The 57671-nt window shown below is 43.1% G+C and carries 35 protein-coding genes and 3 pseudogenes; 13 read left to right on the top strand and 25 right to left on the bottom strand.

Features of this window, described 5'->3' with window-relative positions; genetic code table 11:
* Window positions 1-130: 130 nt before the first annotated feature.
* Both tnpA (BM003_RS14475) and BM003_RS14480 read right to left on the bottom strand, forming a co-directional pair.
* Window positions 131-616 (bottom strand): IS200/IS605 family transposase, encoded by a 486-nt coding sequence (gene tnpA, locus BM003_RS14475; protein WP_093672372.1) that lies wholly within the window; start codon window positions 614-616, stop codon window positions 131-133.
* Window positions 617-826: 210 nt separating this feature from the next.
* Window positions 827-1336: a PTS sugar transporter subunit IIA gene (locus BM003_RS14480; RefSeq protein ID WP_093674312.1), complete on the bottom strand. Its 510-nt coding sequence runs from the start codon at window positions 1334-1336 to the stop codon at window positions 827-829.
* Between the two features lie 210 nt (window positions 1337-1546).
* Between BM003_RS14480 and BM003_RS14485 the strand changes: the two genes are divergently transcribed.
* On the top strand, window positions 1547-3733 hold the full coding sequence (locus BM003_RS14485; protein WP_093674314.1) for an alpha-galactosidase: 2187 nt from the start codon (window positions 1547-1549) through the stop codon (window positions 3731-3733).
* 130 nt (window positions 3734-3863) lie between these two features.
* Here the strand turns inward: BM003_RS14485 and BM003_RS14490 are convergent, their stop codons facing one another.
* The 4 genes from BM003_RS14490 to BM003_RS14505 form a co-directional block, all read right to left on the bottom strand.
* Window positions 3864-5174 (bottom strand): MFS transporter, encoded by a 1311-nt coding sequence (locus BM003_RS14490; RefSeq protein ID WP_093674316.1) that lies wholly within the window; start codon window positions 5172-5174, stop codon window positions 3864-3866.
* Between the two features lie 530 nt (window positions 5175-5704).
* Window positions 5705-7603, bottom strand: coding sequence for an ABC-F family ATP-binding cassette domain-containing protein (locus tag BM003_RS14495; protein ID WP_093674318.1), 1899 nt, complete (start codon window positions 7601-7603; stop codon window positions 5705-5707).
* An 89-nt stretch (window positions 7604-7692) separates the two neighbouring features.
* Window positions 7693-8328, bottom strand: coding sequence for a class A sortase (locus tag BM003_RS14500; RefSeq protein ID WP_093674320.1), 636 nt, complete (start codon window positions 8326-8328; stop codon window positions 7693-7695).
* A gap of 503 nt (window positions 8329-8831) precedes the next feature.
* A complete protein-coding gene (locus BM003_RS14505) occupies window positions 8832-15995 on the bottom strand; it encodes a SpaA isopeptide-forming pilin-related protein (protein ID WP_093674322.1) in 7164 nt (2387 codons plus the stop codon).
* Between the two features lie 583 nt (window positions 15996-16578).
* Between BM003_RS14505 and BM003_RS17730 the strand changes: the two genes are divergently transcribed.
* Window positions 16579-16719: a hypothetical protein gene (locus tag BM003_RS17730; protein WP_177184811.1), complete on the top strand. Its 141-nt coding sequence runs from the start codon at window positions 16579-16581 to the stop codon at window positions 16717-16719.
* Entirely contained in the window at window positions 16706-16948 is a 243-nt protein-coding gene (locus BM003_RS14510; RefSeq protein WP_093674324.1) for a DUF3885 domain-containing protein, read from the top strand. Before BM003_RS17730 ends, BM003_RS14510 begins: the two co-directional genes overlap by 14 nt.
* A gap of 53 nt (window positions 16949-17001) precedes the next feature.
* Here the strand turns inward: BM003_RS14510 and BM003_RS14515 are convergent, their stop codons facing one another.
* Window positions 17002-24345, bottom strand: a complete 7344-nt coding sequence (locus BM003_RS14515) for an SdrD B-like domain-containing protein (RefSeq protein ID WP_093674326.1) — start codon at window positions 24343-24345, stop codon at window positions 17002-17004.
* Window positions 24346-24703: 358 nt separating this feature from the next.
* Window positions 24704-25782, bottom strand: a pseudogene (locus BM003_RS14520) (response regulator).
* Window positions 25783-25975: 193 nt separating this feature from the next.
* Here BM003_RS14520 and BM003_RS14525 point away from each other — a divergent pair.
* Window positions 25976-29053: an ATP-binding protein gene (locus BM003_RS14525; protein ID WP_093674328.1), complete on the top strand. Its 3078-nt coding sequence runs from the start codon at window positions 25976-25978 to the stop codon at window positions 29051-29053.
* A 190-nt stretch (window positions 29054-29243) separates the two neighbouring features.
* Here the strand turns inward: BM003_RS14525 and BM003_RS14530 are convergent, their stop codons facing one another.
* Entirely contained in the window at window positions 29244-30140 is an 897-nt protein-coding gene (locus BM003_RS14530) for a DMT family transporter (RefSeq protein WP_093674330.1), read from the bottom strand.
* A gap of 193 nt (window positions 30141-30333) precedes the next feature.
* Complete coding sequence (gene helD / locus BM003_RS14535; protein ID WP_093674332.1) at window positions 30334-32655, bottom strand: RNA polymerase recycling motor HelD; 2322 nt, start codon at window positions 32653-32655, stop codon at window positions 30334-30336.
* Window positions 32656-33210: 555 nt separating this feature from the next.
* On the opposite strand from helD, the gene BM003_RS14540 reads away from it, so the two are divergent.
* Both BM003_RS14540 and BM003_RS14545 read left to right on the top strand, forming a co-directional pair.
* A complete protein-coding gene (locus BM003_RS14540) occupies window positions 33211-33603 on the top strand; it encodes a hypothetical protein (protein ID WP_093674334.1) in 393 nt (130 codons plus the stop codon).
* Window positions 33604-33674: 71 nt separating this feature from the next.
* On the top strand, window positions 33675-34157 hold the full coding sequence (locus BM003_RS14545; RefSeq protein WP_093674336.1) for a hypothetical protein: 483 nt from the start codon (window positions 33675-33677) through the stop codon (window positions 34155-34157).
* 8 nt (window positions 34158-34165) lie between these two features.
* Here the strand turns inward: BM003_RS14545 and ybaK are convergent, their stop codons facing one another.
* The 5 genes from ybaK to BM003_RS14570 all read right to left on the bottom strand — a co-directional run bounded on the left by ybaK (window position 34166) and on the right by BM003_RS14570 (window position 39377).
* Window positions 34166-34648, bottom strand: a complete 483-nt coding sequence (ybaK, locus tag BM003_RS14550; RefSeq protein ID WP_093674338.1) for a Cys-tRNA(Pro) deacylase — start codon at window positions 34646-34648, stop codon at window positions 34166-34168.
* A gap of 877 nt (window positions 34649-35525) precedes the next feature.
* The gene (locus tag BM003_RS14555) at window positions 35526-36572 is read right to left on the bottom strand and encodes a PTS sugar transporter subunit IIC (RefSeq protein WP_093674340.1); all 1047 of its coding nucleotides are present in this window, start codon (window positions 36570-36572) and stop codon (window positions 35526-35528) included.
* A gap of 491 nt (window positions 36573-37063) precedes the next feature.
* Window positions 37064-37675: a DNA-3-methyladenine glycosylase gene (locus tag BM003_RS14560; RefSeq protein ID WP_093674378.1), complete on the bottom strand. Its 612-nt coding sequence runs from the start codon at window positions 37673-37675 to the stop codon at window positions 37064-37066.
* 30 nt (window positions 37676-37705) lie between these two features.
* Window positions 37706-38359 carry a M15 family metallopeptidase gene (locus BM003_RS14565; protein WP_093674342.1) on the bottom strand — a complete coding sequence of 218 codons (654 nt, stop codon included), beginning with the start codon at window positions 38357-38359 and terminating at the stop codon, window positions 37706-37708.
* Between the two features lie 64 nt (window positions 38360-38423).
* On the bottom strand, window positions 38424-39377 hold the full coding sequence (locus BM003_RS14570; RefSeq protein WP_245734299.1) for a TerB family tellurite resistance protein: 954 nt from the start codon (window positions 39375-39377) through the stop codon (window positions 38424-38426).
* A 242-nt stretch (window positions 39378-39619) separates the two neighbouring features.
* Between BM003_RS14570 and BM003_RS14575 the strand changes: the two genes are divergently transcribed.
* Window positions 39620-41002 (top strand): hypothetical protein, encoded by a 1383-nt coding sequence (locus tag BM003_RS14575; RefSeq protein WP_093674346.1) that lies wholly within the window; start codon window positions 39620-39622, stop codon window positions 41000-41002.
* Window positions 41003-41061: 59 nt separating this feature from the next.
* Here BM003_RS14575 and BM003_RS14580 read toward each other — a convergent pair whose 3' ends face one another.
* The 3 genes from BM003_RS14580 to BM003_RS14590 are packed head-to-tail and all read right to left on the bottom strand — an operon-like array spanning window position 41062 to window position 43726.
* On the bottom strand, window positions 41062-42072 hold the full coding sequence (locus BM003_RS14580; RefSeq protein ID WP_093674348.1) for an ABC transporter substrate-binding protein: 1011 nt from the start codon (window positions 42070-42072) through the stop codon (window positions 41062-41064).
* A 16-nt stretch (window positions 42073-42088) separates the two neighbouring features.
* Window positions 42089-42910: an ABC transporter permease gene (locus BM003_RS14585; RefSeq protein WP_093674350.1), complete on the bottom strand. Its 822-nt coding sequence runs from the start codon at window positions 42908-42910 to the stop codon at window positions 42089-42091.
* A gap of 45 nt (window positions 42911-42955) precedes the next feature.
* The gene (locus tag BM003_RS14590) at window positions 42956-43726 is read right to left on the bottom strand and encodes an ABC transporter ATP-binding protein (protein ID WP_093674352.1); all 771 of its coding nucleotides are present in this window, start codon (window positions 43724-43726) and stop codon (window positions 42956-42958) included.
* 391 nt (window positions 43727-44117) lie between these two features.
* Between BM003_RS14590 and BM003_RS14595 the strand changes: the two genes are divergently transcribed.
* The 4 genes from BM003_RS14595 (at window position 44118) to BM003_RS14610 (ending at window position 47354) form a co-directional block, all read left to right on the top strand.
* Window positions 44118-44861, top strand: a complete 744-nt coding sequence (locus BM003_RS14595) for an ABC transporter ATP-binding protein (protein WP_245734297.1) — start codon at window positions 44118-44120, stop codon at window positions 44859-44861.
* Between the two features lie 3 nt (window positions 44862-44864).
* The gene (locus BM003_RS14600) at window positions 44865-46499 is read left to right on the top strand and encodes a hypothetical protein (RefSeq protein WP_093674356.1); all 1635 of its coding nucleotides are present in this window, start codon (window positions 44865-44867) and stop codon (window positions 46497-46499) included.
* Between the two features lie 33 nt (window positions 46500-46532).
* The gene (locus BM003_RS14605) at window positions 46533-46847 is read left to right on the top strand and encodes a hypothetical protein (RefSeq protein WP_093674358.1); all 315 of its coding nucleotides are present in this window, start codon (window positions 46533-46535) and stop codon (window positions 46845-46847) included.
* A gap of 102 nt (window positions 46848-46949) precedes the next feature.
* Window positions 46950-47354, top strand: a complete 405-nt coding sequence (locus BM003_RS14610) for a hypothetical protein (RefSeq protein WP_143128479.1) — start codon at window positions 46950-46952, stop codon at window positions 47352-47354.
* A gap of 55 nt (window positions 47355-47409) precedes the next feature.
* Here the strand turns inward: BM003_RS14610 and BM003_RS14615 are convergent, their stop codons facing one another.
* Window positions 47410-48021 carry a hypothetical protein gene (locus BM003_RS14615; RefSeq protein ID WP_093674362.1) on the bottom strand — a complete coding sequence of 204 codons (612 nt, stop codon included), beginning with the start codon at window positions 48019-48021 and terminating at the stop codon, window positions 47410-47412.
* A gap of 237 nt (window positions 48022-48258) precedes the next feature.
* Between BM003_RS14615 and BM003_RS14620 the strand changes: the two genes are divergently transcribed.
* Entirely contained in the window at window positions 48259-48771 is a 513-nt protein-coding gene (locus BM003_RS14620; RefSeq protein ID WP_093674364.1) for a YcxB family protein, read from the top strand.
* Between the two features lie 771 nt (window positions 48772-49542).
* Here the strand turns inward: BM003_RS14620 and tnpC are convergent.
* From tnpC to BM003_RS18275, 5 genes and pseudogenes are all read right to left on the bottom strand, one after another.
* Window positions 49543-51126: an IS66 family transposase gene (gene tnpC, locus BM003_RS14630; protein ID WP_093674368.1), complete on the bottom strand. Its 1584-nt coding sequence runs from the start codon at window positions 51124-51126 to the stop codon at window positions 49543-49545.
* Between the two features lie 50 nt (window positions 51127-51176).
* Window positions 51177-51536 carry an IS66 family insertion sequence element accessory protein TnpB gene (gene tnpB, locus BM003_RS14635; RefSeq protein WP_093674370.1) on the bottom strand — a complete coding sequence of 120 codons (360 nt, stop codon included), beginning with the start codon at window positions 51534-51536 and terminating at the stop codon, window positions 51177-51179.
* Window positions 51533-51832 carry an IS66 family insertion sequence element accessory protein TnpA gene (gene tnpA / locus BM003_RS14640; protein WP_093674372.1) on the bottom strand — a complete coding sequence of 100 codons (300 nt, stop codon included), beginning with the start codon at window positions 51830-51832 and terminating at the stop codon, window positions 51533-51535. The genes tnpB and tnpA (BM003_RS14640) overlap by 4 nt, the downstream gene beginning before the upstream one ends.
* Window positions 51833-52063: 231 nt before the next feature.
* On the bottom strand, window positions 52064-54343 hold the full coding sequence (locus BM003_RS14645) for a glycoside hydrolase domain-containing protein (protein ID WP_093674374.1): 2280 nt from the start codon (window positions 54341-54343) through the stop codon (window positions 52064-52066).
* Window positions 54344-54640: 297 nt separating this feature from the next.
* Window positions 54641-55111, bottom strand: a pseudogene (locus BM003_RS18275) (ATP-binding protein); the annotation flags it as partial.
* Between the two features lie 224 nt (window positions 55112-55335).
* Here BM003_RS18275 and BM003_RS14650 point away from each other — a divergent pair.
* On the top strand, window positions 55336-55923 hold the full coding sequence (locus tag BM003_RS14650) for a hypothetical protein (RefSeq protein WP_093674376.1): 588 nt from the start codon (window positions 55336-55338) through the stop codon (window positions 55921-55923).
* A gap of 365 nt (window positions 55924-56288) precedes the next feature.
* On the opposite strand, the pseudogene BM003_RS14655 reads toward BM003_RS14650, so the two are convergent.
* A pseudogene (locus BM003_RS14655) lies at window positions 56289-57608 on the bottom strand (IS3 family transposase).
* Between the last annotated feature and the right edge of the window lie 63 nt (window positions 57609-57671).

A 57671-nucleotide genomic window follows, 5' to 3' on the forward strand; every position in this document is an offset into this window, starting at 1 on the left:
AATCAAAACCACCCGTGTGAACGGGTGGTTTGCTCTGCGGCTGAAAGCCTTTGTTACTGGCCAGCCCTTAAAAGGGCACCGAGGCGTCCGCCAACCGCACTACTTCCCCGGCACCCCTAAAGGGTGACTTCTACTTTTTCTTTTTTGAGCGTTTGACCTCTTCTCCGGTAAACGGATCAATATGTTCAAACATGCTTAGTTGCTCTGCGACTACATCCTCTTGTATCTGATTACGAATGTATTCTGCAATCACTTTCTTATTTCTTCCTACTGTATCCACATAATATCCCTTGCACCAAAATTTTCGATTTCCATATCGATATTTTAAGTTCGCATGTCGATCAAAGATCATTAAACTGCTTTTTCCTTTGAGATAGCCGATAAAAGATGCAACGCTTATCTTAGGCGGTATACTGACCATCATGTGAATGTGATCTTTACATGCTTGGGCTTCGATAATTTCTACACCTTTTCGTTCACTTAACTGTCTTAAAATCATGCCTATATCTTGTTTTAACTTTCCATAGATAATTTGTCTCCGATACTTTGGTGCAAAAACAACATGATACTTACAATTCCATTTTGTATGTGCTAAACTGTTAACATCAGATGGCATAAAAGAGTCTCCCTTTGGCTGATAAATTTGGTTGGCGAACCAAAATTTATCTTAACACGAAGTGAGGCTTTTTTTGATACATCGCTTGAAGCTCTCCGGAACCCTAGGCATAGCCTAGGGTTTTCAAAACATGAATAAAACAAAGGACCGAGGCGATTGCCCGGTCCTTTAGTGTTTGGCGACGATCAAATGAAATTACCGATCACTTCATTAAGATACAATGGATACTTTGTTGTTCTCAATGACAACGTGTTCACCATTGCCTAAATTCGTAATAACAACAGATGTAATTGTTGAAGGTACCTTGCCCGCGATTCCGGGAAAATCTACCTGCAAGAGCTTGTCTCCCTTTTTAACATTGGAACCATCCTTAGTCAAGACAGTGAATCCCTCACCCTTAAGAGAAACCGTTTCCAGCCCAACGTGTATTAAAATTTCTCTACCTTCATTTGATTCCAGAGAGATTGCATGTTTTGTAGGAAATATATTCGTTATCTTGCCGTCAACCGGCGATCGGACAACATCATTTTCCGGGATAATCGCGAACCCGTCCCCCATCATTTTTTGAGAAAAAACCGGATCCGGAACCTCTGTAATCGGCACAATCTTACCTTTTAGCGGCATATAAAATTCACCCGCCGCGGCAATTTCTTCCTTACTTGGTTCCGACTGATTCGCATTCAAGTCGCTTTTCTGAAACAAATTTTTTAAAAAGCCCATCCCCTGCTCACCTCCAGAAAAAGTACAAATATACTCATTAAATTAACTATACTGTTCGTTTTCTACTAAATCAAATCTACTGCATTGGCAAACTGTTTCGCGGTTTATCAGAAAATGTATGGGCTTTCTTTACTTAGCCGGTTACTTCACTTACTATTGAGGAAAGATTTACAATTTAAGAGAAAAACAAATGGATCGTGGAGGGCTACCATGATTGATTATGATTCGAAAAATAAACTTTTTCATCTGCAAACGAAACGATTTAGTTATGTGATGCATCTCGACAACGGCTGCCTGCTCCATCTCTACTGGGGAAAGATAATCAGAAATTATCACGGCAGTCGACCGCTTGTTTATGCCTATCGATCTTTCGCCCCTTATACGGATCCTGACCGTCGCGGATTTAGCTTGAGCACACTGCCTCTGGAATATCCGGCGTACGGAACCGGAGATTACCGTCATCCCGCCTATCAGATTCAACTTGAGAACGGATCGACTGTCACCGATTTGCGTTATGCGGGGCATGTGATTTACTCAGGGAAAAAGAAGCTCAGTGGACTGCCCGCCACCTATGTAGAAGAGGCTCAAGAAGCACAGTCACTGGATATTCTGCTGCAGGATCCGGTCGCCGGTCTGTCCATTGTACTCACCTATAGCGTATTTCGCGATTTCGACGCGATCACCCGATCCGCTCGATTCGAAAATACGAGTGACGGTGTCCTCCGCATTCTGAATGCGGCAAGCAGCAGCATTGATTTTCGGGATGATCAATTCGACAGCCTGACATTCTATGGATCTCATAATAACGAGCGCACTATGTGCCGAAACCCCATATCTCCGGGCAGCCAAATCGTGGACAGCGCGCGCGGCGCCAGCAGCCCGCAGCATGATCCATTCTTCGCTCTTATGCGCAAAAATGCAGATGAGACTCAGGGTGACGTGTTCGGCTTCAGTCTCGTGTACAGCGGCAATTTTCGCGCGCAAATCGAGGTTGACCAATACAAAACCACGCGCGCATCAATCGGCTTAAATCCATTCGACTTCAATTGGAAGCTGGAACCCAATGAAACCTTCCAAACCCCTGAAGCCGTACTCGTTTATTCTGACCAAGGGCTGGGCGGTTTGTCGCAGATCTACCACCACCTCTATCGAACGCGGCTCGCTCGTGGAAAATTTCGTGACCAAGTACGTCCAATACTGATCAATAACTGGGAAGCAACTTATTTTAAGCTGAATGAGGAAAAACTGCTCGCAATCGCCAAAGAAGCGCAAAAAGTCGGTATCGAGCTTTTTGTGTTGGATGACGGCTGGTTCGGCCATCGTGACAACGCCAAAAGTTCGCTTGGCGACTGGATTGTCGATAAGCGCAAACTGCCGCACGGACTCACATGGTTGTCCGATCGCATTCATGAACTCGGGCTTCAATTCGGTCTGTGGTTTGAACCGGAAATGATCTCTCCTGACAGTGATTTGTACCGTGCGCACCCTGATTGGTGCTTGCATGTTCCAGATCGTCCGCGCAGCTTGAGCCGCTGCCAACTCGTGCTTGATTTATCACGTGCGGATGTTCGGGCTTACTTAGAACAGACCATTTCCGCCATACTCTCGAGCGCGGACATCAACTACGTCAAATGGGACATGAACCGGCATATGACAGAAATCGGATCTGCACTATTGCCACCCGACCGTCAGCGCGAGACCGCGCATCGTTACATGCTTGGCCTCTATGATTTAATGGATCGTCTCACGCAAGCATTCCCGACTATTCTGTTTGAGAGCTGTTCGAGCGGCGGCGGCCGTTTCGATCCCGGCATGCTCTATTACATGCCGCAGACATGGACCAGCGACAACACCGATGCGGTTTGCCGATTAAAAATTCAATACGGCACAAGCATTGTCTATCCGCCAATCGCGATGGGCGCACATGTCTCCGCCGTTCCCAATCACCAAGTGGGCCGGATTACGTCACTTGCCATGCGCGGCGCTGTCGCCATGTCCGGCAACTTCGGCTACGAACTCGACCTCACGAAACTGACCACTGATGAAAAAGCCACAGTTCAAAAACAAGTAGCCTTTTATAAGCAGATTCGTCCTTTGATTCAATTCGGCAACTTCTACCGGATCACAAATCCTTTTGACGACGGGGACGCGGCATGGTGCTTTGTGGCACCGGATCAGTCCGAGGCGATCGGCTTTTATTTTACAGTACTCGCCAGCCCGTCTCAGGTGCAAAAGTCATTTCGTTTTCAAGGACTTAACCCTGAATTCATGTATGAAAATTATGCCACCGGTGATGTATTTGGCGGCGACGAGCTGATGAACACCGGTCTTAATGTACCTGAGGAAAAAGGCGATTTTCGCAGCTATGTCTGGCGGTTTCGAAAAGTTAACCGGTGACCGATACGCTCAGATGTGCGGCAACTTAAAATGAGCCCGGCCAAGTACGCAGCTTGAGCCAAGCTCATTATTTGCATGCTTCGCATTAAGTGAAGCATGACTCGTTAGCAAAATCAAATTTTCCTATAGATCAGACTAATTTCTTTCCTTTGGTTTCGGGTGCAAGTGCGATCGAGACGATCGTGCCAAGCAGCACTACGCCCGAGAGAATGAGCATCGTTTGGGAGAGACCTAATCTTGAGATCATAACAGGTAAAAGGAATGTGCCCAATGCCGAACCAACCCGACTGCATGCTGTCGCGACGCCCACACCGGACGCCCTTAGTTCCGTTGGAAAACTCTCTGCCGGATAAATACCGACCAGATTATTAATGGCCGATATAAAGATCGTAAACACAACAAAAGCGATAATTAACAGAACGCCATAGCTTTGCGGGATGATTCCCATCAAAGCCAGCGAAACGAAGCAGATAACAAAAGAACTGATGAGAAAACCACGTCTGGATAGCTTGACGGTCAAATAGGTGCCCAGAATAGCGCCAAACATTAAGAACCCATCTAAAATAAGATCTGCCGTGTAGCCTTCCTGAACATTAAAATACCTTAATATGGTCGGCAGAAACGTAAATACAGAGAAATACGGCAAGACAATACACGCGTAAAAGGTCCCATTAAAAATGGTTCGTTTGATGTATTTCTTTCCAAACAAGTGGCGCATGCTTAACTGCTTTGTCGGCTGCTCATCACGAATCACAACCTGTTCACCCAAATGTTCCGTGACAATTTCCTGTGCCTTCTCCGGTTCCCCTTTGCTCATTAAGTATTGCGGGGACTCAGGTGTCCCGATACGCAGTAAGAGAACGGTAAGCGCCGGCAGTGTTGATGAAGCGAGCATCCAATTCCATGGAACATTCGCGCCTAACAAAAACATGCCGGCAACACTTGAGACGACATAGCCCAATGTGAAAAAAACATTAAACGAGCCAAGCAAAGATCCGCGATATTTTTTCGGCGAAAATTCAGCGAGCATCGCCTGCCCCACCGTATAATCGCCACCGAGACCAAACCCAATCAAAAAGCGCAACAAAAACAATGTCCATACACTAGGGGCGAAAAATTGCATGAATGAAGCGAGCGTAATTAAAACAAAGCTGAAGAGGAAAACCTTTTGCCGCCCAATATAATCAGAGACCCACCCAAGCAGGAAACTGCCGAAAAACAAGCCGATTAACACGGAGCTGCCCAAAAGTCCTAAATCGAAGACACTTAGGTTCCAAACTTTTTCTAATGCCAATAAAGCAAAACTAATAATGCCGATCACATAGCCATCGGTAAAATGAGCGCCAAACGTTAACGTCGCGATCTTAATATGAAATTTTTTTATCGGAGATTCATCCATCGGAATTTTTTTCTTTTTAAGTTTTTTCTTTTCTTTTTGCATCAAATCCACCTTTACAGAAATTTTTTCATACGTTGAGTGTGCTTCCTATTGACGCACCTCGATACCTATACATAGCGTTCACCATTATGTCCACCGTATACAGTACCCAAGACCATTTTTGAAAATTATTGATTGAAGAAATCAATAAAGAAAATTGAGTGAGTAACTAATACCATTTGGGGGTTAAAAAACGTGGAATGACGTGGAAATCACATCAAGGTTACGACACAAACCGCTTGCTATTTTTCACCAACATAGTCACTCATTTCTGATCGCCTGCACACCATTTTCGCAATTCTCTTAGGAAAATTGCCGATCATCCATTTGTATCCTTGGGTCAATGACTAACTATTATAAAGGAAAACACCTTCTATTTCAAATTGGGGCGCATCATACACACCGGCTTCCTCTTGCAAAAACCTCTTGAGTGTACAGAAAAAAAGCGATGCTGATCAACACACATCGCTTAGTTCTCTAATCTCACTGCGGGTTAATCGAAACCCAGATTCAATGGATTTTTGTTGTTTCTTTTACTGATTCTCTAGTTCTTCCACTTTGAGTGACAGCTCGGTCCAACGTTCCATCGCCTGATCAAGTTCGGCTTCGGTTTCCTGCTGCTTGCCAAAAAGTTCCTGCACTTTCCCGGCATCGCTGCCCGCTTCAACAATCTCCTGTTTCAATTGCTCCACGTGTTCTTCAAGTGAAGCAATCCGATCTTCAATCCCGTTCCACTCCTGCTGTTCCTTATAGGTCAGCTTCTTTTTCTGGGGCGTTTGTCTGCGCGCCGGTGCTTCCGGCTTCATTGCCTTAGCTTTACTCGCCGCTGCCCGCTCCATTTTCCGCTCATCCATATATTCACTGTAATTCCCCTCAAAGCGCCGGATGACGCCTTCACCCTCAAAAGCGATCAGGCGATTCGCAACCCGATCCAAAAAGTAGCGATCATGGGAAACTGCAAGAACGGTACCCGGGAATTGGAGCAGATAGTCTTCCAGAATCGTCAGCGTTTCCGTATCCAAGTCGTTCGTCGGTTCGTCAAGAAAAAGCACATTGGGTTCGGACATCAAGATACGCAGTAAGTACAGCCGTTTATGTTCGCCACCGGACAGTTTGCGGATAAACGTACGTTGGCGCGGTCGTGAAAAAAGAAAACGTTCCAGCATTTGTTCGGCGGTAACTTGCTGACCGTCGGCTGTGCGCATCACCTGTGCAGCTTCTTTGATATAGTCAATCACCGTCAAATCCTCATTCATTTCCGTATGTTCCTGAGTGTAATAGCCGATTTTTACCGTTTCGCCAATTTCCACGGTACCCGCGTCCGGATCAACACGTTTTGCAAGCATATTGAGCAGCGTTGTCTTGCCACTGCCATTGCTTCCAATAATACCAAGCCGTTCGCCAGGAGTCACAAGCAAATCAAAATTGTGAATGAGCGGCTGTCCGTTAAAGCTCTTGGACACCTGTTTTGCTTCAATGACCTTTTTGCCTAGGCGTGTTGATCCGATCGCGAGGTCCACCGACTGCTTTAATTCCGGCCCCTTATGTTCCTGCATCTCGTGCACGCGTTCAACCCTTGCTTTTTGTTTCGTCGACCGGGCCTTGGCCCCGCGTCGAAGCCAGGCAAGTTCCCGGCGCAGTTGATTCTGGTGCTTTGTTTCTCCGGCTGCTTCCTGTTCTTCGCGCTCCGCTTTCTTCTCGAGAAACAGCTCATAATTACCATCATAAATATAGAGATTGCCATGATCCAATTCAAAAATTTTGTGTGTCACACGATTCAAGAAATAGCGATCATGCGTCACCATTAATAAAGCACCCGGATATTGGTTCAGCGCATCTTCGAGCCAATCGATGATGTCGTTGTCCAAATGGTTCGTCGGCTCATCGAGAACCAACAGATCTGCCGGTTGAATCAATGCCCTAGCCAGCGCGATTCGTTTCTTTTGTCCGCCGGAGCCTTCACTGGCCGGTGTCTCAAAATCATGAATGCCTAGGCGCGTTAGGATGCTCTTCGCTGCCGCCTCCGCGTCCCAGGCATTCGCCGCGTCCATTTGCTGCTGACGTTCAATCAACTTTTCCTGAAGTTTCGGATTAGAAGGATCTTTTTCCAATCGACGAAGCGCCTGCTCATAGTTACGTACGGTGGTCATGATCGGCGAAGTACCGCCGTAGATATAATCCAATGCGGTGACCCCTGATTCAAAGACAGGCGTCTGTGGCAGATAAGCGAGTTCAAACGCATTCGCATGGCGCAGATTGCCGCTTTCTGCCGAATCCTTGCCAGCAATTACATTAAGCAAGGTTGATTTTCCCGTGCCGTTTACACCGATTAAGCCAATTCGCTCATCTTCTGAGATTGAAAATGAGAGGTGATCAAAAAGCGTTTGCGTTCCATACGTTTTATATAGATTTTCCACATCAAGAATACTCAAACTGTATCATCCTGTTCTAAAAAGCATTTACCAATCAAATTCTGATCTTTTCATTCGGGTCGTGATCAAGATTCTAAACGGGCACCCAGTCACTGATGCGTCTTCTCCCGCACCAGTTTCCCAGTGACAATCAGTCGATTCGGCGTTCGCGTCGGTTTGTCACAGGTCACGAGTGTAATCTGTTTCTCCTTCGTCTGTCCAATAACATCTCCCTCAGTCTCAGAAACCACTTTTTTATCAATGACCTGATACACATAGTCCTTTTTCAAATTAGTAATCATGATTTCATCACCGATTTTCGTATGCATCAATGGACCGAAGAGCAGGTTTTCCCGGCGCATGTGATGACCGGCAAGCGGATAATTGCCCGCTCCCATCTTCTGATCCGGACGCATGGTCGTCGCTCCAACCAGTAAATTTTCACTGGTTGTTCCCTTTAAAATGGGAAGATTGATCCCCAGGCGCCTCACTTGGATCTGACCAATCACCGCTTTTGCGTTAACACGCGTACCCGCTTTTACCGTTTCATAAAATGTGGGCGGCTGAATTTGGCTGAAATCATAGGATGCATCGCGCCGATTATTTTTTTCCAACTGCGTTGCCGTTAGTTTATCCGTATTATACTTCGCGCTCAGGAGTCCAATCAGACTTTCCTTTAAAAAAGGAGAGGCGATCAGAAGCAGCCCAGCCGCAATCAGTACGACGATGAGCACTTTTCGCCACATATACGATCCCGCCTTTATTCAATAAAAAGCACCTGATCAAATCTTACCATGATCAGGTGCTAAATGTTATCTTAATCAACCGATCATTGCGTTTTCTTCTTTCAGCAAAGTCAATGATTCCAGGGGCAGGCGACAGGAGTACGCTGCCCCAATAGGTTATTAGCGTGCTGCCTCTCCGATGACCGGCGAGCCGGTTATATCTCTTATTCAAGCATAGGCATCAAGGTTTTGTGCATAGGATCACTGTTTTCATGCATAGACGCGCAGTTCTGATGCATAGAGTCGTGTTCAGGTTCGCGTTCATGCATTGACCTCTAGGGTTCGTGCATGGTACTTGGATTTTCATGCATGGAATCATGATTTTCGTGCATAGGAGCCGGTCCTAGCCCGTGGTCGAGCATTAGCGTCACTTTTTTCATTCCAGTGGTTCGAGTCAAACGGTTTTTCCCGGGCGCCAAAAAACTCTCGACCAGTTAATCCTGATCGAGAGTTTTTCAAATCGATTAATCATGTTTCCTTCGAGACAATGCGGCGATTGAGCCTCCGCCAAGCAGAAGCATAATACCAATGAGCATCGTTAGCAGATCGTTGGTATCGCCGGTTGTCGGCAGATTTTTTTTATTCTTTGGCGTCGATGTTTCTTCGAGTCCTAACTGTCCTCGCTCGATTTTCGCACCGGTTTGCGGTTTAGCCGTCGGTTCAGACTTCGGCGTTCCGCCACTTTGCTGTTCGGCATCAACGCCGCGATCAATTGACGGGATCGCTTTGTTAAGTGCTGTGATTTCAACAGGTTTTTGCTGTCCTTTAGCAATTGTGAACGGAATCGGCGTCGCATCCAACTGATAACCTTTTGGTGCTTTCACCTCAACGAATTGGTAATCCCCAGGTGCCAATCCCTTCACGATAAATTCACCATGATCATCCGTCATCCAGATCTCCGGCAAGTCCTTGCCATTTGCATCTTTTGTAACTGGATTTCCTTTGCTGTCTTGGAGCTTAAATTCTGCTCCTTGCAGCACGGCATCCTTATCGTTCGCATCCACTTTTGTCAGTTTTACATCACCCGGCGTCAGTTTATTAGTCGCCGTGATTTCAATGGCTTTCTGATCCGCTCGCGTCACCTTGAATGGAATCGGCGTCGTATCCAGATCATAGTTTGCCGGTGCCTTGGTTTCGATGAACTGATAGTCACCCTCAGGCAAGTTGCTCACTGTGAACTGCCCGTTCTCATCCGTAGTCCAGATATCTTTCAACTTATTTCCGCTCGCGTCCTTTGTCACTACGTCTCCATTACTGTCAACGAGCTTAAATTCCGCGCCTTTCAAAACAGCGTCTTGATCATTTTTATCAACCTTTGTCAGGATGACGCTGTTCACATCGTTGACTTTTGTCAGCTTCACAACGGCCGGTTTGCCTTGATCTTCGCTCTGAATGGTAAACATCTTTGGCGTTGCATTGAGCAGGTAACCATTTGGTGCTTTCGTCTCAATCAATTGATAATCGCCAGGCGCAAGTCCATCCGCCTTGATCAAGCCGTCGGTATTAGAAGTTAAACCTTCACGGACTACTTTGCCGTCCTTATCGAGGAGGTTGAATACCGCTCCTTCAAGTCCGTTGCCGTCCTGATCCACTTTCTTCAGCTCGACGGAACCTTTGTAGTTAACCGCATCAGCAGCTTTGACAACGGTTGGTGTGCCTTTAGCATGATCCGCAATTGTAAATGCGATCTTATCGGAATTAATCAGATAACCTTCCGGTGCCTTTGTTTCGATAAAGCTGTAATCACCAGGCGCTAAGCCATCTGCCGTAACTTTACCATCTTTGTCTGATTTTAGTTGATCCTGAACAGTCTTGCCGTCAGCGTCAATAATTTTGAACTCTGCTCCTTCAAGTCCGTTGCCATCAGAATCAACCTTTGTCAATTCAGCGGAACCTTGATAATTGACCGCATCAGCAGCTTTGACAACAGTTGGTACGCCTTTTGCGTGATCTGAAATAGTAAAATCAATGTGATCGGTATTGATTAGGTAACCTTCCGGTGCTTTTGTTTCGACAAAACTGTATTTGCCAGGCTTTAAATTTTCTGCTGTGACTTTACCATTTTTATCTGATTTCAGATTTTCCTGCATGGCTTTGCCGTTGGCATCAATAATCTTGAACTCTGCTCCTTCAAGACCGTTGCCATTAGGATCAACCTTAGTCAATTCCACAGATCCCTGATAATTGATTGCATCCGGTGCTTGAACAGTCACCGGTTTGCCAAAAGCTGTTTGCGGGATCTCGAAGTCTATCTTTTTATCGTTTAAAAGGTAACCTTCCGGTGCAATAGTTTCTACAAACTGATACTTGCCCGGCTTCAGATTTTCTGCTGTGACGTTACCATTTTTATCTGATTTCAGATTTTCCTGAATCGTCTTCCCATCAGCATCAATGATTTTAAATTCGGCTCCTTCAAGAGCGTTGCCATCAGAATCAACCTTGGTTAATTCCACTGTCCCCTTGTAGTTTACTGCGTCTGGCGCCTTAACGATTACCGGTTTGCCGGCTGCCTCATCCTTGATCGTAAAATCGATCCTATCGGCGTTCAAAAGATAACCTTCAGGGGCCTTGGTTTCGACAAAACTATAGTTACCCGGTTTCAGATTTTCTGCTGTGACTTTACCATCTTTATCCGATTTTAATTGATCCTGAACGGTTTTACCTTCCGAATCAATAATCTTGAATTCCGCACCTTCAAGACCATTGCCACCCTGATCTACTTTTTTAAGTTCGACAGAGCCTTGATAATTGACCGCATCTGATGCTACTACTGTTTTTGGCTCACCAGCTGCTTGATTTGCAATCTCAAAATTAATCTTATCCGTATTTAAAACATAGCCGGTCGGTGCTTGTGTTTCTACAAAACTATAGTTACCCGGTTTCAGATTTTCTGCTATTACTTTACCGTCTTTACCTGATTTTAGTTGATCCTGAACAGTCTTGCCATTGGCATCAATAATCTTGAATTCCGCTCCTTCAAGTCCGTTCCCACTAGAATCAACCTTAATCAGTTCTACTGTTCCTTGATAATTAAAAGCTTTTCCTGCATCTACCGCAACAGGCTTCCCAGCCGCGTCTGTTGAGATCGTAAAATCAATTTTATCCGTATTTAAAACGTAACCGGTTGGTGCTTTCGTCTCAATGAATTGGTAGCTTCCCGGCGCAAGTCCATCCGCTTTGACAACACCATCTTCACTCGACTTCAGATTTTCCTGAATCGTCTTTCCATCAGCATCGATAATCTTGAATTCCGCGTCTTTAAGACCATTGCCGTCCTTATCGACTTTCTTCAGTTCAACGGATCCTTTATAGTTGATCGCATCGCCCGCCGTTACGACAGTCGGCTTCTCCAAGGCGCTGCCTGTAATCGTGAACTTGATTTTCTCAGTATTGATCAAGTATCCGTCCGGTGCTTTGGTTTCAACAAAGAAGTAGGTGCCCGGTGCCAAGGTCTCTTTGCTTTGAACCACGCCGTCCTTGTCAGAGGTCAGACCTTCCTGCACTGTTTTTCCATCTTTATCAACAATGCTGAAGATCGCATCCATGAGTCCATGGCCATCGCTATCGGTCTTGATCAGTTTCGCACTGCCCTGATAATCAGTCAACGTTCCTGCGTTAACATCAGGTAACTGATTGTTCGCGTTCTTCACTACCGTAAATTCGATTGATTTTGTGTTAACCAGATAACCACTTGGCGCTGTTGTTTCCGTTAAACGGTAATTCCCAGCCGGCAGACCTGTGAGTACCACCTTGCCGTCGGTTCCGCTCTTGATTTCCGAGCCGTAATTATAGGGAACATACACGCTGCCTATACGCTGATCCAGCTTGAAAACCGCACCCGGAAGCAATTTTCCGTCAGTATCTTTCTTGGTCAGTGTGACTTTATTCTGCTTATCAACAATTGTTGTATACACGCCGTCAACTGTTGAATCTGCATTTATTTTCACCGGTGTACCTGTGACAAGAGCATTACTGATCGTATAGCCTTCCGGCGCTTGAACTTCCTTCAGAAGATAGTCGCCAAAACGGATATTTCCAAAGGTCAAAGTTCCATCTTCCGCTGTTGTTCCCGTCCGCAGCAGCTGGGTATTATCCTTATCCCACAATTCAAACGTTGCACCTGGGAGAATTTGACCGATCTCCCCATTTTTCAAAACGCGCAACGTGCCTTTTTTCCCGGTTGCAGAGCCGCCGCCGGTTGAAAGCGCAACGGTGATCTTTTGCGTCGTATCCTGCGTAACGGTTTGCACATTGTCGCCGCTTATTTTTACTTGGTTTGTGACATCTTCACTTGTACCGGCAATGTTAATGACCGAACGGTATTGAACGGCATAGGCGCGATCGATGTGCTTGTAGGCTCCGATAAATTTCAGCACGAATTGCTGCTTTCCAGTCGTGTTATCCGTTGTAATCGTTAACGTGTAATCTTTGCCGCGCTGCAACTCTTTATCCTTATTCGGAGCAAGGTTACTACCCGTAGATATCGCTCCGTTTCCATCATATTGGGCTTCATAGACATGGAATGAACTCTCATCCAAAATCTGATTATCGGACGGATCGTCGGTAACCGTCACATCATCCAATGCGGACTGACTCGGATTCACATTGACAAACCAGTTGACGTAGTTCCCGTTTTGGACACCATTCTTAGTGACCAACGAGCCGCCATTCGTAATTGACACGGTGCCGGTGATTTGGCGATCCGGATACCCCTCATTGTGATAGGTTGCGACATTTTTGTAGCTACTTGCACCATTGACGATCTGACCATCCAAGGATGTCTTGAACTCAACCATATATTGGTTGGTATCGTCTTTATCCGTCTTGAATTTCACAGTCAGCGTTTGATTATTGTCTGCGGACGGTTCAATGACATCATATTTTGACGGATCAAGCGAAGCACCCTCTTTAATCGATCCGCCTGAATTGATCGTATAACTCTTCACAACTACCGATCCGGAAACGAACTTCTGATTGCCGGTAATCGGGTCGGTGATCGACGCATTGTTGGCCTTTTCGCCGTTGTAGTTGACACCGACTTTCCATGTGATCACTTTATCTACCGCATTGTAACTGCCATTTTTAAAACCGTTGAATTGAGTTTGACCATTAATATTGAAATCGGCACTTGCGTCATTCGTGCGATCCTTGCCGTATTGGTCGGTCCACGTTGCGGTGGCTGAGTTTTTCACATTCTTTTGATTCGAAAAATTGACGTTGAATTTGGTTGTATAAGAAATCGTGAATTTGCTGCTCGTTTTCGCGTAATCTCCGATGAACGCAAGGTTAAACCCTTTATTGTCGGGCTTCAGCGTGAGCGTATAGTCTTTATCTTTTACAAGCGAATAGTTGTTTTTATCGGTATCCACTATTTTGAGCGAGTCGGAAACATACGACAGTCCGCCGCTCGCAAACGTGTCATCCAGCTTCCAGTTGTTCATTTCATATTTATTTTTATTAATTGTGAGATTCCAACCCACAGTTTTCTTAGTGTAGTTGATGTTGGAATAACCTTTGGTAATATTCTGCTGCGTCGCTTGGCCGCCTGAACTACCGCTGCTTCCGGTTCCGGTGGCTGCGTCATTTTTAAAATTGGTCGGATTTTCAATAATCACACCATTTTTGACTTTGGTCTGGTAGGTGATTACGTATGCAGAGGTCACCTTGTCATTGAAATGTATGGTGAATCCGGTACTTGTTTTTTCAAGTGTATAGTCCGTACCTTCCTTAAGCGTATCACCCAGTTTAGGTGTCGTTCCGTCAAACGAATCGACCTTTTGCACGTTCAATCCATCCACTAACTTCAAATCTGCTGAATTAAAGTTATCGGTAATTGTCGCCTTATCTTTCGCAATTTCTTTCTCACCGAAATTGTAGTTGATTTTCCAGCTGAAGGTTTGCGAATCACCATCATAACCGATATTTGACTTTTCAATCGTTTTTCCATAATTCGCCGTGACAGAGGCTTCAGCAGGGATGGGGTCGAATTCATTCCCGCCAAATGTTGCATGGTTAATGAACTTTACTGCTCCGCCATCATCCGGCTTCGCTGAATTATCAATACTCGTGGTATAGACTAAGCGATAGGCAGAATGGATCATTTCTTTAAAAGTCACATTTCCATTTGAATCAACATTATATTTGGATGGATCCACCTTATCACCTGGTGTGACCTTGCCATCAATCGCCACATTCAGTTGATAGACTTCTACAGATTTAAAGGTTAGACCAGTCGGAAAATCTTCCGTTATTTTAGCATTCGTTACCTTTTCCAGTTCCTTGTTCACATCAACATTCCAAGTAACTTGGGTTGGATTCAAGCCTTTATCCAGTGCCCCACTTTTATCAATCGTACTTTTTACATCCGGTTTAAAATGTACCGTTACGATCGGTGACTCACTATTCACCGGAAAACTGATATTCTGATCAACCGAACCTGTGATTTCTTTTTCGTCGAATTCGGTATTTACAAACAGTGTCCCATGCACATCCGAATTATCCTTTACTTGATCATTAAAAGTCATGACCACATGGCCGTTCATGTCTACAGTAAAGGTACCGTAGTCATCAAGCGTTCCACTAATAGGATTATGCATTTTAAAAATACTTGGCAGATCAAATTCATAGGTGTCCCCAGCATTGATCGTATCGCCGAGAGCATCCGGGATCGCCCACGTAAAATTGATATTCGCAGGATCATCCGTATTTGCCGGATTATCTTCGTCGAAAGGCTTGCCATCCTTATCCGTCAAAGTCACACCGGTTAGAATGTTCTGCGTTATTTTTTTCGCCGCTTGTGTTGTGGCGAGGCTGCTGAAGCCGCGCTCAATCTTCTTTTCGCTATCCTTAGCCCCTTCGTCAGCCTTCGCTTCCGGCTTGCTTGGTTCCACTGAACTGCTATCATCCTGTTTTGTTTGTTCAGAGGAAGCATCAGGAGCCTTCGTTGCTTCCTTCGCCGGCTCAGACGACGATGCATCTGCTTGTTTCTGTCCGTCATCCGAGGATGCAGAGCTCCCATCCTGGTCAGTTGTTGCGGCTTTCACGGGTACTTCCAATTTCTGAACCTGGTTTTCACCAAGGTCAAATGGAAGTTCAAGCTTCGTCGTATCCTTATCGATTTGTGCGGCAAAGATTGCGTCAAATTTTATTTTTCCAGTCGCATTCGTCAGGTTCTTCGCCTGATCATTAAAATGAATCGTCAATTTATTGGCGTCGGTCGTATTGTCTGAAGAGGCAACCTTATACGTACCAATAACTTGGTCGCCGTTCGTGACATCGCCGCTGATCTCTTTATCAATTTTTAGTTCTTTCGGTACCTGAACAGTTATCTCTTTATCGGGGCTCAGCGTCACGCCCTCTTTTTGTGACCAACTGTATTCAAGATGCACGGCATCTCCGGTTACCAGCGGATTGCTGTCCGCCTTTGCCAGATCAACCTCCTGATTAGTGTGATCGGTAACCCGTACCGAATCAAAAAACGGATGGCCCGCTGCTTCGTCCGCCTGCGCTCTTCCAATAGAAAAATTGCTGAATTGTGCTGCAACGACAAGTGTTGACAGTAGTACAATGAATAGGTTCCTCAGCGGCCGGTTTTTCCTGCCGTAGCGCGCTTTCCGCGTTGCTCTCATCTACATTCATCCTTTCTATTTATCTACTGATTCACAAGACAAAAAAGAGATACAGAGACTAATAACGGTGACCCCTTGTCCTTCTCGCGCGCCTTACCTTGTGAAAACGTAAAGTTCATTCGCCCCAAGCAGAATCATTTTCAGAACGATTTTTAATAAATTCTCTGATTCGTAGAATATGCTGCTTTGGTCACCGTTTATCAGGAATTATTTGGTAACGGTTTCAAATTATTGGTAACTGTTACTGCTTTTCTTGGTTATGCACGCGATAATGACATTGAGACCGTTCAGGGACATTAGGTGATATAAAATGATCAGGTCAAGTGACTAGAATAGACAGTGGTTGTTATGGCGGGTTATTGGCCGGGACATACGATTCAGAGCCACATTTTCATGCATCATTCTAAAACCTCCCGATTCTTTCGTGCGAAAAAAAGGAATACACACAGTTTGTGTCGGTTTTCCAACAACTTCCACATTTTGCTTGTGATTCCTTCGCATTAGACTATAATTTCATTATACTTAGCTGAACTATACAGATTCTGAACTAATATATATTACCCTCTTAAAAGGAAAATAAATCATGCATGAACTCGATCACTTTTTACAGAAGAATTTTCCAAAACTTGTTCTTGCACCTTCATTAACTGATCAATGGGGCGCCAGTCTTCACTTTCCCTTGGCTCAGGGGATCTATCAATTCGAAAAAGATGGCAGCCTGTAATGAAGATTTTCCTCCATTGAACCCCCGGTTTGGCACAAAGCACAGCTTCACTTACCCTGATCTTTTCTTCATTAACATCACGAAACGGCTCATTTATTTCGTCTATGATGACCGCGGATGCGAACTCATCGCCACTGATAAAGCGACACTCCAACCAATCTATGAAAAATATAGCTGCTGGCTTGATGACTTCGAACGTGAGCATGCAGCATCTCTTTTTACAAGCTGAAAAAAGGCACCCGATCATAACTAAGATCGAGTGCCTTTGATTTTACTGTTTGTTTAGTTCTTTCTGCGTCGTCTTGAGAAAATGGTTAAGAATCCACCACCTATCAAGAGAATCGCTCCGACTGCCATCGTCATCATGTCGTTGGTGTCGCCGGTAATTGGAAGTCCCTTAGTTCCTTTAACTTTTGGTTTCTTTGTCGTTTGCGTTTCCGCTTCAACGCCTCGAACCAGAACTAAGTGATACTTGCCAGTTGCAAGACCTTTGAAGTTGACGTTGCCTTCCTCGTCGGCCATAACACCGCGAACAATGACGTGTCCGTTTTCGTCAACCACGTTGTAGATGGCGCCTGGTTCTCCACCTTTCAATACTAGCGGCACAGTTTCTTCTACAAAACCAAAATCGAGAGTAAGATCTTGATCGCCGTCATTAAGCAGGTTGCCAGATTCAGCCTTCCAAGTTGAAGAATCTTTTGATTTATCATTTGTTCCATTTTCCTTGGCAGGAATGAGACCTTTTAGAGCGCCTTTCGAAGCATCTCGATCAATGCTTACTGTATAGTGCTGTCCTTCTGGTAATGATGGCAGATTGCTGAATTCATAATGACCTTCGCTGTCTGTCTTGACCTGGTTCACTTCATTACCATTCAAATCAGTAACAGGTTTTCCGTCTGGTCCTGTAATAACTATGACAACACCTGGAATACCAGACTCACCTTTGTCCTGAACGCCGTTTTTATTTTTGTCGAGCCAGATATAATCGCCGACGGATACAGACTTTTCAATGAAACCAAAGTCTAGGGATAGATCTTTATCACCATCATTAAACAAGTTGCCCGACTCACTTCTCCAAGTTGAGGAATCTTTGCCTTTATCACTCGATCCATTTTCCTTGGTTGGTGCCAGATTTATCAGTGCTTGCTTCGAAGTATCTTTATCAATACTTACCTTATAGTGTTCTCCGGCTGGTAACGATGGCAAATTGGTAAATCCATAGTGACCATCCTTATCAGTCTTTGTTGATGTGATTTCCTTGCCGTCATTGTCTTTTACAGTCTGTCCGTTTGGACCCTTGATTGTAACTGTCACGCCTTCGATGCCTTTTTCGTTATCGTTCTGAATACCATCTTTATTCTTGTCTAACCATACATAGTCTCCGACGGATACAGACTTCTGAATGAATCCAAAGTCCAAGGTTGGATCTTTGTCGCCATTTTTAGTCAAGTCGCTTGATTCAGCTTTCCAGGTAGAAGAGTCCTTAGCTGAATCCTCACCTGCTTTTTCTTTTGTCGGAATCAGATTGTTCAGTGCATCCTTCGATGCATTCTGATCAATTGTAACCGTGTAGTGTTTGCCTTCTGGAAGAGCGGGTAGGTTCCCAAATTCATAATGACCTTTAGAGTCAGTCTTGGTTGCCTTAACTTCGTTACCGAAAACATCGATTACTGGTTTGCCATTTGGTCCAATGACGTTGACCACGACACTTTCAATTCCGGACTCATTATTATCCTGAATACCATTTTTATTCTTATCAAGCCAGATATAATCTCCAACAGATACCGAATTCTCAATATATCCGAAGTCTAGCGTTGGATCACTATCTCCATCATTGATCAAATCTGTTGACTCCGCATTTCCCGTGGAGGAATCCTCCGCTCTTGTTCCCTCACCTGTTTGAGTTGGGATCAAGTTCGTTAATGCTTCCTTCGTTGTATCGTCCGTAACAATACTTACCGTATAATGTTTTCCTGACGGTAATGCCGGAAGATTATCGAATTCATAGTGACCGGTTTTCCCGTCTTTGGTTTCGGTTCGCCGCTCACCTACCGGATCACCGTATACATCCGTTACGGATTGACCATCCGGACCAGTGATTCTAACTGTTACATTATTTATGCCGGTGTTACCATCATCCTGTTTGCCATTGCGATTCACGTCTTTCCAGACATAATCGCCGACCGACACAGATTTTTCTATATAACCAAAATCTAAAGTTGGGTCATCATTGTTATTATTTGGAAGAAACACAGAGTTCACAAAACCAGTTGATGAATCTTTTGCCAGATCACTTCCTTGACCAGCTAGAGTTGTGATTAAGTTGGCCAACGCTGACTTAGAGCTCTCTGCATCAGTATCAATGGTGACTCGATACAGTTGCCCTGGTAATAGCGCTGGCAAGTTCGTGAATTTGTAATAGCCCTTATTTCCGTTCTTATCATCGGTAGTTGTCTTTGGATTTACGTCATCTCCATAGACATCTTTTACTGGATGCTCCCCATATTGATCAACCATCGTTAAACGAACTTGGACCCCATTAATTCCTTGTTCATTGTCCTGTTGAATACCATCGCGATTGATATCTTTCCAGACATAGTCACCAACGGACACCGATTTTTCAACAAAGCCAAAATCAAGGCTCTGATCTTTGTCTCCATTTTCCGTTAAAGCTTTCGCTGTCTCTGTCCATGTGGACGAATCATTTTCGTTATTATCACCCTGACCGGCCAATGTTGGAATTAGATTAGTCAATGCCGAAGCTGATTGATCCTGATCGATCGTGACCTGATAACGCTGATCACTCGGCAGAGCCGGTAAATCCGGGAACAGGTAGTAGCCGTCTTTTCCAGTTGTCTCGTTTTTCTTCGTTGTTTGTATCAACACTTCATTGCCAAAAACATCGGTGACCGTCGATTTAATGACTTGACCGTCAGCATCCACAACCGATACGCTCAATTGAACGCCATTGATGCCTTTCTCACCGTCCTGTTGAATGCCGTCGCGGTTCATGTCTTTCCAAACATAGTTACCGACAGAAACCGATTTTTCAATATATCCGAAATCCAGTGTTGGATCATTATCTTTATCATTCGGAAGCAAAATGGAATCTGCAAAATTCGACGATGAATCTTGTGTTTTGTCGCCCCGACCGGCCAGTGTCGGAATCAAATTGTTCAGTGCATCGGCCGGCTGATCCAAATCAACTGTAACCCGATACAATTGCCCCGGAAGTAGTGCCGGCAGATTGTCAAATTGATAGTAGCCTTTATTTCCATCTTTGGTAACCGTTTTTTGATGTTGCACACTGTCCCCGAATACATCCGTTACCGGGTGCTCGCCGTCTGCATCGACCAGTGTCAGATGAACCTGAACATCATTAATGCCGGATTCGCCGTTCTGCTGGATGCCATCACGGTTCACGTCTTTCCAAACATAGTCACCAACGGACACCGATTTTTCAACAAAGCCAAAATCAAGGCTCTGATCTTCGTCTCCATTTTCCGTTAAAGCTTTCGCTGTCTCTGTCCATGTGGACGAATCATTTTCATTATTATCACCCTGACCAGCCAATGTTGGAATTAGATTAGTCAATGCCAAAGCTGATTGATCCTGATCGATCGTGACCTGATAACGCTGATCACTCGGCAGAGCCGGTAAATCCGGGAACAGGTAGTAGCCATCTTTTCCAGTTGTCTCGTTTTTCTTCGTTGTTTGTATCAACACTTCATTGCCAAAAACATCGGTGACCGTCGATTTAATGACCTGACCGTCAGCATCCACAACCGATACGTTCAATCGAACGCCATTGATGCCTTTCTCACCGTCCTGCTGAATACCATCGCGATTAATGTCTTTCCAGACATAATCGCCAACTGAAACTGACTTTTCAACAAATCCAAAGTCTAGCGTTGGATCACTCTCTCCATCCTCATTAAGCGTGACAGCATTTGCAGTCCAATCAGATGAATCTTTATCTGTCGCTGTCTTTTGGGGCTCTGTAGGTACTAAGTTATCAAGTGCCGTTAGTGTACCATCATCATTTTTGTCAATGCTTACTTGATAAAATTCTCCATCCGGAAGTAACGGCAAATCGGTAAAATTATAGTACCCTGCTTTGCCATCATGTGTACTTGTGATCTGAGATCCCACCGTCTCACCATTAATATTTTTCACAGATGAATCAACTGTTTTACCGTCTTTATCTACGACAATTAAATTTAATTTAACACCATTTATCCCAGAGTTATCCCCATCTTCAGAATTCTGAATACCATCTCTGTTCTTATCCAACCAGACATAGTCTCCTACCGACACGGATGGTACTTTAAAACCAAAGTCTAATGTTTGATCAGAATCACCATCATTTTTTAAATCCTTTGATTCAGCTGAATTAGTTGATGAATCCTTTGATGTGTCATTGCCCTGTTCTTTCAATGTTGGCACTTTACCGTTAAGAGCATTTTTTGTGCTTTGAGCATCATTATCAATACTTACAATATAATGCTGTCCATCTGGCAATGCCGGTAAGTTGGAAAATTCATAATGACCTGTACTATCTGTTGTTTGTTCTGTTGGCTGACTACCATCTGGCATAATAATATCTTTATTGTCGGATCTTTTGATCGATAGAACGATACCAGGAATTCCCTCTTCATTACTTTCTTGAATACCATCTCTATTTTTATCAAACCAGACGTAATTCCCAACGGAAACATAGCCTACATCTTCACCAGAACCTGTTGCACCTCCAGTGGCGATACGTACATTGACTGGTTCACTGAATGAAGTGGATGTGTACCCTGCCCCTGCGATTTGAGCATTGTTAATAATTTGTGTCAATCCTTTACTGCGAACAATATTCTGATTATAAGTCAGTATATACGCACCTGTTATCTCTTGGTTTGCCGGAAAGTCCAGTTCAAAATTTTCACCATTATTGGCGCTTTGGCTGAAACTTATGGAATAACCGGTTAAAGGTACTAAATCCCCTTTTGTTAGATTTCCTGTTGATGGGTCGACAACTGCTTTATACAACTTAAATGAATCATGATCATAGGTTTGATTGGCACTTAACGAATCTGTTAATTTCACGTTTTTACCTAGATCAGACTGTGCCTCGTTAATAGCCACGTTCCATTCAACTGTATCGTAAGGAGCACCCAGCATCTGACCGTTTTTCACCGTATAATCGGCTGCATGAGGAACCGTAACTGTTTTGTTGAATGAGTACGTAACCGAAGAATTATCCAAATCCTTTAAAGTGACGTCATTCTTATAGTTTCCACTTTTGTAAATAACGCCTGTCGGCTGTGACTGGTATTCAATTACATAAGGTTCTTTAATTTCATTATTAAATGTAAGTGTAAAGCCAGTAATTCCTGCCTCAGTTGTTGTCGGAGTGACCGTGTAATCACTCGGATTAACCACCTCGCCTTTTAACGGAGTCAAAAGTTTTTTCGCATGTGGATCTCCTGAGTCATAGTTAAATTTATAAACCGTTACAATGGGTTTACCTGTTTCCGGGTTAGTAACCATGATATTATGACTACCATTTTTATCTGGATCTTGATTCATTGTATCCGTAACTTCAGCCTTTTCCATTGTCAGGCTGTCAAAGTTAACCACTTCGTCCCAAGTGAACGTCTTAGTCGATGCATCGTAGGACCCAGTTTTATAACCATTAGTTGATTCCGCAGAACTTGCTCCTACTGAACCACTTCCTGTTTCCTTTTTATCTACCGTTCCATCGTTATAATCCAGTTTATAGTTATTTGAATAGCCACTCTGTGGATTGTAATTCGTCGAATAGGAAAGAAGATATTCAATAGTGCTATCTAACGGGTGGTGAAAATCAATGGTAAACCCACTGTTTCCATCATTCGAAGGAGTTACAGCATAGTCAGTACCCTCTGTTAATTTATTATTCGAATTATTTTTATCTATAATTGTCAGGCTTGATTGATCAAAACCATAAATGCCCGAACCAAAAGTATCTGTCAGGGTTGGCCCATTTTTATCCGAAGTTGCATTTAATGTCTGATGAAGCTGATTTAAATCTATTGTCCAATTAATCGTATTGCTCTTCGGATCAATCGTCCCAGATTTTGTAATGCCGACATTGTAAACTTTTACTGGATCGGTATTGACCGTTGCCCCGTTGCTCGTTGCTGCGTTACTGACCTCTCCTTGTTCGATGTGCTCTGAGTCAGACGCTTGCGTCTTATATGTGATCACGTAGGCATCCGAAGTCTGGCTACCGCCGTTAAGCGTTATATCAAAGGTCTTTCTGTCACTAGAGATACTGTTCACTGTACCGGTATCAGATATCGGATTTTTATAGGATGAAGATCCCGTCGGTGTAACTTTTTTTACCGTTAGCGATCCATCAACATAACCGCTGTCCCCTGTTACTATATCGTGAATGACGGGTGAATTAACTAAACTATTGTTGAAGTTATAATTAATCGTCCATGTAATTGTCTGGGTTGACGAATCATAAGAACCATTGCTTGATTTTGTCATAAACGGCGCATAGTGTGCAGTTACAGACGCTGAATTTTTCGCATCAGTTAAAGAGTTCCCATCTACCGTACCGTTTAATTGAATGTTATTTGTAAAACTTGGATTGACTGAACTGGATGGTGAGCCTGAATTTATCTTCTTATCTTGGTTTATTGTTGTATCATAAACGATTTTATATGCCTGAGTAATTGGATTTGTAAAGGAAATCGTAAATACATGCGTTGACGAATTAACTGGCGATACGGTATAGTCACTCGGGCTTGTCAACTCAGCACCCTTACTTGCTTCTGATCCATCCAAATTCATTGTAACCGGATAAATATGCATATTTGTTGGGTCGCCGACACCTGTCGGAAGTGTAGGTGTATCCGTGACAGTTGCATTATCAACTGTATCTGCATGCGTATTAATATAAGAGGTCCATGTAATCGTCGACGCATTGAAATCAGGAGTACTATTTGTGTGTGTATCCGTTACACCAGACTTGGTAACATCATTCTGGCTTGTTTTAAAAGCTAGCGTATAGTTTTTCCCGTTTCCAAAGTCTATTTGCTGAACGACCGTACCCGTCTTAACACTTTGCGCAAAGGACACATTTATTGTTGCTGTACCCTTTCTGTTAATATATGAGGGATTCTTTTGAAAATAGTCATTCAGCGTTATTGTTGCTTTGTTATCTGTACCCACTGTCAGTGTTCCAATTGGTGTTCCAATTGGCGTTCCATTAAGATTTACTTGCTCTGTGAACCCATTAGGTACATCAATCTGTGAAGGAATTGAAAAGGTAAAATAGTCTCCGCTATTTACCGCACCATCCGGTATACTCCAGTCATAGTCCAGTTCGACGCTACTATTTGGATCAACATTTGCATTAGTGCTTGAATTGGACATATCCTTGTCGTCTACTTTAAAATTTGTCAAAGTGACTGTTGCATCGTTTATTTGTGAGCCGCTTTCTAACGCCTCTGCCTTCCCCATAAACGGTGACAGTGACATCTGACTGAATACTACGAAGAACGACAGCGCAATGATCATCAACCGCTTCACTAATCTGTTGTGTTTTGTCTTTTTAAGTCCGAGTGGTAGTCTCTTGGCTCTCAACTTACTTCTCCCCTTTATTTTCTGTGTAGGAATTGAATTGGATAGTGATCTCTGTGACTCGTATAGGAATCCGGTTTTGATCCGAAGTGCATCAAAAAGTAGGAACACGATTTCTTCCGGAAGAATTGGAGTTGTCTGTTTTTGATGATTTTTGTGTCCAAACTATGTAAAAAAAGCGCAGTTTTCCCGGAATTTTGTTTATCCTTAGTTTAAATCCCAAATCTATACAGTTTCTGAACAATTGATGATAAATGTCACGTCGTGTTGAACCATGTCACCGCTCGGGAGTGCAAAAAAAGACCGCAAATCCTATTCATGGATTTGCGGTCCTCATATTCTTTTATTAATATTAGGATGATCAGTTCATCGCGTCTTTGCTTTCTTTGTAACGTTCGTACATGCGGATGGCGCCGTCAACATTGCCCATTTCATTGTAAAGCTTGATGATCAGCTTCATCGTCCGCTCGTCATCCGGCTCAATTTGATTGATCTGCTGACAGATGTCCAGCGCTTCCGCCTTTTTATTTTTCTTAATCAGGAATTTAACAAGTGCATACGCGTGTTCGAGCCAGAGCCCTGCCAATCTGATGCGCTCAGGTTCGACCCACAAGTAGCCATATTCATTAAAATAATGATTTCTGTAAGCCTTGAAGTGCTGAATATGAGCTTTATATGTAGACAAGTCAAGTGGCGGTAGCTGCGTTAACTGCTTTTCCCACTGCTCCACATCGATCGTTGTTCCGGATAAATTAAGGGAGTAGCCGATATCATTTTTAATAATATGATGATTGAATGGCAATTTCTCCATCAATTACGTATTTGGTAAACAGTCGTGTACAGTTGTGTTGTTCCTTTGACCGCGTCGACGCCAGGCCACAGCAAATCGATCAATGTTTCTTTACTGACAAAATGCTCATGTTCCTTCAGCAAGTAGGCATAGAGTTCACGTGCCCGAGACGTACGCCATTTGACAGGAATATAGGTTTTCACCCCGTTTTCCATTTTATAAAAATTGAGACTGTCAAAGCATTCAATGCCAAACTCAGTTTCTATCAGCGGCTCGCCCGTCTGTGCTGACTCTTGCTTCTTAAATAAGCGCTCCACAGCCTTCTCCAGTCTCGGTTTCAACATAGGCTTAAGCAGATAATCAATCGCGTTCAATTCAAACGCCTTGATCGCAAATTCGTCATAGGCGGTTGTAAAAACAATCTCGATACGCTCATCTGCTGCTTGAAGTGCTTCGGCAAGTTCAATGCCGTTAAGTTCAGGCATCTCTATATCCAAAAATGCGACATCCGGTCTTGCCCTCTTAGCTGCGTCAAGCGCTTGCTCAGGATCGGTGAACGATTGAATGGATTGAAACTTTCCTGTCTCCTGCAGCATTTTTCTAAGCTGATTGCATGCGAGTTCTTCATCATCGACTACAAATGCGTTCATTGTTTTCCTCCTTTGCACCGGGCTTGCAAACAGGCATTTTTCCGATCATTACAATTTCGTTACACCGATTATACCACTTGCCGCGAAAGCACAATCAAATTTTAATCCCATTTATCTCCATGCGGCTATTCAATTTACGAAACTGAACTGATAGAATTACATATATCCGAACGCTATTCAGGAGTGACTTGCTATGCATCGTGTGTTTGCCCTTTTTACAGTCCTTTTATGTTATATCGGTCTCTTTTTAATTTTGTTATCATGGGCACATTTTTACGATGTCCACGGGCCCATGGCGAAGAATGGCGTCATCAACCTCAATCATTGGAATTTTGAGAAGAACGGCAATGTCCAGTTGAACGGCACATGGCGATTTTATCCAAACCAGCTGCTTACACCTAAGGCTATTCATGCCGGTCATGGTAAGCATTCATTGATGGTGAGCGTTCCTGATAACATGAGAAATCCTATATCGAAAAACAGTTCTGAGGCGCAGGCAGGCACATATCGATTGTTGATTCATTCGGAGCGCGGCGGCCAGATGTTTGGTCTGCGCACTATTGTCATTTACAGCTCGAATCGCACTTATATGAATGGCCATTTGATTGGACAAAGCGGCAAACCAGCCTTGGGCAACGTACAACAGGCGTCACTCCGCCCCTACGTCACTTACTTTCCATTAAAAAAAGGGATAAACGAACTTGTGATCCAGACAGCCAGAATGGAAGGCAGCAGTGGTCGAGGGATTACCAAACCCATTGTTCTTGGTACACAAGAACGAATGGGGCGCAGTCACGACTTTGCCTTATTTAACGATATGCTGATGATCGTCGCTTTCTTTTTTATGAGCCTTTACTTTTTAGGCTATTATTCTCAGCGCAGGAAGGATATTCATCTGCTGTTTTTTTCAATACTTTGCTTATTTTTTGCGGTGATTATTTCCTGGATCGGCCAGAGCCGTATCATCTATCTTCTTATTCCAAATCTGTCTTTATCCGCACTTGCTGCAATAGAGAGCGTCAGCACGATCGGCATTGGTATTTCAACATTTCTTTACCTTTACTGCGCCTATCCGAAATTGGTTTCCAAAAAGATTTTGATCTTTGGAACCGCGTCAGCATTAGTCACATTGATCTTGGATTTTTTACCCTTTGATTTTCTGTCGTATGTGACTTATTTTCTTCACTCAATTTTGGCGGTATCCATGTTAGCTTATGCTTCCTATATTTTTGTTCTTGCGATCATCCAACGTATGGAGGGGAGCATTTACCTGACAATCGGCATATTTTCAATGAGCATATTTGTAATCAGCATTATCATTAATTCGTACAGCTCAAAGAACCCTTTTTCAGTTTACTCCATCTTTTCATTAATTTTCCTGCTTATGCTTTCGCTGATGATGTCCAAGCGTTTCTCAAATGCATTTGAACGAAGTGAGTCGTTAGCGAAGGAGTTGATCCGAAACGACAAGCTTAAGGATGAATTCATCGCTAAGACATCTCACGAGTTTCGGACACCGCTCAACGGAATCATTAATACCGCGCAAACGCTGCTTGCAGGAAAACGCGATCGGAAAATCAGTGAGGAAGCCGATAAGATTCAAATGATCACACGGATCGGGTATCGGCTGTCTGCTTTAGTCAACGATATTCTGGATATGGAAAAAATAAAACAAGGAAGCCTGACGCTTAGTCTTATTCCTTTGGACGTTTTTACGACCGTGAAAACGGAGCTGGTTTTTTATAAATTACTTGCCGAAAAAAAAGGGTTGGCGATTGTCAACGAAATCCCTTCAGATTTGCCGCTGATCTACGCTGATGAGAATCGATTCCGCCAAATTTTAAATAACCTGATGGATAATGCAGTCAACTACACCCAAAGCGGGCAAATCACATTAAGTGCTTGGCAAAAGGGCCAAGCGATTGAAATCGCGGTTTCGGATACCGGAATCGGCATCCCCGCCTCAGAATATACACGGGTATTTCAAGCATTCGAACGTAGCAATGAACTCAACCAAAGCGAAGGTGCCGGGCTCGGGCTCAGTATCGTCAAGCAACTCGCTGAATTGCAAAACGGGACGATTTGGTTCGACTCGAAGGTGGGAACGGGCACGACCTTCCACGTCACGATTCCTATTTTCGAACGAAACCAAGCACTTGAACCCGGCGCTGCCGTTCGTCTTCCTATTGCTCAAAGCAAAACTAATTCAGTAGATGACTCATCTGTGCCGCTCCTTGTCACTCCCTACCGTTCGCGCAAGGTCAATGCACCGACCATCTTAATTGTCGATGATAATCTGGAAAACTTGAGAATCGTGATTGATATGCTAGAAAATATTCCATATAATGTCGTTGCTGTAAAAAATGGGGTGGAGGCCTTGGCGAGTGTGTCACATGTCAAGCCGGATCTCGTTATTCTTGACCTGATGATGCCGGGTATGTCCGGATTTGATGTTTGCCGAAAGATCCGCCAGCAGTACAGTCTCATTGAATTGCCTGTTCTGATGCTGACGGCGGCAATCATTAATGACGACAAGCATTTTGCTTTCCGGGCAGGAGCCAATGACATTTTACAAAAACCCTATAATTTTTCTGAGTTTTCGGCGCGAATTCGCGGACTGATCTTAATGAAACAGGTGGCAAATCAAGCGACAAACATGGAGGTTGCGTTTCTTCAGTCACAGATTCGCCCACATTTTCTTTATAATGTCCTCAATTCGATTATCGCGCTCAGCTATGAGGATATAGAAAAGTCGCGTGAAATGACGGCACAGTTCGCGGCTTACCTGCGCGGGAGCTTTGACTTTCAGAACACGTCGGCAATGAGCACATTCAAGAAGGAATTATCTCTAGTCAATTCCTACCTCACAATCGAAAAAATGCGGTTTCAAGATCGAATTCGAATCAGCATGGATGTTGCGAAAAATATTGATTTCCCGTTGCCGCCGCTCATGATTCAACCACTTGTTGAAAATGCTGTTCAGCATGGCATTAATAAGCGAAAGACGGGCGGACGGATTACTTTATCTGTCAAGCAAATAGAAAACGCTTATGAAATTATGGTAACCGATAATGGTGTTGGTATGACCGAGGATCAGGTAAAAACAATACAATCAAAAAACCACGGTCAAAGTGTCGGCTTAAAAAATATTAATGAACGGTTAAAACACTATTTCGGAACACAGCTCACGATTCGAAGCGCTCTCGGAAAGGGGACAAGCGTTTCATACAAAATAACCGTCACTACATCACCCCGAGAATTGGACGACTGATTGTGGAATAGACAGCATGGCTTTATGGAAAAAAACATCAACAGCCGGTTGAAGCATTTATACGGCACAGCATTGCTGGTCCGGGGCGCTGTAGGAAAAGGAACAACCATAACCATGCGTGTTCCGGCGGAATAATCATTTATCGAATGCAAAAAAACCTTCCCGTATCTTGTCCTACGGGAAGGTTTTTTCAGCCGCTCACTTGCGTTTCAATCTTTGCAACAGTCCTTTGTTTCGTTAGATAAACGCCAGCGATGACGAGCGCGCCTCCAAGGATCTGAGGCAAAGTGATCGGATTGCCGAGCGCCAGGCTGATCAGCGCGGTAAACACGGCCAGTAAATTGAGATAAACGCCGGATTGACTCGCACCAACAGCGCGAACGGCGTAATTCCAGAAGACAAATGAGAATACTGATGGAAAAAGCGCAATGTAGAGTATACCCATGGTCGCCATCCCACTTAAACGGTAAGAAAATCCTGATGTGATAAAGAAGGGCAGCAGAACAAGCAGTCCAAGCGTTGCGGATACTGCCGTCGCGGCAATCGGCGGAATGTCTCCCAACTTCTTTCCAATCAATGTGTAAAAGGTCCACGCCGTGATCGCAAGCAGCATCAGCAAATCCCCATGGTTATAGTGAATGCTGAACACCTGCAGCAACGCGCCACGCGTCAGAACAAGCAGCACACCTACTAAGGAGATCGCAAGCCCCAAACTATTGGCAAGAGCTATTTTCTCTTTCAAAAACCAGACGGCAAATATCACGATCATTGCCGGATTCATCGAATTGACAAGTGCAGCATTCAACGATGTCGTAAAACGGAGCGCCTCGTATAGCAGCACATTGTACCCAACAATGCCGAGTAAAGACATAATCAACAGGATCTTCCACCGTTTCCATACTTGGGCCCATTTTGGTTTTTCAATCACATGAGCCAGCGGGAATAAGATCAGCACTGCAATCAGCCAGCGCACAAAGGTCATTTGGATCGGGGTCATTTCACTCACCACGTACTTGCCGAAAACATAGTTGCCTGCCCAGAATAAGTTGGCAAGAACAAGAAAACTCACCGCCTGATACTTCTTCACAAGAATAGTTCCTCCTCCAGTAGAACGCCTATCCCACGGCCGCGTTTTACTGTCTTTTTTCATTAAAAATAGCGGGAAAGAGCACACAAAAACACCCTCCCGCCAAACTCTAGAATTACTTGTCCAGCATCCAATCGCAAATAGCCCCTATTTTCAAGTGATAGTTGCCCCCTAGCCTGGTTCATCCATTGTTTCACGTTCGCAAATAATGCTCGGTCGGAATCCTGTTGAGGAATGGACTGGGTTCTCCGTTTGATAGCAGAACCAGCTCATGCATCGCGCGCGTGCATGCGGTGTAGAAAATAGTTTGCTCGCTTTCACGGCTATAGTTGGCAGATGACGCGTCATAAATAATTGCCGCGTCGAATTCAATCCCCTTCGCTAAGTACGTGGGAATAATGATAAATCCTTTATCGAATTGATAGGTGGCTTGCGTAATCAACTTAACATCCGTTTTATCCTTTATTAACCGGTAGGCTTCCCTGCACTCCTTCATGGTCTTTCCAATCAAGGCAAAGGTTTCAAATCCATTTTGCTTAAACGCAGCGATTTTCTCTAAAATGAGTGCGGATTTCTCCAATTCATCCGATGTGTCGATCCATTCGGGAAGTTTCCCGCTGCGATCAAACGGCTCAATTTGCCCACCGTCCGGAACAATTGCCCGCGCGAAATTCATGATTTCTTTGGTTGAGCGGTAACTGCGCAGCAATGTAAGCTTCTTCACCTCTTCAGGCTTATAAAGATGCTCTGATAGCATCGTATCTGAATTCAGACTTTGAGCGTAAATCGCCTGGTTCATATCACCAAGTATTGTCATTCGACATCTTGGGAATGCCGCTTGCAGATACGCCAATTGAGCTGGTGAATAATCCTGCGCCTCATCAATGATCAAGTGGCGAATTTCTTGATTTCCTTTTCTTCCCTGAATTTTTTCCTTCATATAAAGATAAGGAACAGCATCTTCCCATGGACAGTCGCCTTCTTCAAAGCGCATCCGTGTTGACTTGCAAATAGTGTCCCAATGACTCGGAACAACATCATCTGCATAGTGCTGATAAAATAGTTCACTATATACCTTTTGGCAATTAACGAAATCGAGCTGTTTCACTTTTCGTCTCATTTTTTTCATACGGCGATTCATAACAATTTTGCGCAGAAGCTGCTCCTCGCGGTCATAGTCATCGAATGTTTCCTGACTAAACTGTTTTTGCTGCTGCAGCTTCTCAAAAATGCTGGCATAATCCGATTTGTCCAGCAGTTCCGCTTCTTCAAGCACCCAATCTTCTTTTCTCTCCCGTTTCGAAAAGGCAGCCAGTCGTCGCAATAGCCAGTCGCGTACCTGTTCTAAGCGATTCAGTATTGTTTGGTCGTTAGGCAAAGCATAAAAATAGTTGCTGATTTCTTCTTTCGAAACAATAACTTGATCGCGAAACGTAATGTTCCGAAAAATCATGTTCTTCGATTTCAAAGTTTCCAACAGTTGGTCAATCAGATCTCGATAAGCAAGTGACGCTTTAAAGCGGATACCGGCAGTTCTTATTTTTAATTGCTCGTCATCTATCATCGTCAAGCATGATTCCGTTTGATCGAATGGGTTTTCAAGCTGAAGATCATTGCCGACCCGATCTTTAATGAAGTCCTTAAACGTTGTCTGCACCACGTTTTCCTCGCCTAGCTCAGGCAACACAGAAGAAATAAAGCTTGAAAAAAGTGGATTTGGAGAAAAAAGCATCATATTGTCGGATCTCAAGGTCTTGCGGTAACGGTACAAAAGAAATGCGACACGTTGCAGTGCTGCGGACGTTTTTCCACTGCCCGCCGCTCCCTGAACAATTAAATAGCGGTCGCTCTCATTGCGTATAATTTGATTCTGTTCCTTTTGTATTGTTGCAACGATACTTTTCATTTGCGAGGAGGCCTTTCCCCCAAGTACCGCTTGGAGGAGCGAATCGCCAATCGTCAGGCCAGTATCAAACATCCCCTTAATTTTGCCCTCACGAATAATGAACTGCCGCTTCAAAGTCATATTGCCCCGGACTTCTCCGTCCATCGATGTATATTTTGATGGCCCGGGCGCGTAATCATAGTACATGCTCGAAACTGGAGCACGCCAATCATAGATCAGGAAATCTTCATTTTGCGCGTCCATTAATGAACCAATACCGATATAAAGCGCTTCTGAACGTCTCTCGTCTTCTTCACGGAAATCAATACGACCAAAATAGGGCGTATCCTGAAGTCTGGACAACGTCTTAAGTTCTTTCGTCATTTGTCCATGTCTACGTTCACGTTCTGACAATAGCTCTGCCTGTTGCTTAATACTCGCCTGAGTCTCGTACACATCATCATTTTCATCAAGGTTAACTGTAACGTCATCCCAGAAATTTTTCCTTAAGTCAACGATTCCTTGCTTCACGTTGCTCTTTTTACCTGTTATCTTTTCAACTTTTTCTCCAATAACATCAATGACTTCATTGACACGTTCTTGTTCTTGCCTGCGTTCGCTCTGAGCCATAAAAGGAACACCTCTTGTTTGTTTGATCAGCACAAGGCATGGCGAATATATTTTTTCACTTGACATCAATTTAATTTTATGCTATGTTATAGTTTGACATTTTAACTCGATAAATGTCTCTTATTGAGTTATAACTATAACATGCACCGGAGTAAACTTCAATATCCGTGCGTCTTCCTAATGTACGTATGATCTAATTCGATTTCTTTAATTATATTCCAGTCACCGCTTGAATGTATCATGGCGTTTGGATTTCAATATCTTTTCTGCGAATCAATGGTTTTGAAAACATCGTATTTATTTGGAGATAATCATTTTACACTAAGCTGAAAAAAGGTTAATCTTAATATGTATCCTTTTGAAGGCCGCCGATTGATGCTGGTCACAGAGGTAAAGCTGCATCAATGTTTTGTAATAAAACTCAAAAAGCAAACGCTTTCTTAGATAAGAAAACCTTAATTAGGGACAGACATTGTTTCGATTTAATTGGCAAAGGCATATAATTAAAGGGGATTTTCTCGGTGAAGATCCAATTGACGGGGAGGGGTTCATTCCATGAAAACGATTAGCAGCATCCAAGATCTCAGAAAAGCACAAACAGCCATTGAGAACTTCAAGGAAAGCTACCCAAACACATTCTATCGGCTGATGCACCTTGTAAACTTCACACGACAGCTTCAGTTTAAATACGAATACCTTTGTGGTCTGATGCTCGGAAAAGATGCGTACGCGTTGCAATACGCCCCTCACTTTGTCCAGAGGTCGATCATCGATCTTTATAAAAATGAAATTGAGAAAATACACAAGCATCCTCAAGGGCTGCGCGCTTTGGAACAATTAATGAACGCGCATTTGGAAATCGGCTATGAAAATTTTTGTCTGCTCGTCCGCGGAAAATCACCGGAAGAGATCAAAGGCGTTTACTCTAATAATCGGATTATCAATTGATCTATTCGCTTTTTTGGACTAGATCGTTAACAGTTTCACCTCCCTAGTCATGCTGGAAGAAGGAAAAAGGAATGATATGCGCACCTGTATCTTTAAACAATGTGGTTTCTCCTATATTTATGTTTTATTTCCTTCCTCCACTTTTCGGTGTGGCAGCAGTGGTCAATTTAGTCATAGCGGTACTCGCTTTTTTCCTATCGACTAAATTTTTCAACATTAAGATTCCTTGGATTCATAAACTGCGCATGCTGATCAGCCTTTGGCTAATCAGTCTTATTGCGAATGCCTGTGGGTCGTTGTTCTTAAGCTCTATAGGCACTCTTGGTTTAAAAATTCATTTAAATCTCGTCGATTACTACACGATCTACGCTACACCGATGAGCGCACTGATCTTTGCCGTTGCTGTCCTTTTCTCCGGCTTGATCCTTTACGCATTTGCATACTTCTATTTGAACGCCCATTTAACAAAAAAACAAGCCGCACGGATCGCTGTTTTTTTCGCGATCATTGCGGCACCTTATCCGTTCTTAATCCCCACAAATTGGTTCTATTAAAATTTGCTTTATCTGATGATATCGGCAAGTTCAGCATGCGCTGCCTCAACTAAATCATCCACACCAAGAATAATCTGCATACCTTTTTTTCCACCACTGACAATAATATGATCAAGCGTACGCGCAGAACCATCGATCACTGTTTGATAGTGCTTCTTCATTCCAATCGGGGAACAGCCGCCGCGGACGTAACCTGTGTGTTTTTGGATATCCTTAACATGAATCATTTCAACCTTTTTTTCAGAGACTGTTGCAGCTGCCTTTTTCAAATTTAATTCCTCTGCGACGGGAACGACGAATACATAGAGCTCTCCGCTGTGTCCCTGCGTCACAAGCGTTTTATATACATTCTTCGGATCTTCTCCAACCTTCTTCGCAACGGAGATACCGTCAATCAGTCCATCGCTGATTTCATAGGTTTGCACGCTATAGGAAATGCGTTCGGAATCCAGAAGGCGCATGGCATTGGTCTTTGCTTTTGATTTCGCCATATGATCACACTTCCTTTCATTTTCTTGTACATTCTAACATAGCTATCGTTCAGGTGGATAGCTTTCCAAAGCTTATCATTTTAGAAAAACCGGATATGCCTGGTCCCTATTTTCATAGAACGTATGCTTACTTAGCGAAGGCTCCTTACATACGAACGTTCCTTTGCTCCAAATACCGTTTTAATCATCAACCTTGTCTTGAACAAACAGTTCTAGTTCACACTGGTAGGAAAGTATAAGAAAACATTTAAAGGAAACGAGTGTAAGCGGTCCGAAAAAACGCCGCGTCCTGCGGCTCACCGGACACTAGGCCGTCCATGGCCGTCGCAACTAAGTCTTCGCCTTCGCCAGAGGCTTGGTGAAGCCAAGTTTTCTAACACTGATAAAAAAGTATAAAAAAATTAAAGATTCAAGGAAACGAGTGTAAGTGGTCCGGAAAAACGCCGCGTCCTGCGGCTCACCGGACACTAGGCCATCCATGGCCGTCGCAACTAAGTCTTCGCTTTCGCCAGGGGCTTGGCGAAGCCAAGTTTTCTAATAAATCATTTGGATCCTTAATTAAGTAACGCGGCCAGAGTAAAATAAGCGGAGATTTTCCGGTTATATGCATCATGACGCTGGGTTCACAGGTAAATAAGGGTAATTTCTCCGCTTATGCACAGAAAAAACCTCCATTTTCACGTTTTTCGATTCGATAAGCGGAATTTCTCCGTCTATTTAAGCAATTTTTTCATTCATTTTCTAATTAAGCGGAATTTTTCCGTTTATTTCTCAAATCAGGCGCTAACCTGATCGCCTAACTGTAAAAAAAGACCGAAGCGGCATCCTTAGGACCGCTTCGGTCTCACTTTTTTCTCTAATAGGTTTATTCTCTCTCTTATTGAACTTCCATGTGAAGATCGCCTGCTTTAACCCAACCAAACATTTTGATCACACGGTAAAGCACGATGGTGACAACACCAGGAATTAAGACGCCCGCGACAATAAATGCCATCAGGCCTTTAATACCTTGGAGGGCCAGTATGTTCAAAGGAGCGATGAAAGAACTAAGACCGAGTCCGCCAAGTTCGTAAGGAACCTGGAAATGAAGGAGCATAGTTGCGATTGGTGCACTGATTACCGCCGCAACGAACGGAGGAATCACAAGTTTCGGATTTTTCACGAGATTAGGGAACTGAACCTTAGGTGTAACAAGGGCCTGTGCAAAGAAACCGCCAAAGTCATTCTCTTTAAATGACATAACTGTAAATCCAACAAATTGGACCGTACATCCGATCAATGCGGCAGCACTCGAAACCGGATCAAGTTGAAGTGCAATCGCCAGGGCCGCTGAAGAAGCAGGCGACATCAGGAAAATGCTCCAAACCAGTGCGATGACCATCGAAGCGATCAATGGGGAACCTTGCACAGAATGAGTAATCATCCCGCTGACTTTGGTCAGTGCGGGTGTGACAACAAGCGCTAATCCATACCCGCAAAGTCCTCCTACAAAAATGGATGCGAATGGGATCGCCATCATGTCGAATTTTGTTCTGCCGCTGATCTTCTTTCCAACAAAGACTGCGATTATCGCTGCAATAACACCGCTGACCGGCTGTCCGGGAGCTATTGTTAATACTTGAGGTGCCGCCGATTGAATTACAATCGCGTTGGCACCTACCGCTGCGCAAGCCATCGCGCTAAACATAGTCAAGGTGTTTGCCCTTAATTGATAAGCAATACCTGCGCCAATTGCCGGGGCAAGAAGTACTTTGGCTGCGCCGCCGATCACCATAAAAGGTTGGTAACCGGTGAATTTGCCCAATGTTTCAAAGAGAAGACCCATACCTAATGTTACTAAGATTGCGTTGGCAATTCCCGCCGAACACTTATACATTCGATCCATAAAATAATCCTTCATTTTCTGTTTCCTCTCTGCATTCATCCTTTTTTCGCTCCTTAATAATTTTTTCTCTTATAATTTAATAATCGAAATATTCCGCCACCAAAAGTACTTCTTATAAAGAACACGGCGTTTCACATTCAGTTTCATCAACAAGGTATCATGAAAGATTCGAATAAAAAAACCCATCCGTAATTTTCTCGGATAGGCGCTTCTTCGCGATTGCTTGAGCGCCTATTTTTGACGATGATAAGCTAGACTCAAACAATTCCATTGCAATTAAATGGTTGTTGTTTCAGTCTTTCATGTGCGCAATCGCAAAATAATTCGAATCAAGCCTTTCACTCGTATCTTATTGATGACCTGTGCCATTATTCTCACTTCCTTTTTTCTGACTTTTTGTGGTTGACACTGATACTATCAGAATTTTTCTAAGTTGTAAATACCTAATTGCATTTTAAATTAAAATTTTCTGTGAAAGCCCTTTGAATCTATTTTTTCGCTCACGAGCAGGGATTTTACATCTTTCTTTGTCAGATTATCTTACGTTTACGTTTTCTTGTTTTTGAGACATAGGGATTTCCGGAAATCCAATAGCGCCAAGGGTAAAAGCGCGCCTCTCCTGTGTTCTCAATACCGACACGCGGACCGGCTATAATTCGTTTCGGCTTAAATCCCGAAGCGATATAGAGCGGTGATTCCGTAAACATGCGCCCATAATCCTCATGGGTTATATCTAACGCTTCCGTAAGTTTTCCCGGCCCATTCGTCCGATCAATTTCTCGTTGCACGTTCCTTCTGGATTCAATAAGCTGCAGTCCATCCAATGGTTGGACAGCACGGATTAGGATCGCTTCCGGGACATTTTCTGGACCGCTCACAACGTTAACCAGTGTGTGCGTGTGCATCAAAAATGTGTAGACGTGGCCCGCGGATGAAAACATAATTTCCGTTCGTTTTGTACGCCTGTTTCCGTAACTATGCGCCGCGCGGTCTTCCGCACCCATGTATGCTTCCGTCTCAACGATATATCCTGATGTTGTTCCTTCTGGTGATTCTTTGACAAGTAAGCAGCCGAGAAGTGTTTTCGCTAACTCTTGTGTTGGCTGTTGGTAGAATTCTATAGGCAAAGGTCGATAGATCATGTTCAGTCCTCCGACAATTTTTTCACTCATTCAGTGAACACGTTCAGTTCCTCCATAGAGTGGTTCCGTTTGATGTTCCCGCGCCCACGTGCGGTCACCATATGAATAATGCCACCATTCCGTCGGGTTATGCGTAAATCCGGCATCTTCCATCAGCCTTTTCAAAAAACGTCGATTATCCCGGGCATGCAACTCGTTTACCGAGAGATTTTCGTTGCCTTCATAGAAATCCAGGTATGCCTCTTGATTAAAATCATCGAAATCCGTGCCCATTTCCAGCCAATCATTTCCATTGGCTAGTGTAAGATCAACGGCCGCGCCTGTATAGTGCGGTGCGGGCTTGAGGGGGTCTTTAGAAGGGAATGCGACAAAGTCACTAATTTCTTTCTTAATCTTTTCTTCTGAATACCCTGCCTCGCGAAACTGGCTAATCGTCCGATCATAGATAAATTTCTGCGTCTGAATTGAACGCCATCCGTCAATTAAAACGAACGAGATTCCTTCAGGAAGCTGCTCGGCAATAGACAAAATTTTTGCCGCGACACCTTGACGAAGGAACAGATCGTCACATGTTCCCGGCATTTTCTGTAAAAAATAGGATGGATAAATAGTAATCTTTGGTGAACAATCGGACAATGAAACCAAAGGTTCATCTTGCTTTGTAAATTTATTGATTGTATTCATTTAGCGCACCTCAATGATTAAAGCGCCTATAATGACGCCTTGCCTATGTATTTTCTATTATTAGTTACCGCGCTGCCATAATCTGTTCGTATGCCCGCTTAATCTGCGCCACTTTTTTATTTGCCTCTTTAATACTGTCTTCAGATGCACCTCGGCTCATCAGCCGATCCGGATGGTTTTCTTTGATCAGTTCCCGATATTTTTTCTTTATCACCTGATCCGAATCACTCGGCGCGCATTCAAGTAGTCGATAACTTGCGTCCAAGCTGACTTCATGAGAAGGTTCTCCTGCCGACGATTGTCCGAAAAATTGTGCTTTGATCGACTCATAGTCTCCAGCCAGTCCAAAAATAGTGCACGCCGTCCGAATCATTGATTCCTCTTCAACACGCAGCGAACCATCAGCCGCAGCAATTGCAAACAAAGCGGTAACCGTATCCACGAGCAGATCACGCCGCCCACGTACCGACGCGTATAATTTTTCAGAAATGGACTCGAAGGACTCCTCTGAATAACGCGACTCGTTGAAAAGTGTCATAATTTTTCCCAACTGCTCTTTGGTCGGCAAGAAGGCCTGCCGGACAATTTGGTCGACTTGGCGCACCTCATTTTCAGAGACCACGCCATCCCTCTTCGCCAACTTGGCAAACAGTTTCACAATCAACTCAACCTGCGGCATCAATTCGTCTTCTCTTGATTTTGAAACACGTCCATCAGCGTTATATGTAAAGGTGTTTCCGCAATCCGGGCATGTCCAGTTTCCGGGAATATCGTCAAAAGTTACATGATGCCCGCAATAAGGACAATTACGCGAGACTTTTCTGTGCCAGCGTGTATCCGTACCCGTACTGCGTCCTCCGGAAAACACGCGTCCACCGCTGCCATTCGGCAGAAATAAAATGATGATCAACGGAATCCATTCGAACAAAAAGCCTACAATGAACCAGAACACCACATTTCTTTTCTTTGCAGCGGCCAAGACAGCCACAGCAATTGCGAATAAAAATCGCCACGTCACATCAATCAAACCTTTCTGCCACTTCAGTATTCCCGAATAGTTACTATGTAAATAATAGCAGAAATTTGGATCGGATCCTGCACAAAAATTTTGAATTATGATAATGGATCAGCAGCCTGTCCCCACTTTTTCCCTCAATTACTTCTCGCAGTAGTATTTTTTTCACGGTTGCGCAAGTTAAGGACATAGTGAGTGGCTAGCTTCTCCTGTTTCTAAATCTGAACCCTTTGGAGGCTTATGTGTTGATCCGAACCATTTATCTAATGGCTATCACTAGTTATGTCGTATCTTTTCTTTTTCCGCATCAGCCGGTCTTTAAATTATTCGTTTCCGTTCTCTGTATGCTTGCCGTTGGTCTTAGTCTGCAACGCGTGCGAGGACTGGCTCTGTCATTCGGCGCTTTTTTTCTAGGGATAGGCAGCTTAATGCTTGTAGTTAGTCACGCAAAGGCTATTCAATTCATTACTTCTTTCGGAGAAATGATCCAGATGGTGACGCTTTTCGCGCTTATTCCCATTTTGTCATTCCCAATTCGTTATGGTCATTATGCAGATGAGATTAGGGAATTGATTAGAAGAAAAGTGACTAGCCGCAGCCAATTTTATGTGCTCACCTCCATTATCTCTTTCTTTTTCAGTTCATTCATGAACTTAGGCGCACTACCGCTCACTTATCATTCAATTGCTCCGTCAACGAATCAGTTTGAAATTGCACATAAAAAGCGTTATCTGAGTTGCGCGATCACACATGGTTATGCGATGCCTTTATTATGGAGTCCTATCACACCTATTGTCGGAACTGTTTTATACCTAACCAAAACCGCCTATTCACAGGTTTTTCCCTACCTCATCATTTTAAGCATCGCGGGTTTGGTACTTGATTGGGCGACTTCCAAGGGGGCTCCAGGATTCATGAATAAAGCACGCAATGAAGCCGAACAAGAAATTGCAGTCACCCAGACAAGCAGCGTGGTCAAAGAACTCCGTTTGACAAAACTTTGGCAAATTGTTGGCACTGTTCTTTTGCTGAACGGTTTAGTCACTGTACTTGATCATTTTTTTACGCTCAGCTTTCTTTTTCTTGTCAGCCTGATTGTTCTGCCATTCGCCTTTAGTTGGTGCTTTCTGATTGGTGAGACTCGTTCCTTTTTGTCGGGACTCCATCATCACTTCCACACCTATATTCCTCAGATGCAAAACCAATTTTTTATTTTCTTAACTGCCGGGTTCTTTATTACCGCACTTCATGTTTCTCACGCGGATCGTATGGTCACCCATGCAGTAGACACGCTGATTCAGTTCACCGGACTCAGACTTTTTCTTATTGTCCTGCCGCTTATTCCGTTCGCACTCGCTTTTCTTGGGCTGCACCCCGCAGTTGGTCTCGCACTAATTTCTGAAGCGCTCCGTTCCCAGGTACTCCTTGTGGCGCCAGTAGTCGTGACGGTCGCAATGCTCGGTGGCGCAATTCCCGCATTTCTAATGGGACCATATAATGCAACGCTTGGCATGATGTCCGCGCTTATCCATGAAAAGCCGTTCACTTTGTCTCATTGGAACGCTCCGTTCACATGGCGCTATCTCATCTTGCTCACGCTCTTTGTACAATTCATGTATAATCATTAGATAATGCAGCGTTCCGTTATGTAGAAAAACCAGGTGGACTACCAGCACCTGGTTTATTATTATTTTTCAGTGGCTTTCTTCACAAATTTCATATTAACAAGCTTGCTGTATTTATAACCGTGCGTGTAGATACCTGTTTTCTTGACAACATCCATTGGTTTGGCAACAGACGCTTTGGTGATGTACCCGTCTTTGCTCCAAAGATTATCTTTGTATGCGCGATCCATAGCCGCTTTCAGACTGGAGTCCGGCGTTGTCGGGAATTCCTTCTTCAACACTTTGAACGCTTCAGCCTTATCTTCATTAACAACCTTCAGCCCTTTAAGCATCGCATTGACAAATTTCTGTACGGTTTCAGGATCTTTCTTGATCGTTGATTCTTTCACACTGACTACGGAGTACGCATAGTCGCCAAGACTTGGGAATCCGTAGAATGGTTCGCCCCATGCACCCTTTTTGATACCTTCGTTGATCTGCGGTTCGGCACCGTTCGCCATATCCGCTTTGCCTTGTGAAACGAGTGAGACAACAGCCGTTGCGTCTGCAGGTTCATCAAGCTTTACATCTTTATTCGGGTTAAGACCGACCTTCATGAGCAAATAGCGAGTGAGCAGGTTCGGGCTGCCGCCATAGCGTCCCGCCGCGATTGTCTTGCCTTTCATAAAGGCCGCTAGATCAGCGTCACTGTCACCCTTCAAAGTTAATTTCTTATTTGCCATTAAATAAACATTAGCGCGGTTGACAACATTTACTACAGAAGTAATCGGATCCTTGCTTTTATAATTAGCAATCTGGTTGGATTCAGGGCCGCCAATGACGCCCCACGCATCGCCACTGACTACAGAGGTAACATGAGCGCCACCTGTTGCCGTAATCGTTTTAACATCAAGACCTTCATCTTTAAAATAGCCTTTGTCAATTGCAACGTACAACGGAAGATAAGCGATCAGATGCACCGGTTCGGCGATCACAATCTTTTTCACCTTTTGTTTGGATCCGTTTGAGGCGCATCCGCTCAACACCAGCGCAAATAAAAGCAATAGGCTGAGCGCCCATTTCATTTTTTTCATCGTGCAATTCCTCCAATTATGATTTAGGTGTTCTTCCCTTCATCAGTGCGCGTTCTAACCAAAGCGTGCCTAAATACATCACAATAGATAATAGAGAAAGAACAACAACCCCGACCCAGACGAGGTCAATATTAAGCACTTGGCCGGCATATAAAATCATGCGGCCGATGCCTTGTCTGGAACTGATAAATTCACCGACAATTGTGCCTGCGAGTGCGAGCGAAATATTGATCTTCAGGATGCTTACGATCCACGGAATCGTCGTCGGCACAACGACCTTCATAAAAACGTGCCGCCGTTTCGCCCCGAGCGAAACAAGCATTTTCTCCAGATCCTGGTCCACATTTTGTACGCCGCTGTATGCCGCGATTGCCGCGACAATGATTGTCATAAGAAAAGCGAGTATTACCTTAGAATCAAATCCGATACCGAACATAATGACCAGTACCGGTGCAAGTGCCAGCTTTGGAATTGCGTTAAATGCAATCATATATGGCTCGAAAATTCTAGAGTAGAGCTTTGACCACCAAAACGAAAGTCCAAGTAGATACCCGGCTGCCGTGCCCAATATAAAACCGAGTATGGTCGATCCTGATGTATAGGCCAGGTCCTGCAGCAGCGTTCCTTGAGTGATCGCCGTCCATCCTGTGCGAATGATCGTGCTCGGACTGCTCCAATAATAACTGTCGAGCCACCCAATTCGTGTCAGAAACTCCCACAGAAAAATGAGAATGCCGCCAACCAGCATTTGCCCAATAAATGCTCTTTTTCTCAATTTGCTCGTCTGAATAGTTGGGTCTTCAATAAAGGGCTCACTGTTTTTTAATTTCTCCGGCATTGCTTTCACCTCCGTTCAACTCATCATTTGATCTCAACAAGTCCCTCATTCAGACGAAACACGTTCTTCTCGGAGCATTAAAAGCAATTCTCGCTTTAATGTCAAAAAACGGTCGTCCATCAATGTTTTCTCACTGCGCGGCCGCGGCAAATCGACTTCAATTGTTGCTTTAATTTTTCCCGGGCGATGGGTAAACACGTGAATCTCATCCGATAAATAAATCGCTTCATCAATATCATGCGTAACAAAAAGAATCGTTTTCTTAAAGTCACTCCAGATCTGCAGCAACCAGTTTTGCATCTGCATCCGCGTCTGAGCGTCGAGAGCGCCAAACGGTTCGTCAAGCAAAATAACATCCTTGTCATACAAAAGCGTTCGGATCAAACCCGCACGCTGCCGCATGCCGCCGGAAAGCGCATCCGGATGGTCATATTCAAAACCGCCAAGCCCATATTTTTGCAGCATGGGCAATGCTCGCTCGCGGGCGATCTTCTTGGGAATGCCACGGATTTCCAAACCGATAATCACATTATCGAGAATAGAGCGCCAAGGCAAAAGCAGGTCTTTTTGCAGCATGTAACCGACATTTCCGGTTTCCCGAGTAATATCCTTCCCATCAAGAAGTACCTCTCCGCTCGAAGGTTGAATGAGCCCGGCAATGATATTAAATAATGTCGACTTTCCGCAGCCGCTCGGACCAATGATGCTGACAAAGCGCCCGTTTTCAACATTCATCGTCGCATTTTCCAACGCACCCATTGGTTTACCATTCTTTTTATAATATTTACTGCAGTTCACAATCTTGAGCTCGCTCACGAATAGCCACATCCTTTTCAAGGTTTGCGAGAATCTGAAGGGATCGAAATCTGCTTATTTTCCAAATGATCGCCTCCATCTTAATAAATGAATGCCCAAAACGAATGAACTGAGACGCCTCATTCACTTACTCTCTAAATTGGGCCTTGATATTGATATATGCATTGGGCATCCGCCGTGACACATATTTAATCTGATGAAAAGGCATTCATTTTGTCGACATTGAGTTCGATCTTTGTCTTATGTCAGGAATCGAGCATTAATGATGAGAGGATTTTTTTCACGGACAAACCTGCCCGGGAAGTGTTAATCTAGAATTAATTATTCAATTCAGGAGATGAGGGCAATCGAAACAGAACAATCCGTTGTTTTATCTTTGGAGGACCTAACGATGAACTATAGCGGGCACTACGTTTTAAAGGGACTCAACCTTAAGGTCCGACGCGGGCAGATCATCGGCTATATTGGACCTAACGGCGCAGGAAAAAGTACAACCGTCCGCATTTTACTCGGTCTCCAGCAAGGTTACGGAGGAACGGCGCGTCTGTTCGGCGAGGACATCCAAACAAGCGGCGTGGCCTATAAAAGCCGAATCGGTTATGTGCCTGAAACGGCTGAAGTCTATGATATGCTTACCGCCCATGAATATCTTGTTTTTTCCGGCGGCTGCTATGGGATGGACGAACAATGGGCGGAACGCAAAGCCCGTTTGCTCATGGATCAATTTGGTCTTGCCGATGTCTTTGATACCCGCCTCTCTTCTTTTTCAAAAGGAATGCGGCAAAAAGTGCTGATTATCTCCAGCCTGCTTCACAACCCCGATCTGCTTTTCTTCGATGAACCTTTGAGCGGATTGGACGCCAACAGTGTTCTTGTATTCAAAGAGATACTCGCTAAGCTAGCCGGGCAAGGGAAAACCATCTTTTACTCATCACACATCATGGATATTGTTGAGAAAATCAGCCACCGCATTGTGCTCCTTTACGATGGACAAATTGCGGCGGATGGTACGTTTGAAGAATTAAAAGCACAAAACAAAGAGGGCAGCCTGGAGGAAATATTCAATCAGCTGACCGGCTTTCATCAGCACGCGCAAATCGCTGCGGACTTCGTTTCCATAGTGGAAGAGGTGTGATCGATGGAAGAGAACTTTTTCTTAAAAGTGCTTGATCGTTTGAAATGGATGTTCAATCATATGCATGTGGATTATCCGGTCATGCGAAAGGTGCTCGCCGCCAAATTGCTGATGGATGCGCGACGAACGCCAGTTGTGCTCGGCAGCAGAGCCCGGAATAAGGAAAAAGAGGGCAATTTGTTTCTTAAATCACTCTGGGTCTATGCACTAACCGGGCTGTTTATTGTCCCAATTAATTTTCTCGGCAGTGACTATTTATTCAAAATGAGTCTCGTGTTCAGTATCATTCTTTTCATGGTCATGACCGCGATGATTGCAGACTTCTCAGCGGTGCTTCTCGACACGCGTGATCAATCCATCCTAGGGACGAAACCCATTGATTCCAGGACACTGCACGCGGCGAAAACCGTCCACATCTGCATCTATCTCATCTTATTGACCGGAACAATGGGCCTCCCTTCGGCAATTGTCGGTCTGATGCGCAGCGGTCCGCTGTTTTTCCTTCTATTCTTATTAAATCTTGTACTGATTGACTTGATCGCCATTTCCTGCACAACATTCATCTATCTGATTGTGTTAAAGTTCTTTGACGGCGAGCGACTGAAAGATGTCATCAACTATGTGCAGATTTTCCTGTCATTTGCGATTGCAATTGGCTACCAGCTCGTTATTCGCGCGTTCGATATTACGGTAAGCCACATCAGTCTGTCTCTGTCCTGGTGGCAGTTCTTCGTTCCGCCGCTTTGGTTTGGCGCAATGACCGAATGGCTGATTGGCGGGCATCATGAGTCGCAATTTATCTTTCTAGGTATCCTCGGTTTCGTTGCGCCTATTGTGCTCATTTTGATTTATCATGGATTCAGCGCATCCTTTGAACGCGCCATCATTAAATTATCCGTGCAAACCGGAAAAAGCAGACAGAAGCTCGGGTGGTTCAACCGATTTCTCGGCAGACTGCTCTGCCGTAAACAAGAAGAGCGCCATTTCTTCCGATTCGCTTCCTTAATGATGAAGCAGGACCGCATGTTCAAGCTGAAGGTCTACCCCTCACTCGGAATGTCACTGGTCTTTCCCTTCATTTTTTTAATGAATGGCTTACAAGGCTCATCATTGGATCAACTGGGTAAAGGATCAGGATACTACTATGTCTATTTCAGCTTGCTTCTGATTCCTACTGCTCTATTCATGCTTAACTATTCAAGCGCATATAAAGGTGCATGGATCTACGGAACCGCGCCGATCGCCAATCGCACGGCTATTTTTTCCGGAACACTCAAGGCAGCTCTCACGCAGCTTTTTCTTCCGGTGTTCCTGATTTTATCCATTCTGTTCCTCTTACTTTTTCATTGGCGCATTCTACCGGATTTAATTGCGGTACTCTTAACCGCTTCCATCTTCACCGTCATTAGTTACCGATATTGTTTAAATGAAGCGTTCCCATTCTCAAAACCTTTTGACGCCACTCCAACGAGCGGAAACATGATGATTTTCTTCTTGTTTCTCATTGCCGGATTGTTCGCTGCAGGTCATGCCGTCATTCGCTGGGCTCTTCCCGGATACGGTATTTTTATCTACATCGCCTGCTTGCTCGTTGCGAATGTGATTGTGTGGAAAACGGGGTTGAAAAAGGAGTCGTGACCGTACGACACAAGAAAGGAGATTTTGCTTTTGATGAATCATCCGGAGGATCAGAGACTTCCTGAAGAACGTAACCGTCTGAAAACGCGTATTATAAAGGCTATTTACGATGACGAGCGAATTTCAGCTGCTTTTTTCGGTGGCTCAGTCGGCAATGGAACCGAAGACTTGTATTCTGATATTGATCTTCGCATCATCGCCCAACCAGACCAACTCCAAACACTGACTGAACACAAAATAGAGATGGCCGGTAAATGGAGCGACATCTTGTTTATTGAAAATGCACATTTATCTCGACTGCTTGTTGTCCATTACACGAACTTTATTAAAATGGATCTTTTTTTCTAAACTCCGGAAATGATCCATCCCTCCGTTTGGCTGCAAAAGATCAAAATAATTAAGGATTCCGAGAGCGGATTTTTACAAAACACTGCCAAAAAATCAAAAGAGATGAAGTATGACTATACAACTCAGGACTATTTCGATTGGCGAAACAAATGTTTTGCCCACGTGCACGAAGCCTATCGCAGAGCGATGCGGGGAGAATATTATTATTCGCTTCATGATCTTGATGCGCTGCGCCAGTTAATGGCAATCGGCTGGTATATGGAAAAAAGTGCGCAGCCCAACGCATATGGAGACTGGGCTAAAATAGAAGGCAGCCGGACGAAATTAAATAAAAGTGAGTTAACCCTGCTGGCCTCATGGACTGCATCAAGAAATGCCAATGAAATAATGAAAACATTGTTACGAATAAAACCCTATTTTATTGAGCTATGCCGTCATTTCTCTCGTCGACTTTCATTAAGCAATGATGAAGGCTTAATTAATTCCGTATTTCATCGAATTGAGTGAACAAAAATTATATGTTATTCATTTCTTCATAAGTTTGTATCAGTACAAGCTTCCGCTACTTTTGCAGATTTTCAATCGTTTTCCGTTCTTTGGCAAGTTGCGAAAAGTCATAGTTATTCTGCCAACGAGCCAATAGGTCAGCATAAACTTTTCGGTGTTTCAATCCGGACTTATTAATTAGCACAGCGTATGAGAGCCAGTCTATACGTTGTCTTGTCCGTTCCTTTGGGTTATTGATCATGCTCAATAAATATTTTTGCGCAAGTTCATCGGTAACGGTAGCGCGATTAATCATTTTGTCTCCGAAAGGATTCGGTGCCTGCACACCATCAAGGCCGACTTTCTGATACTTTTTGTTGGAATTATAAATAGCGTCGGCTTCATATGGTGTCATAACCGCACCATTTGTTTTATTTCGGTCATATTTGTATGAACCAATAGGTTTTGGTTTCACTTTCCAATTGGATAATTCCGAAAGAGCATTCTTAGTTGCCGAATTTTGTTTGTTTTCCTTTTTGATTGATGCCATTTTTTTGGAATAATCGGCAACCTTTTTTGTGAGCCCATTGACTTTTTCCATGCTATTCGAATAGTTGACAGTAAGGACGACATTTACAGTAAGGCTGACCGATAGGATAATCAGAATCATTAAATTTCCTTTCTTCATTGTGACAAGGCCCCTTTCATTTACACCTTTATTATAATTGGAAATGTGGACATATAAACTTTGACTATGTTCTTTCGGTTTTCTTATTTATTTAATCTTTATAATAAGTTAAGTACAAGGCTGTATACTAGCTCTTATGTGCATTTTCATATACTGTGAAATATAAAGAATTTTCTATTTCATCTCTGTCCTTAATGATTTTATTGATAAAAATAGTATAAGGGGGTAATTCAATTTATGGAGAAAGAGATTATAAAATTTGGCGGACGATTAACGTATAAGGAGTTTAAAACGTTTAATCGTTATCACTCAAAAAGAATCGTTCAAATTGGTTTTTTAACTTTATGGATAATCGTTTTTCTCATTAATTTAACAAGCATGTCATGGATCCTGTCACTTACTATTTCTCTAATCATCGCGATCCTGACAGTTGCTTTGATAAAAATTCTTTTAAATTTTCATTTTCGCAAGGAGTTTCGGAGTGATCAAATATTAAAAAAAGGGGCTCAATTTGTCGTTAATGACAGTGGAGTAACTATTTTAAGAGAAAATTCCAAAACTCAATATGAATGGAATGATATCTTTTCTTTTCAACAGTATAAAGAACTCTTTTTATTGTATGTCTCAAAAAACAAAGCAATTGTTATTCCTAGAAGATATTTTAACTCAGTTCAGGAAAGCCAATTATTTAAACAATTAATAGCAAAAAATCTTACCCAAAAACTAATAACCAATGACCTTGGCAATTAAGAACTTCTGACTTTCAGGCAACCAGCACACGTTTAATTCTTAATTTCTTCAAGTGTCACAACGAAATTCTTTTTGTAAGCTGAAGATTTACCCGCTTCTCAATATGTCACTTGTTTTTCCTTTATCATTTAATGATCGGTTTGCAAAACTTGTCTTGGAATGGATGGGATACACAATGAAATTTATCTTCGTTTCCGTTGAATTTCTCTTAAATTTCATTCTTGGTTTGTTATTCTTCTATGTCATCTGTTTGTGGATTCTAGGTATACCTTATACTGCTCAAGATTTAGGTTTAGCATTTGTTGATCCCAATTCAGAGAAAGGAGATGGCATTTTATTTCTCGCAATCGCTTTGTTCATCAGTTTGTTTTACTTCCCTCTATTGATATTCGCCAATAGAGCACTTTATCAAAAAATAAAAATGAAAAAGAAGTACTATTTCCTTATTCTATTTTTTAGCTTCCTTGTTGGATTTTCATTGATAACTTTTCTTCAACTGTATTCTTTTCACTATCTTCTTTTTTCATAATAAAATCCCCTCGATTTTCTCCTTATTATCAAGAGTAGCGTCGAAGGGGTACCTCATATCGATCAAACTCCGCTACATCCACTGAACAGGAGCTTTGTTTATCTATTCATCTCAAGATTTTACGGTCCTTGATAACCCAATACATTAGGAAAAAAGTAAAAGATTTAAAAATTCCCTTTGGTGACTTAATTGTAAGCGTCAAATAGCCCACACCTAGTCAAAGATGTGGGCATGATTTATGATTATCGGGAAGCTAGTTTGCAGTTTTCCGGAAGACTTGAGGACCAAGGAAGCAGCTGATCGAGTGCCTCCTCAGTCTGCTCTTCAAGATTGGGGAGTTGCTCAAATAGATAAATGAGGTACTGAAATGGAATTAATCCGTTTTCCTTAGCGGTTTCGATGACACTATAGATCGTTGCGCTTGATTTAGCTCCGCGAGGCGTGTTTGAGAATAACCAGTTCTTTCTTCCAATCACAAAGGGTTTGATGGAACGCTCCCCTCGGTTATTATCTAATTCTAGTCGTCCATCTTGTAGGAACACCGTCAGCTTTTCCCACTGCGCACGGCAGTATTTGATCGCTAATCCTAAAGCAGTTTTCGGCAGCACCTTAGGTGCCTGCCTTTGAAGCCATACTGAAAAAGCCTCAACGACGGGTTTGCTTTGACTTTGTCGTACTTGATAGCGTTCATCATCGGAAGCCTTGCTTTTTTTGAGATCCTGTTCAATTTTAAAAAGCTGATTACAATAAGCGAGTCCTTCTTTGGCGATGACTGCGGATTCCTTGGCGGATTCAGGCAGCGCACTTAATGCATCACTGAATTTCCTTCGCGCGTGAGCCCAACATCCGGCAAGAATTACATTTTTGAGTTGCTGGTACCCCGCATAACCATCCACTTGCAGATAACCCTTGAAGTCTTCCAAAAATTTCATCGGATGCTTGGCAGCACGTGTCGTTTGGTAATCATAAAGAATAATTCCCGGTTCTTCACGTCCCGTCCGATAGAGCCAAAGGTACGACTTCGATGAAGCAGATCGTCCCGGTTCTTTCAAAACTTGAAGAATGGTTTCATCTGCATGCAAAAGGTCACGGGCAACCAAGTGAGTCTTCATCCGATCATAGATAAAGCGGAGCCAATGTTCAGCTCCATGAAGCATCCAATTGGCCAGTGTTTGCCGGGACAAGGTGACACCTAAACGCTTCAATTGTTGCTCCTGACGGTATAACGGCTGAGCGTCCAAATATTTCTGACACATCACATAAGCCATCGCCGAAGGTGATGCTAAGCTCTTAGGAAAAACAGCTTTTGGCACTTTCGCAGTGACAATCGGTGTTTGAATGGCTTCCCGTTCGCAATGGCGACAGGCATATGTGTGACGAACATGCTTGATGACCTTAACCTGTGCAGGAATGATTTTCAGTTCTTCGCGAACTTCAGTGGACATTTCATGTAAAGCTCCTCCACAGCAGGAACAGATTTGTTCGGTCTCAGGTAAATCATAGTCAATCACTTCAACCGGGAGATTCTCCAGCTTTTCCTGTCGCTGTCCTGGGCTTTTCTTGCGTTTATAGGTAATCGTTTCAACGGTCGGTTCGGGAAGGTTAGGATCCGATTCGCTTTCTGCTTCATTGAATAGTTGAAGGGTTAACTGCTCCGGATGTGTCTTTTCGCTCGAAGCACCGAATTGACGTTTTTGGCTGAGACGGAATTGTTCTTGGAACCATTTCAGCTTGAGCGTCAGTTCGGCGTTTTGTTTCTTCAGCGCATCACGTTCTTCACGCAATGCTTCAATTGTGGGTGTGGTGGACTCCGTTCTGTTTTCCATTTTTTTATTATAATAGAAGACACGCGCCCTGTCTCTCATTTCTTTGAAAATTAGAGAAGTGTGCGCGCGGTGATTTCTTTATGTGCCTGACGCTGCTGAATGGACAGACCATCCAGCAGCCAGTTGAGCTGACGACGATTGATGGGTAACGAAGGGCTTGAGTCATTGGCCTTCGGCCATTGAAAGGTGCCTTTTTCTAAACGCTTGTAATAAAGCCAAAATCCACTGTATTCCCAATGCAGAATTTTCAGCTTGTCTCGCTTACGATTGCAGAAGACAAACAAGCAGGGCGAAAACGGATCGAGATGAAAGCCTTCTTGAACCAAGACGGATAAACCATCAATGGATTTGCGCAGATCCGTAGGACCCTTAGCCAAGTAGACGTTTTCAATGGTGGACGCACGAATCATAAAGCACGCAGCACCCGAACGACATCCGCAAACAAATCCGGATCGAATCCAGTATGAACCTCAACTTTTGCGGATCCAACATAAATGAATAAGGGCTCCTGTTGCGTAGAATGATCCAGCCCAACAGTCATCCAACGATTAGTATCAGGGGAATTGTGACGTAACTTGCGCCGCCAATAACGGAACTGACATAAAGGAATGCCCTGAGCCGTACACCACTGTGTGCCTGTTAAATCGCTGGTCTCGAAATCTTGCATTCGTTTCTGCCAGCGCTCATGTAATTCTACTCGTGTCATGGATGATCCTCCCGATCAATTGATAGAGATATCATCGCATGATCGAGTGATCAGGAGAAGGTGTCCATTATTTGACGCTTACACTTAATTGCTGAAAGGGTACTTATTACAATTCCAAAAAATAACAAGAACATCCGAATAAAAACAGAAAAGCGGAGAGAAAAGTTGATCCTTTTCTCTCCGCTCATTAATTTTTAGAGGCTTTTAGGACAACCTCTTCTATTATTTCGTTCATTGATTTCCTCTACACAACTTATTATATTTTTCGAGTATTTCATATAAATGATACACTACTTCACCGTAAGCGGTCGCTTTGTCCCCTGTACCATTATATCTTGCTAAGGTTCCCATAATTTGATCTATTGTATAATCGTAATAGTTAGAACCAAATTCATTATAATCTTGAGACGCTTGGATTAAAACTAAGGCGCAGGCACTAACATTAAAAGTATCATCATTCTTTAAATTCTCCCAAACATCCCACACATCTTTCCAATTCTCCTTATCATACACTTTACTTTCCGAAACTAGATTTGCTCTTGCATAAATCATCGCATCAATAGCGGTTCTAGCAAAAATTTGAGATAATCCAGTACTACTATCATCTGCCAGAAGCGGATTTGTTGGAAGCACAGGCGGAGGAGTAATTAGCTTTTGTTCATCAGGAAGAGAATTATAAGCCTCTAACTGATCCATATAATCATAATATTGTTGCACAGCGGCATCTCGGAGAACATCATCCGCCCCAAAACAGGCCATCTCCCGCAACATTACAGACTGAATCATTGACTTTCTCATACTGTAAATATTGCTTAAATCAGTAATTAGGTCATCATATCTGATAAGATTGTCAAGAGCCTTGGGAACTTGTTCATCAAAAAGAAGTACGTCTCCCTTTATCCATTGAAGAATTGTTCTACCATCTTCCAATTGGTCGGTTAATTCTGCTCTCCATCCTGATTCGTAGGTACTATCAAAATAAGTATCATCAATTACATTAATTTCTTCCTGTGGAGAAACAGCACTTACACCTTTGTCTCTTCCTGATTGTATATCATTGTCAATTTCAATTAATCCATTACCAGTACCTATATATATCGTTGAGATTTGATCAAAAGCCCAATCTCTAGGAAGAGGATAACCTAGATTTCCACTAAAACCAGTAGACATCCCGCTTACAAAACTACTAGAAGAATAACCCCTTTCACCAACTCTAATACAAATATTTCTCGGTCCATAAATACCAATCTTATATTTAGATCCTAATGCTATCATCTTGTTATAAATCGCATTAAAGTAAGGAAGAATACTATCTGTAACTTGATAATCCAAAGCATCAAAATCTACTGAAAAGTAAATAGTTGTCCCATCCCGAAATCCATAACTATTTGCAACTTTATAGGCAACAACAGCGTCGTTAGCTCCTTGTTTTGCGCTAAAATAAGATTGAGTAGAGCTATCAGTTTGATAGATAGGGTAAATTGTTAATCCTGCATTTAGAATGGTTTCAATTTCGCCTAGTTGTATTTTTTTGTTAAGACTTGAGCCAGGTTTGTTAACAAGATAGCGTCCCACCGTCCTATAACCAGCATCTTTTAATGCCTGCGCTTTAAAGGAGGTAATTTCTGTGACACAGTCACAAGCCGTTCCCATGCGATTAGGGTCTCCCTTGCTTTGAAGAAGAGATAGCCAAGTTTGTTTTCCGGCAATTCCATCAGCAGTTAATGCAACAAATTCCTGAAATTCAATAACAGTGTTTTTAACCCCATTCCCGTAGACTCCATCAAAGACTCCCGGATCATAACCATTAACGTACAAAGCATATTGTAAAAGTTTAACGAATACTCCATTATTTCCAATTGATAAAGTTGGTAACCGATTTGTTGTCGCCGGGCCAACAGAACCAGTTTGCTGTTCAGGATCAATGCCTTCCTCTGTTTGAATGCCATAGATTAAAGCCCTGTTAGTTCCTCTTTGATATATTCCATCAGCTGGTTGTACACCTGATGTTTTATAATAATTGTAGTTAAGATCCCTTTGCATCTCTCTGATCCTCTGACCTTCATCAGAAACTAGAACATAAGCATCCATGACCAAAAATGCTTTAAAGATATAGTCATAAACCTTCCCGTCTCTGATTGGTAACCCTGCATCTGTTTGCAGTCGAATGACCTCTCTTTTTGTTCCTTCCCCAAATGTTCCATTTATCCCACCAGGACCATAACCTTTACAGTACATAGCTGATTGAAGTATTTTCACAATATTTATGCCCTTCAGATCAGTTGGAACACTACCCATCTCCATCTCTCCCCAATTTCGATAAGCAGTGGCTGTTCCATCGCCAAAATTATTGACTGGGGTGCCAATTCCTAATTCAATTTGTAAAGCTCTCGTTAGGGCGTACATCGTTGACCACCCTGTTTGCCCATTTGTTGGTGCAGGAACAAAGCCTTTTTTCCCATGGTAATTAAAGTTCACCCATTCTTGTGCTTCTAAAACCATTTCATCCATAAAAAATCACCCGCTTAAAATTTTTTAAATCTAAGACCCCCCATTCTCCTCAGAGGACTTAAATTTGTTTTGATCACTTACAATTCAATGTGTCTCTCAGAAACTTGTTTTGTGACAAAACTTCTTAATTAAATTTTTGCAATGCCTTCATCCGGGCTACTTTTTGATTTATCCACTTGTTGAATTGTTTTATCCTTACTTTAAATGTGGGCGTCTTCCATATTGAAAAGTGAATACGTTTGCGATACGGTGATGCTAAAATGAGGAGCTATGAATGGACAAATAATGCTGAGAACACTAATAACATGAAATTTCAGTATTAATTTTTATTGAAGCACAGGTATTTTTCAATCGGTAACTTTCTCCTGTACACGCGATGATATAAACATGATGAACCAAACGACCCACTAGAGCTGAAGTGAGCCAATTTTCCCCAAACACTCGTCTCCATTGACCAAATTCCCGATTCTAGGTCAACACTTTTGTGTTCATAACAATCTCTGTGCTAATGTAAAAAAAGAATTCTTGGTCCTGTTTTTTGAACGGAACGTAACCTAGTACATCGAGAATGAATAGATCCGATGTCTCGATTTGTCGCTTCAGTCAACTAAATGTTTCTGCTTTGGGCACTTCCTCTAATTGATCAACCAAATCGGTGACTTGGGAAAAACAGACGTCTTACCCCATTTCATACGCTTTGATTCCTAATGCCGTCCCTACATGGGTTTTTCCTGTACATGACTTTTCCAGAAGCATTAAATTCTGTCTCGATGAGTTTGACAATGTCGAGCTTTATGAAGCACCAGAACACGGTCTTCATGAAGAATCACAAAAGATCTCACAATGCACTGAGGGATTAAATCTCCGTAATTATAAATTCTGTAAATTAAATCCTACGGAATAACGAAAACATTTGATTTTATTTGTCACAAATAAATAATAACAACAACATTTTCCCTTGAGTTGAAAATTGATTCATAGGAGGTAACATTATGAAATGTTATGTGTTTAATGCGCCGAAAGGCGAAGACCGTTGGGTAGACTATGTGGACGTAGTCGGAACAGGATCACGATTCAGAATGCGTGGTGGACAGATCGTATGGAAGAAGGCAGATGCTTACCCGCCGTATGAACCCGCACGTTTCAGCGCATATGACCTTCACAATGATATTGGGAATGATCAATGGCCAGATTTCTACGCATATGATTATGATGCTTCAAAGGACATCTATTATAATGGGACGACAAGAATCTATCCATTGGATATGTTCAACCGTTGGGTTAATAATATGAGTGTAGACGGGGGATCATTCTATAATGTTACGGAAAATGTTCAAGTATATGATTGGAGGTATCCTAGTTCACCATTCATGACGCTTCAACCGGGCGAGTACGTTGGAATAGGTAAAGGATGGGGACATACTTCGTGGGATGGGCATCCGCACGACAGAATTTCAATTTCGTGTTTCAGTGTTGACAAGGGAAGCCATTGGTATTATCCGGAATCGGATGGAATCCATGCGTATATCGACCATGACCCTACACAGTGGCCATCAGAGCACGGACTGAATACTTGGTGATTGATTTATTTCAGAAACGTGATGTCGCTTGATCACGACCTGAACGAAGACAAGAGTGACCAGAATTCAAGTGGTTTAAAAACCATAGGGATGACATTTCACGTAATAGATGGGACACCTTTTTTTCTTGCGGTTCAAAACGAAACGATCACAGATGAATTCAGTGCTTACGTAGATTAGATTGGTGCAGGAATAAACGAATGATAATGCAGGTCAGAGCGAATAACAAGCAATACTGGTATAAAAAAACTGTCTTTCGAAATATAATATGAACCCCATGATGGTTAAATTATGCCAACATCACCCTATCGCAATCAATGACACCTAGAAAACCCATCGATATTTGATCTGTACCCTTAAAAAACCTATGCTGTTTTGAGAAGATGATTCCTGTATTGAACAGGGGGTCATCTTTTTTAAATCCCACTGATATCTATAGTGATTGTACTAACTCATATATCACTTAATTCCTCTTCTAAGTTCTTCGAGAGCTTGACAAGATTTGATCAACCCCTTATTTTTAAAGTGCTCGAAGAAGGATTCCTGCGGGGCGTTATCCCAACAGTTTCCTCGCCTGGACACGGATGTTCGAGCTTGTACTTCTTGACTAACTTCTGAACAGTAAGACTTGTATAATGGAATCCTTGATCGGAGTGAATGAAGTCATCTTTAGCTAACTTTACTTTTTGATTGCGTTTCAGTTTATGCAGCGTATCTGTGACGATATCTAGGGTTAAATGATCAGATACATGGTAGGCCATAATTCCATGAGTTGAACTGTCCTTAATCGTTGATAAATAAGTTTTCTGGCCTTCTTCATAAAAGAGATAAGTGATACCGGTAAGCAATACTTTTCCGAGTTGACTTTGCTTAAGCTCTCTTTTTAAGCGGTTTGGCCAGATGGTGTATTCCTTGGTCATCATTATTCGGTAAAGATTTGCCTTTCTAATCGGACAAACGATCCTATATTTGTTCATAATCCTTCGAATACGTTTTAAGTTAAAGGTCACGCCAAGGTTCCCTTCTAATGTCATTTTGAATTGACGAGCACCTTTTTACGTTTCACTTGCTTATCCTTGGTTTTTCTGTACTTTTCTCATTTCTTTTTTCTTGGGCAGGCAAAGAAAAATAACGGTAATAGCCGGAGCATAACACTTTTGCCAATTGGCATAAATAGCATACTCTATTATTAAGTTTATTTTTTTCAATGACAGAATGAATCAGTAAGAACTTGTGTTCACCGGATCATTTTACGGCCTCAGCCTCCTTTCCATTAAGTCGATTTTTTTTAACCGTTCATTTTCCCCTTTCAATAAACGGTTTTGGGCTTTCAACCGTTTATATTTTTCCTCTAAGGAAGGCTATTTTTCAATTGGTCTTGTTGAGTTTCCTTTTCGTGTGTCACGGAGACCTGCAATACCGTTTAGTTTTTAGGATTTTCGCCATCTTTTAACTGATGATCCACATGATGCATCCCCAAAAGATTAGGATCGAATCTATGGCCTTCAAAATCTCTCTTGGAACCTTTCCTTTTTCATTTTCAGCTATAATAATACGTTTAAATTCATCAGTGTAGGTCAGTACCTTGCACCGACTTTTTTCACACAGGGATTACGAGATAATGTCTTTATTTCTTTATCTGTGAATGTCTTAATACCCACTTTAAATAGTTGAGACCGTATAATTGTGTAAAAAGGGTTATCTGAATAAGAGGAATCGACGGGCGTGCGTTCTGTTTTTCCGGAGGG

It is taken from the genome of Sporolactobacillus nakayamae, from assembly GCF_900113325.1.
Lineage (GTDB): Bacteria > Bacillota > Bacilli > Bacillales > Sporolactobacillaceae > Sporolactobacillus > Sporolactobacillus nakayamae.

Coding starts and splice junctions, on each gene's coding strand:
- tnpA (WP_093672372.1), bottom strand. CDS start 616: ATGCCATCTGATGTTAACAGTTTAGCACATACAAAATGGAATTGTAAG.
- BM003_RS14480 (WP_093674312.1), bottom strand. CDS start 1,336: ATGGGCTTTTTAAAAAATTTGTTTCAGAAAAGCGACTTGAATGCGAAT.
- BM003_RS14485 (WP_093674314.1), top strand. CDS start 1,547: ATGATTGATTATGATTCGAAAAATAAACTTTTTCATCTGCAAACGAAA.
- BM003_RS14490 (WP_093674316.1), bottom strand. CDS start 5,174: ATGCAAAAAGAAAAGAAAAAACTTAAAAAGAAAAAAATTCCGATGGAT.
- BM003_RS14500 (WP_093674320.1), bottom strand. CDS start 8,328: ATGTGGCGAAAAGTGCTCATCGTCGTACTGATTGCGGCTGGGCTGCTT.
- BM003_RS14505 (WP_093674322.1), bottom strand. CDS start 15,995: ATGAGAGCAACGCGGAAAGCGCGCTACGGCAGGAAAAACCGGCCGCTG.
- BM003_RS17730 (WP_177184811.1), top strand. CDS start 16,579: ATGCATGAACTCGATCACTTTTTACAGAAGAATTTTCCAAAACTTGTT.
- BM003_RS14510 (WP_093674324.1), top strand. CDS start 16,706: ATGGCAGCCTGTAATGAAGATTTTCCTCCATTGAACCCCCGGTTTGGC.
- BM003_RS14525 (WP_093674328.1), top strand. CDS start 25,976: ATGCATCGTGTGTTTGCCCTTTTTACAGTCCTTTTATGTTATATCGGT.
- helD (WP_093674332.1), bottom strand. CDS start 32,655: ATGGCTCAGAGCGAACGCAGGCAAGAACAAGAACGTGTCAATGAAGTC.
- BM003_RS14540 (WP_093674334.1), top strand. CDS start 33,211: ATGAAAACGATTAGCAGCATCCAAGATCTCAGAAAAGCACAAACAGCC.
- BM003_RS14545 (WP_093674336.1), top strand. CDS start 33,675: ATGATATGCGCACCTGTATCTTTAAACAATGTGGTTTCTCCTATATTT.
- ybaK (WP_093674338.1), bottom strand. CDS start 34,648: ATGGCGAAATCAAAAGCAAAGACCAATGCCATGCGCCTTCTGGATTCC.
- BM003_RS14555 (WP_093674340.1), bottom strand. CDS start 36,572: ATGAATGCAGAGAGGAAACAGAAAATGAAGGATTATTTTATGGATCGA.
- BM003_RS14560 (WP_093674378.1), bottom strand. CDS start 37,675: ATGATCTATCGACCTTTGCCTATAGAATTCTACCAACAGCCAACACAA.
- BM003_RS14565 (WP_093674342.1), bottom strand. CDS start 38,359: ATGAATACAATCAATAAATTTACAAAGCAAGATGAACCTTTGGTTTCA.
- BM003_RS14580 (WP_093674348.1), bottom strand. CDS start 42,072: ATGAAAAAAATGAAATGGGCGCTCAGCCTATTGCTTTTATTTGCGCTG.
- BM003_RS14585 (WP_093674350.1), bottom strand. CDS start 42,910: ATGCCGGAGAAATTAAAAAACAGTGAGCCCTTTATTGAAGACCCAACT.
- BM003_RS14595 (WP_245734297.1), top strand. CDS start 44,118: ATGAACTATAGCGGGCACTACGTTTTAAAGGGACTCAACCTTAAGGTC.
- BM003_RS14600 (WP_093674356.1), top strand. CDS start 44,865: ATGGAAGAGAACTTTTTCTTAAAAGTGCTTGATCGTTTGAAATGGATG.
- BM003_RS14605 (WP_093674358.1), top strand. CDS start 46,533: ATGAATCATCCGGAGGATCAGAGACTTCCTGAAGAACGTAACCGTCTG.
- BM003_RS14610 (WP_143128479.1), top strand. CDS start 46,950: ATGAAGTATGACTATACAACTCAGGACTATTTCGATTGGCGAAACAAA.
- BM003_RS14615 (WP_093674362.1), bottom strand. CDS start 48,021: ATGAAGAAAGGAAATTTAATGATTCTGATTATCCTATCGGTCAGCCTT.
- BM003_RS14620 (WP_093674364.1), top strand. CDS start 48,259: ATGGAGAAAGAGATTATAAAATTTGGCGGACGATTAACGTATAAGGAG.
- tnpC (WP_093674368.1), bottom strand. CDS start 51,126: ATGGAAAACAGAACGGAGTCCACCACACCCACAATTGAAGCATTGCGT.
- tnpB (WP_093674370.1), bottom strand. CDS start 51,536: ATGATTCGTGCGTCCACCATTGAAAACGTCTACTTGGCTAAGGGTCCT.
- tnpA (WP_093674372.1), bottom strand. CDS start 51,832: ATGACACGAGTAGAATTACATGAGCGCTGGCAGAAACGAATGCAAGAT.
- BM003_RS14645 (WP_093674374.1), bottom strand. CDS start 54,343: ATGGATGAAATGGTTTTAGAAGCACAAGAATGGGTGAACTTTAATTAC.
- BM003_RS14650 (WP_093674376.1), top strand. CDS start 55,336: ATGAAATGTTATGTGTTTAATGCGCCGAAAGGCGAAGACCGTTGGGTA.